We start from the raw sequence: 55678 nt of genomic DNA on the forward strand, positions 1-55678 counted from the left end.
CTTAACCGGAAAGCGGATGCAAAAGTAAAACAAACTTTAATCCTATCCAAACTTTTTAAAACCTTTTTTATAAAGTTTTTTTCGCAAAATACCCCCAAAACCATCCGCAATCCCTCGTTAACAAGAACTTGCAATACAAAAGAAAATTTGAAAAAAATATACGAGCCATGAAACATAAAGAGCAGGCAACCGCTTTTCTCTCCATTTACCGTTACCTCTTTTTTATTATATTTGCACCTACATTAGTAAAATCAGAAGTAAAGAATGAAATATTCCCCTCTAAGTTTTTGTTTAATATTTATCATTTGGGTCGCAATCTTATCTTGTAAGTCCGAGCCAAAAACCCTCCCCCAAGAAAATACGCCCAGAAAACATACCCGCTTTAACGGGAACTACAATAAAACGTTTAGCGATTTGCACGACCTCCATACAAGTGCCGCACTGGCTAAAGGCATCTCTGTTTTAGAATCGAGGGCCGATACGGCTCTTTGCAAAGATAAACTGGTGAGAATACCTTGCGAAATTGAATTATACCGATTGGATGAGTTAAAACACTCTATTCCTTACCTTGTTCCGGATGCTTCGGCGCTACTGACCAAGATATCGGCCAATTTCCGCGATTCGCTCATCAACCAGAAACTTACATTATATAAACCCATCGTTACAAGCATTACCCGGACCGACGAGGACGTTAAGACCCTGACAAAAAGAAACCGTAATGCCAGCGACAATTCGGCTCACCGCTACGCAACCACCTTCGATATATCGTGGCGCAGGTTTGCCAAGGTACAGAATTCGGGCAAGGATTTAAGTCCCGACAAGCTGAAGCTCGTTTTAGGGCAAGTTCTCCACGACCTTCGTGAAGGAGACGAGTGTTACATAAAGCACGAACGAAAACAAGCATGTTTTCATATTACCGTCAGATAATATATAAATTACATATGCGATACTTTATTTATTTGGCATACAACGGTACTGACTACTGCGGCTGGCAAAACCAACCGAATGGTGTAGCCGTGCAGGAAGCAATAGAAAAGTCTTTGGCAACAATACTTCGCACGCAAGTGCCAATAACAGGAGCCGGACGAACCGACAGCGGGGTGCATGCCAGACAGATGGTAGCCCACTTCGATACCGAACAAGAGATAGCCCCCCTTCAACTGGCCGATAAACTGAACCGTATATTACCAAACGATATTGTTATATATAATATAGTGGAAGTAAAACAGGATGCGCATGCCCGGTTCGATGCCACATCGCGCCTGTACCGTTACTATCTGACCACGCAAAAAGACCCGTTCTTGTATCCTTTCAAATACAAAATACACGGAAACCTTGACACAGAGATGATGAACCGATGTGCCAACGTGTTGTTCGAATACGAAGATTTTACCAGTTTCAGCAAACTGCATACCGATGTAAAAACCAACAATTGCACCATAACCCAAGCCCAATGGATACAGGAAGGAGACGACTATGTGTTTACAATACAGGCCAATCGTTTTCTGCGGAATATGGTGAGAGCCATCGTAGGCACTCTGCTCGAAGCAGGGCGGGGCAAGCTAAACGAAACAGGTATGCGCCGGATTATCGAAGCCAAAGACCGATGCGTGGCCGGACATTCCGTGCCCGGACATGCCCTGTTTCTGGAAGAGGTGACCTATCCCCAAGAAATATTTATTACAAAAACATAATCAGCCTATGCCTTCTTTATCTTTCGTGAAAAGTTTTTTTAAAAGTGAACAAGCCGTGGGCATAATCTTAGTGTTGTGTGCCCTTGTGTCGCTAATCCTTACCAACACGCCCATAGGCGAGTATTATTCGGGACTTTGGCATCATGATATAATAGGCGGCATAAACCTTGAGTTAATAATAAACGACGGGCTGATGGCGGTTTTCTTTCTGATGGTGGGTCTTGAACTTGTCAGGGAAATGAAGATAGGGGAACTATCGAACCCCAAAAACGTTTTACTGCCTATAAGCGCGGCAATAGGCGGAATGATTGTTCCCGCGTTGATATACTCCTTGTTCAACTACAACACACCCACCCAATCCGGGTTTGGAATCCCGATGGCTACCGATATAGCCTTTGCTCTGGGCATATTGTCGCTGTTAGGAAACAGAGTGCCTGTTTCGCTCAAAATCTTCTTGATGACGTTGGCTGTTATTGACGATTTGGGCGCAATCATAGTTATTGCCATTTTCTATACGAAAGACCTCGATTTTCTATCGTTGGCCGCCTCTATTGCCATATTCGTCCTGCTGCTTCTCTTCAAACGCAGTAAAGTGAAATATGCCTTGCCTTATATTATAGGTGGTGTGTTTATGTGGTTTTTTATGCTGAAATCGGGCATACACGCCACAATAGCCGGCGTATTGCTTGCCTTTACGATTCCTTTTGGTGAGAGTGCCGACAAAAAATCGATGTCGTTGTCTTTCCTGCATAAACTTCACTATCCTGTTTCGTTTGCCATACTGCCGCTTTTTGCCTTGGCAAACACTGCCATACACGTCAATACCGACCTGCAACATATGCTCGCCGAAAACGAAGTTCTGGGCATACTCGCCGGCTTGATTTTAGGCAAGCCGATAGGTATAGTTTTGGCATGTTTCCTCGTTGTGAAGGCTTTAAAGCTGGCAAGCCTTCCCTCGTACACCAATTGGAAAAGCATTGTTGGGATAGGTTTTTTGGGAGGTATAGGTTTCACGATGTCTATATTTATAACGATGCTGGCCTTTGCCGAAGCTTCGGTTATAGACAACTCAAAACTTTCCATTCTGATTGGCTCTCTGCTGTCTGGGGCAATAGGCTATATAGTACTGAAATGGAATCTGAAGAACGAACAGGACACACACCTCTCTTGAAAAAAACTTAAAAGAACCCGAAGATAACCTTACATTAAGGTCGCGGTAGTAATGTTTTCACTATATTTGAGATTAAAAAAAAGACATATGAAACGAACTTTCGCGCTACTGGCTCTGTTTTGCTTTTCGGTTCTGAGTATTCAAGGACAAGATATAACCGCTGTTTTTCTGGAAATACCCGATAGCGTGATTTTCGGCTTAAACGCCGAAAGCAAAGAAAAACTGGTATCCCACCCCAACGATACAGTTAAAATTACCGCTGCCTCCTCTTTAGACGGAATCATAGAACGAGTGGCTATGACCGACGATTATATCGCCCTGAAAACCTCGGAAGTAGGAACCATACAAATAAAATTACTCCCGCTTATCAACGACTCAAAAATAGTTTGCGTCATCACATCCGTTTGTGCAAAAGCTTGCGACAGCCGGATACAATTCTATACCACCCAATGGTCTGCCGTCAGCCAGGAGGGGCTTTTCCCCAAAAAAGATTTCCGGTGGTTCATTAAGCCCGATGCCGATAAAGGCAGCGAAGAATATCTGCTTGCTGAAAAAATACTCGATATGCACCCCATAAAACTAAGTCTGTCGGCAAACGATACGACTATCAAAGCGGAGTATGAGGTCATAAATTACCTTTCGGCCGAAGATTACCAAAAAGTTTGCCCTTTCCTTACCGAACAGCCACGAACATTTACATGGGATAAAGCTTCTTTCAAATAACACCGGGACTTATGAAAAAAACGGAAGGCATACTATTCTTTATCTGTCTGTTAGTTGCACAGTTTACCGTGGCACAAAGCAATACATTCTATATAGATGGAAGCATTGATGCGATACACAACGGAAAAACCATAATCCTTACATATCCCAGCGATTTAGATTTTAAGGAAGATTCAACAACCATTGTAGACGGCAAATTCAGTTTTACAGGGAGAGAGTCTATTAACAACTTTGCCCGCATAGCAACCAAAGAAGAAAACCAAGATTTGGTTCTTTCGTATGCACTTGTCTTAGAAAAGGGCAATATCACGGTTCTGCTTTCGGACTCAGACTCTCTTACCCGCGTTGGCGGCACTCCTATAAATGACGATCTTCAGGCATTTTTAGACTTTCGCTCAGAACATATCGGAAAAGGGAAAAAACTGAAGCCGAGCGAAAACTTTAGTCAAGCTTATATAGATAACTATTATGCTACGGAAAAAAGTTTCTTCCTCCGTAATACCACCAATGCCTTTGGTTTGTATATTTTAAACTGTCTTCCTAATTCTATTTTCGATATAGCACTTCAAGAAATCAGCCCCGAAGAGAGAAACTACCCCCAAATAAAATCGGCTATTGCTATACGAAAAGCTGACAACGAAGAAGTGGCCAGAAGCAAATCGATGATAGGCAATAAAATAACGGACTTTTATTTTTTCGATTCCAACAAAAACGAAAAACAGATATCCGAATTTATTGGCAAAGACAACTATCTTTTTGTTGAGTTCTGGGCTTCGTGGTGCGGCCCTTGCGTAGCAGATATCCCCAACCTAAAAAAAGTGTACGAAAAATATAAAGGCAAAGGTTTGCAGATAATAAGCGTATCGCTCGATTCTTCGAGGAAGGCTTGGGAAAAAGCTTTAGAAAAACATGGTATGCCTTGGTTACAATTTGTTACACTTGATGATGAACTCGCAACCAACATCAGGCGAAAGCTTCATTTCAGTGGAATTCCCTATAGCATTCTTTTAGATAAAGACGGAATTGTTCTTGATGTAGATGCCGGAAGCGACGATTTAGACCTTTTCTTGGAGGGGAGATGATTATAGAGCAAGCATAATTGATACGGATAATAAAAGCCCGAAAAATGCGTTTTTATATCGGAAATGATATCAATAATGTTTAGCTTTGCCGCTTAAAACCTAAAAAAATACTTTCTGCATACTATGCCCAAACTATCGGTTATAATAGTAAATTACAACGTAAAATACTTTCTGGAACAATGCCTGCTTTCGGTCTTTGAATCGAAAACCGATTTCCGAATGGAAGTGTTTGTTGTTGATAATAACTCGACCGACGGTTCAATAGAGTACCTCAAACCCAAATTCCCCAACGTAACCTTTATCGAGAATAAAGACAATCCCGGCTTTGCCAAAGCCAACAACCAAGCCATCAGGCTCAGCAAAGGGCAATACATACTGCTACTGAACCCCGATACGGTTGTGGGCGAAGACGTTTTTGCAAACGTATGCCGGTTTATGGACAGCCATCCGCTGTCGGGAGGAGTTGGTGTGAAAATGATTAACGGCTCGGGGCGATTCCTGCCCGAATCGAAACGCGGATTCCCTTCGCCGTGGAATTCCTTTTGCAAGATTTTTGGGTTGGCTAAGCTTTTCCCAAATTCCAGTTCCTTTGGCAAATACCATCTGCGCTACCTGAACGAGAACGAAACGCACGAGGTTGACGTTTTGGCCGGAGCATTCATGATGATGCGCAAAGAGGCTTTAGATAAGGTTGGTTATCTGGACGAAGCCTTCTTTATGTATGGCGAGGATATAGACCTCTCGTACCGGATTGTGAAAGGAGGATATAAAAACTATTACCTGCCCCAGCGCATTATACACTACAAGGGCGAAAGCACAAGCAAAGACGATATGAAGTACGTGAAAGTCTTTTACGAGGCCATGCACATATTCTTTAAGAAACACTATCCTAATTACGGGAGGTTGTATTCATTTTTCATTTCGTCGGGCATCGCCTTGCGGGCATCGTTTGCCGCTTTGCGCCGTATCTTCGGCATTAAGAAAGAAGAGGCGTCGGGCAAAGACACGGTTGTTCTGCTAAACAGAACCGAAATGACATACGGGCAGATAATAGAGCGCATAGACCTCCACAAAGGCTCCCGCGTGCAATTTCATATATACTCTCCCACGTCGGGAATGACCGTAGGCACACATTTCAGCCAATCAGTCAAAAAGGGGTAATGCCTCGGCAATCACAAAGTTGCTACCACCAATAAAAATAAAATCATCGTCCGTTGCATTCTCTAAGGCTGCCTCTACCGCGTCTCTGACATAATGGTAAGAACGCCCCTCCAAACCAAAAGCAGAAGCCTGATTGCGCAAATCTTCATCGCTCAATGCACGGGGGATATCGGCACGGGTAAAATAATATGTAGCCTTCTTGGGCAACAACTCCAACACATGGCTTATATCCTTATCGTTGACCATACCTATCACAATATGTAAGCGATTGTATTTCTCGGAGGCAAGTTGCTCCGCAATATAACGGATTCCGCCTGTGTTATGTCCCGTATCGCACACTATTTTAGGAGCCGATTGCCTGATAATTTGCCAACGCCCCATCAACCCTGTCAGTTCACAAACATTGGCAAAACCCTCATATACGGCTTTGGGTACGATATTTAATCCTTCGTTTTGCAGAACATCGAGTACACAAAGAACGGTTGCCGCGTTCTTCACCTGTGCCAAACCTCCCAACTCGCCCACCAGATTAGGGTAAGGCTCTGTTTGGTACTGCCACCTTCCGTTGGCCTGCCTATCGGCTGCAAGGATGGGGTTTGCCTCCTCTGCAAAAATGATGGGCGCACCGGCTTCTTGTGCTTTGGCTTCAAATACTTTACGAACGCCTCCTTGAGCCTCGCCAATCACCACTGGGATGCCGGGTTTTATTATCCCTGCTTTTTCTGTGGCTATCGCTTCGGGCGTATCGCCCAAAAACTGGGTATGGTCGAGGCTTATATTTGTTATAACCGAAGCTATTGGCGTGATAATATTTGTGCTGTCCAAACGTCCGCCCAAACCAACTTCTATGACGGCAACATCTACCTCCTGCTCTGCAAAATAGCAAAACGACATCATCATGGTAAGCTCAAAAAACGAAGGGTGTATCGGTTCAAAAAAGCTTCTATGACGCTCCACAAAATCCACGACATATTGTTCCGGTATTTTCTTTCCATTCACACGGATGCGTTCGCGGAAATCGACCAAATGGGGCGAAGTGTAAAGCCCTACCTTATAACCCGCTTCTTGTAATATGGCCGCCAGCAGATGCGAGGTAGACCCTTTGCCATTAGTCCCCGCAACGTGTATGGTTTTGTACCTCGTGTGCGGATGCGCAAAATACTTGTCTAAAGCCAAACTGTTGTCCAACCCTTCCTTGTAAGCCCCTGCGCCCACCTGCTGAAAAACAGGCATCTGACTGAAAAGATAATTTATTGTTTGCTGATAGTTCATTTTCTTTAATAATAAACAAAAGTTCGGGTTTCTATATAGTCCTCGGTTTCGCTTGTTTTGATGGGTTCTTCTCCATTTACAACATCATTATCTACCATATTCATAACACTATGTACTCTGCGTTTTGTCCAGTTACCATTTTTATCAAACTCAAGATATTCATATTTGTAATCAGCATCACTCTCAGTACCATGATCTACATCTGTATATTTCATAGCCGAAGGGAACTTATCGGTTTCCGTGTCAAAAATATATTTGTACGTATATGAGTAGCCTCCTTCGTATCCCTCCTCTTTTACAGTTCTGCCATATCGGTCGAAAGTAGAGGTTTCAGAATGCCAACGTCCTTCTGCCTTGCGGGTATTTTTACCAAAAACAAGCCTACGGTCATTGACCTCACTGTTTTCAGTAACGGGATTTTTTGTGTAAGATGTTATATTTTCTTCTCCATCCGGATATATTGTTTTGAATAGATCTCCTTCCTCATTAAAATGCCATTCTACCGAATCGGACTTCATTATTTTTACTTTCCCAAAAAGGTGGTATGTTGCCCACCCTGTCATTTGGTCTGCTGTTAGGCTCTGCGCCTTTAAGCTTTGTTCTTTATTCCCTAAAACGGGCAATAAGAATGTGATTGACAAGAATGTTACGAATAATAATAATTTCTTCATGATAAATATGTATTACTAGCAATTGTACAGGGTTCAGCATATTACAGCAACGGTGTAAGCATTCTCATAACCGAACTTGCAAATCGTCGATACATGGGGCGGTGCGCCCATCTATAGGCATCTACCTGTTCGCATGCCAGCATATCGGTTTCAAATATTTTTTTAGCCTCCATAGCCGTTTCGTGGTTATATATAAATGCGTCTATCTCGAAGTTATGCTCAAAACTACGTACATCCATATTGGCCGAACCACTGATAACCAAAGAATCGTCAATCACCATCAACTTGCTATGAACAAAGCCCTCCTGAAAGAAATAGACCTTTACTTTGGCTCCCAGCAAGTCTTTTATGTACGACAGCGTTGCTATATGCACAAAGGTGGTATCCGATTTTTTAGGCAGCATCAGCTTCACCTCAACCCCGCTTATGGCAGCTGTTTGTATAGCCAGCAAAAGTGTATCGTTGGGTATAAAATAAGGCGTTTGTATATAGATATACTCTTTGGCATTGACAATGGCTTTAAAGATGCCTTGCAATATTTCCTTAAACTCGCCGGTGGGGCCACTGGTTGCAATCTGCATCAGGTTCACGCCTTTTTCTTCAAGAACAGGGAAATATTTGCCCGAAGCCAGAAACTCGGAACGCGAGGCATACCAGTCTATCGCAAAAGAGGTTTGCAAGCCATGCACCGCCTTGCCTTCTACCTTAAAATGGCAATCGCGCCAAACTCCGCCGTTGGTTCCCTCTATATAGCGGTCGGCAATGTTCATGCCCCCCATGAAACCCACCTTGCCATCTACAACAACAACCTTGCGGTGGTTACGATAGTTAACACGGCTCGTAAGCAAAGGAAAGCGCACCTTCAGAAATGCCTCGACCAGCACCCCCTCCTTTGCCATTTCCTTAAAGAAGCGGTTTTTGGCTTTCCACGAACCCACATCGTCATACAGCACACGCACCTCTACGCCTTGGCGAGCCTTCTCGACCAAAATACTACGGATTTCGTGCCCGATTTTATCGTCCATAAAAATGTAGTATTGCAAGTGTATATGATGTTGTGCCTTGCGCAATTCCTCCTTTAATGCATCGAATTTATCTTTCCCGTCCGAATAGAAGGTAATCTTCGAGCCTGCGTATAAGGGTGTATCTTTCAGTTTATTCAACAGGCTGACCAGCCCTTTGTACTCGGCAGGCGGATAAGAGGTTTCGAGCATATCATTGCGGTCTACCGACTGTTTGTTGAGTTTTTTGCGCATCTTGCGCGATATCAGCCGCCGCTTGCGATGGTCTTCGCCAAAAAAATAATAAATAACCAAGCCCGCCAAAGGCAACAGCAAGAGTATAAGCACCCACGAAATGGTTTTCAGCGGATTGCGATTTTCCGAAATCACAACAATAACCACCCCGATAGCTGTAATAACATACAGCATTTGGAATATCAGGTATGCATCGTCGGCCGAAAAAAAGTTTAACATCGTTCCTGTAAAGTTTTTATTCTTCCAAATTCCGGAGTATATCCTCCCTCATAATTGTGCGCTCCCACGAGTAAGTTGAGTCAACCGTGTTTATGTATTCAACTATTTCGAGGGCTTTGCCTAGCAGGTTTTTATCTAAAACCGTTCCTGCGGCTTCGTACTCGGTCAGAAGCAGTTTCGCATATTGTTCCAACAGTTCGAAATCAGTTATCTTTTCCGCAACCTGCCCAAACGAATCGGAATGCGTAACACCAAAGTTATCGAAAAAAAACTGATAACAATCGTCCAACAGCTCGTCAATTTCCGTTTTGCTCAGATGCTTCTGCCCGTTTATCAGCTTTTGCAGCTTAGCAAAGAATTCTTCCACAAGGCGTTGCAAATAGTCTTTTTTCCGTTGTTGAAAGCTCATACGCGTTTACTTTTTCTTGAAGTCAACGAAGTAACATATTGACGCACCCACTGTGTAACAAATCAGGTCGATAGTGCTGTAAGAACTGCCTATTACAACCCTCATCACCTTATTATCTTGCATGCCGAGTACCTCTATCATATTAAAGTACTGCCCTACCTCCACAGCAAAGGCGAAAAGCAAAACGCCCACCGCAATGTACAGGGGCTTGGTCTGGATAAACGACTTTACGAAATAATACATCATCACCACCACCAAAATATCTCCGCCAAAGGGGCGTACAAAACTATCCCTCACAAAAAGGGCGATAAACACTTCTATCACAAACACCAAAAGGAATATCAGAAAAGGTTTTAAGGCAAACCTTAATCTTGTTTTCCTTGGGCTATCGTCAGCGGTATTTTCCATCTGCGCCATCTTCCAAAATATTTAAATACGATTTATACCGGCTTTCGCTTATATAATGATTCTCCACAGCCGCGCGCACTGCGCATCCCGGCTCGTTTACGTGTTTGCAATTATTGAAACGGCATTCTTCCGAAAACTTGAATATTTCGGGGAAGTAATGGCTTATTTCGCCAACACCCATATCGACAGTTCCAAAGCCTTTGATTCCGGGTGTATCTATTATGAAACCACCATCGGGAAGTTCCAGCATTTCGGAAAAAGTTGTTGTGTGCATTCCCTTGCCATGATAGTCCGATATACTGGCCGTGCGCAAACCCGCTCCCGGTAGCAAAGTATTTATCAGTGTAGACTTGCCCACGCCCGAATGCCCCGAAAAGAGTGTTACCTTACCTTTCAGTTCATTTCTCAAGACATCGATACCGATATTTTCTAATGCCGATATTTTATGACAGGGATAACCGATGTATGTATATAAATCGGCCAAGGCGTCCATATACTCGGTCTCGTCCCGGTTGTACATATCAATTTTGTTGAATATCAGGCACACGGGTATCCGGTAAGCTTCTGCCGAAACAAGAAAACGGTCTATAAAGACGGTTGTTGTTGCCGGTTTGGCAACCGTTACCAGCAGATAGCAAAGGTCAAGATTGGCGGCTATGATGTGCGATTGCTTCGATAGGTTTGACGAACGGCGTATGATGTAGTTTTTGCGGTCGCTAATGTCCGAAATCACGCCTGTGCCGTCTTCGTTAAGGGCAAAAGTTACCCTGTCGCCTACGGCTATCGGGTTGGTGCTTTTTATGTCTTTAAGCCTAAAGTTTCCTTTAATCTTACATTCCACATCCCTACCCTCTGCAGTGCGGACAGCATACCAACTACCTGTATTTTTAATGACGAGTCCTTCCATCAATAAATTCTATACTACGACGCTCTTTATACAAAAAGAAAATTTAAAACTTACATTAAACGTCTCAACATTTTATTCCATTTAGTTACTCCGTATTTTTTCTTGTAACCATCAGAAACTTTTTTGTCGAGTAAAAAATCACTGTCAATCATATCGACAGGATAATATACGGTTTCTCCCTTACTGTTTTCCAATATAAGAGAAAGAGAACTTTTAACCACACTTACTTCTTTGCACACCCACACCATACCGGGAGAATAATTAACGGGATTCCCCGTAACCACATCGTATATATCATCGTCTGAGTTCAACCAATTCGCCCCCCTCGAAACGAATTCTTTGCCTGTATATAACGTATTTGCGTTGTTTGCAAAAGGAATTGAAATAAACAAGAACGAGGCTTCCATGTTCGGGTTATACTTAAAATAAAGAGTATCTTTGATCTCTTTTTCAATAATAGCTAAATACTTTTCTTTCTCTCCAGACGATGAATACAGTTTATCTCTTTCTATAACATCAATCACAGTATAATATTTATCCTTCAAATAATCAGGGTCAGAATAGTCGCCATAATATATACATTTTACAGGCATATATGCTTTCATCATTCCATTCTTTTCAATATAGAAATAACTGTAACCGCAACGGTCAGGACTCTCTCGTTCTTGATTCAAAGGCGGCAAATACAATTCACTGTTTATGTATCCGGCAGCATTATTCCCCAGAAAGTTGTGTTCGCCCAACTTCAGAAGTACTTCAGAGGTCTTTTTGGGTGCTACATCTATTTTTTTTATTTGCGCATTTATGAATGTCGTACCCAAAACAAGCAAAAGTGTAAACGAAAGTCTTTTCATAATACTATCAATTATAACTATCAAAGGCAAGCTACAAATATTGCACTTATAATCGAAATTTAAAGCTTGCCCAATTCCTTTATATTTCAAAGATACATGTTTTTCATTTGTTTGTTCTTTTCCGGCACAAAAAAATAGGCTTCCGGATAAAACCGGAAGCCCGTCCTCGTATTTACCAAGCCTAAATATTATTTACCTTTCATTCAATTTCACCTTATTTTCTTGATAAAACATCTCCAATTGGGATATTGTTTTCTTTTCCTACTTATTTTTTTCTATCAGCTAATAGATTTTACCTATGATTCTTTCTGTGCAAAATAGAAAAAGGCGGAAACAAAGCCAGTGTCCACCTTTTGGTATATCTTGTTATCAAAGAAAAATTAATACACACAGAGAGTATTACACTGTCATTATTTCTTTTTCTTTTGCAGCATACAGGTCGTCTATCTGTTTGATGTATTTATCGTGTATTTTCTGCATCGAATTTTCGGCATCTTTAGCCACATCTTCGGGAGTTCCGTCTTTTACCGATTTCTTGATCGCATCTATGGCGTCACGACGGGCATTGCGCACGCTTATCTTTGCGTCTTCGGCTTCCTGTTTCGATTGTTTGACCAAAGCCCTGCGACGTTCTTCGGTCAAAGGTGGAATCATCAGGCGGATAACCTCGCCATCGTTTGCCGGATTCAAGCCCAAATCGGAATTGATTATTGCTTTCTCAATTTCCTGAAGCATGTTCTTTTCCCAAGGCTGTATGACAATTGTTTTAGCATCGGGAGCGCTGACACCTGCTACACCCGACAAGGGGGTGAGGCTTCCGTAATAATCGACCCTGATACCGTCAAGGATACGGGGATTTGCCTTTCCTGCACGGATATGTGCCAAAGATTCTTCCAAAAACTCAACCGCCGATTGCATTTTCGCTTCGGCTTTCTTTTCAAGTTCTTTAATGTCTGCCATTGGTTTTTTGTTTTATCTGGTTATTTTCAATTCTTTACACTTTGTTACGCATGCACCACCGTGCCGATATTTTCGCCACGCATCACCCGGGCAAGGTTGCCCACGGTATCCATATCGAAAACAACGATAGGCAGGTTGTTTTCCTTACACATGGTAGTTGCCGTCAGGTCCATAACTTTGAGGTCGCGTTTATAAACTTCGTCGTACGAAATACGGTCGAACTTAGTGGCCGTAGGGTCTTTCTCCGGGTCGGCCGTATAAACGCCATCCACCCGTGTACCTTTCAGCATGGCATCGGCCTCTATCTCAATGCCACGAAGGGCAGAGCCTGTGTCGGTTGTAAAAAACGGATTTCCCGTTCCGCACGAAATAATGGCTACTTCTCCGTTTTCCATCGCCTCTATGGCTTTCCATTTGGAGTATAACTCTCCGATAGGCTCCATACGAATGGCTGTCAGCACGCGTGCCTTCTGCCCTATGGCAACCAGAGCCGAGCTTAAGCCCAAACTGTTTATTACGGTTGCCAGCATACCCATCTGGTCGCCTTTAACACGGTCAAAACCTTTTGAAGCACCACTCAGTCCGCGGAAAATATTACCTCCGCCAATAACGATACTCACCTGCACACCCATCGCAACCACTTCCTTTACCTGTGCCGCATACTCGGTGAGGCGTTTTTCGTCGATGCCGTACTGTTTGTCTCCCATCAGCGACTCGCCACTCAGTTTGAGTAATATTCTCTTATATTTAGCCATTAGTTATTTTTACTTTTTTTTAATGTACAAAACTAATAATTTTTATGACATAATACTGTCTCCATCTTCAAAATTTAAACCGTCATCAGCCCTATACTTACACCCTCCGGAGCTTACGGCAGGCAATAAAATACGATAATTGTGTCACTTTCAATATTTTTATTCCGATTTATGAACAAAATTTGAACACATATTTCATAAATTTGTTACTTAATAGTAAGGAATAATCATTTGTAGTATAATAATCAAAATTCGTAGTTCATTTAGAGAACTTATAACAAAAGGCTTATTATAAACATATTACAGCATTTATCCTTCCGGACAAAGTGAAGAATCTCTGTATTTTTTATTAAAGATCCTTCGTTTCACTCAGGATGACAAAAATGGATATATGTTATTTCTCAAATAATTAGCTTTTATTTTCTAAACGCACTACGGGTTAATCAAACTCTGAGAGCGATATGTCTGATCATAAATGCCCCTTATGCGGCAAACCTGTCGATGACGAAGGTATATTTTGCAACAATTGCCAAGAAGCAGCCAAAAACCGCAGTTCCGACTTTCTGGCATCGGTAACGGTCAAAGAAGAAACCTTAGACGAACAAATACAAGCCGAAGAACCGCCCACACCTCCGGTCGATGAACCCGAACAAGAGGCCGAAAGCCACGATTCGGATACAGGCACACCTCCGCCAACAAAAAAGAAAGACAAAAAACCGATAGCATACTTCATAGCCTGCGGCCTGCTCCTTATTGTAGGGTTGGGCGCAGTGGCATGGGTATGGAACGAAAAAAGAACCACCGAACGCACCGAAAACGATTTCTGGGAAAGCCGCATAAAAGAAAACACACCTCTCGAATACTCAAAATACCTGATTCAGTATCCCGAAGGTAAGTTTGCAGACGAAGCCGAAAAAAGAATAAAAAGCTTACGGCAAAAAGAAACAGACGATTGGACGGAAGTTAAAAAATCGTCCGACATCAATCTCTTTTACAGTTTTCTGAACCAATACCCCGACTCGCCCTTTAAGGATGAAGCCCACGATATAATGGATTCGCTCTGCTGGAACGAAACACAAAAAACAGATACCCCCGATTCGTATCAGGCCTATATCGACAACATAAGCATCGGTAACATTACCGGGAAATACATAGAATTAGCCAAAAGCCGCCATAAATACCTCAGCACGTTGGTTACACTCGAAGGGACTGCACTCGATAGTGTAAAGACTGTTTTAACCGATTTCTTCCAGGCGGTTTCGGATGCCAAAACATTCAGCATTGCCGCCAATTCCACACAAACACTGTCTGTGTTTCTGAAAAACGAAAATGTAAATGCAGGAACCATATCCGAGAAAGTAAAAGCCGAGGTAAAGGATAAGAAACTGAAAGAGAGTCTGTATCAGCCCTCTCTACAAAACATAACGGTGATACGCGACAGTGCCGGCATCTACCGTACCGATATTAAACTAACCGTTACCCAACGGTTTAAGGACAAGAAAAAGAAAGACGTTCACCAAAGCTATAACACATCGGTGACTCTCAATCCTGAAAAGAAAATTCAGGTGGTAGCCATAAAATAAAGAGCATAAATAAAGTTGTTCCAAAAGTATTTTTTAGCCCTCTTGTCATTCTGAACAAAGTGAAGGATCTTTTCCCCGAAAACCGGGATTCTTCGTTTTACTCAGAATGACAAAAATGACAACACCTTGATAGTGCCTTTTTACTTTTGGGACAACTTTGTTATAAAACGAAAAGATGATTAGTACATCTTTTCGCGCTGTGCCTTTATTTCGTCCGAATGGATATAATCGTCATAATCCATCATTTTGTCTATTATGCCATTGGGTGTAAGTTCTATAATGCGGTTACAAACGGTCTGGATAAACTCATGGTCGTGCGAGGACATCAGTACATTTCCCTTAAACTGTTTCAGCGTATTATTGAAGGCCTGAATCGACTCCAAATCCAGATGGTTGGTAGGCGAGTCCAGAACATAAGTATTGGCATTCTTCATCATCATGCGGGCAATCATACAGCGCATTTTCTCTCCTCCCGAAAGTACACTCGCGCTTTTCAACACTTCCTCGCCCGAGAACAACATTCTGCCCAAAAAGCCTTTCAGATAAATCTCGCTTGTGTCGTCCGAAAACTGTGCCAGCCAATCGACCAAGTTCATGTCGGTATCGAAAAACTCCGAATTGTCGAGCGGAAGGTAAGCTTCTGTTATGGTTTGCCCCCAATCGTAAGTTCCACCATCGGCTTTTATCTTGCCGTTAATGATTTCGAAAAAAGCCGTCATGGCACGGGGGTCTTTCGACAGGAAGATAATCTTATCGTCCTTTTCCACATTGAAATTTACATTATCGAAAAGCACTTTCCCATCGACCGACTTACTCAAGCCCTTCACCTCAAGTATTTTGTTACCTGCCTCGCGCGAGGGGGTGAAGATAATGCCCGGATATTTACGCGACGATGCTTTTATCTCTTCAACGTTCAGTTTTTCGAGCATTTTTCGGCGGCTGGTGGCTTGTCTGGATTTTGCTACATTGGCGCTGAAACGGCGGATAAATTCTTCAAGTTCTTTCCGTTTTTCTTCGGCCTTTTTGTTCTGTTGCGATTGCTGACGCAATGCCAACTGGCTCGACTCGTACCAAAAACTATAATTGCCTGCAAAAAGGTTTATCTTTCCGTAGTCTATATCAATGATGTGCGTACAAACCGAATCCAAGAAGTGGCGGTCGTGCGAGACAACGAGTACCGTATTATCGAAGTTTGCCAAATAGTTTTCTAACCAGCTAACGGTTTCTATATCCAAGTCGTTGGTAGGCTCGTCGAGCAACAGGTTGTCTGGCTGTCCAAAAAGTGCCCTCGCAAGCAATATCCTTACCTTTTGCTTACCGCTCATCGCCGACATCAACCGGGTGTGCAACCCTGTTTCTATCCCCAAGCCGTTCAGTAGGCTTGCCGCATCGCTTTCGGCTGTCCATCCGCCAAGCTCGGCAAAGCGTTCTTCAAGCTCCGAGGCACGGATACCATCTTCTTCGCTGAAGTCTTCCTTTGCGTAGAGGGCATCTTTTTCGGTCATGATTTCCGATAGCGTTGTATGCCCTTGCAAAACGGTGTCGATCACGGTAAGTCCGTCGAAGGCAAAGTGGTCTTGCGACAAGACAGACATACGCTCGCCCGGATCCATCGAAAACGACCCACGGGTAGCGTCTTTCTCTCCGCTCAATATTTTCAGGAAAGTTGATTTCCCTGCACCGTTAGCACCTATTATACCATAGCAATTCCCGTTTGTGAATTTCAGATTCACATCCTGAAACAATATTCTTTTACCAAACTGAATACTTAAATTCGAAACTGTTATCATCTTTCGTTTTTATTGAACATTAAAAAGGTGAATATCTGTCTATTCACCTTTTTGTTATTTTTTTCTTTACATTTTCTGAATTCGTATCGTTACCGAACCCCTCACCTCGGGGTCTACCCCGTAAACCCGCCGATGGTCGTTGCGTTTCACATCGAAGAGCATACGCTTTGTGCCTCCGTCCGAAACATAACGCTCAAAACTGTACAAATAAGAGAAGTTGGGCATATAAATATCTTCTTTAAACATTCTTGCCACTTCACGATAGCGGTATTTATTCCAATACATGCAGTCTTTGTAACCGTTGGCGTCTGTAAACTGTGTATCGGGGTCGCGATACTTCATCGACTCTATGATAAACCTCTTATAAGCGTTTACCAACTCATCGTTTTTGGCCTTGAAGTTCTTTCCTTGTATTTTGTATATCACATCGCCTCCGCGCAAACCTCCTCTGTAAGCAGGCGAACCCAAATCTACATTTGTGACACGGGTCATATCTTTCGAATCGAGATGGATACCCGTATAGTTATATTTTTTGAAGCTGACAACGTATCTGACTTGCGTTGCATTTTCCGTATACGGGAAGTTTAGCAACAACAGCGGAGCGTGAAACTGCGCATAGTCTTTGAGCGAAACATTCTTGGTCAGATAATCGCTCAAACGGCAATCCCATATCTGTGTCATTTTATTGGGGTCGATATATTTTTTGTCATAAAAACGTACTCCCAATTCGGCCACAAAACGACCTTCCGCCAAAGCATTCGTACTATTAGGAGAGATAATAGGCAGGGCAACCATTTTTTCGGTCAACACATCGTAGCGCCATGTTTTCTCTCCGTCTTTGGGTGTTATGGCCGCGTTATATTTTACGTTATTCTGAAAAGAATAGTATGTTTGAATCATGAAGTCGGGGTCTTTCTTGTCGCGCACAAGACCTTTTTCGAGCAATGCTTTTTCAAGTATTCCGGCTATAGCCGCATCAATATCGGGAGCATCTTTATCCATAACAAAGTCGAATGTATGATAGTCTGAATAATCTACATTCTTGTTTGTCTGTATCTGCACGGGCAGAATAAAGGCACGGTCAACGGTGTTTTCCAAACTATAAAAAGAGAAGCTGGTAGCCAAATCCGATTCCGAAAGCGACCCCACGGCATTACATTCCCTGTTTAGTTTATATTCACGGAAATAGTTGCTCATGTTACGTATAGTTAGCGAAACCACTTCGTCCGATTCGTCAAACATCCAGCGGGCAATAGTCTGATAATCGCGCAAGTAAGTAGCCGCTCCATTTACCTCCATTATTATATCGCCAACCTTTATACCGGCATCGGCCGCCGGCGAATATGGTTCTACCGTCAAAACAACAGGCTCCCCGTATCCCCACGAAGGATTACTGCTAATCTCGAACGTTACACCAAAATGACACATCTGCGATTTGTTCTGAGCATTGACGCTCGTTGCAAGCGTTACAATGAACGAAAGCAGTATTGCATATAACTGTTTCATGTGTTCCTTTTTTTTGTTTCGTTTAGAATTTTATGTAGTTTTTTTATTTACGGCTACAAATATAGCTTTTTATATTAAAATAAACAGCATACAAAGGCAAGTGAATGTAATATTTCTCTTTTAAAGAGCCCGATATTAGTTCGCAGGGTATTTCAAAAGTTGTAACTTTGTAGTTCTAACATTCTAAAAATTGCGAATCATTATGTTTTCTGGAATAATTGAAGAAGCCGCAACGGTTGTTGCCTTGAAAAACGAAGGAGAAAACCTGCACATCACCATGCAGTGCTCATTTACAGGCGAACTGAAGATAGACCAAAGCGTGGCACACAACGGTGTTTGCCTTACGGTAGTTGCTATCGACGGCAACAAATACACGGTGACAGCCATCAAAGAAACGCTGGAGCGCTCTAATCTGGGCAAACTGGAAATAGGGAGCAAAGTGAACCTTGAGCGTAGTATGCTTATGAACGGACGTCTGGACGGGCACATCGTGCAAGGACACGTAGACCAAACCGCCGTTTGCCAAAAGATTGAAGAAGCCGACGGAAGCTGGTATTTCACCTTCGGGTACGATTTTGATAAAGACATGGCACGCAAAGGATATTTTACGGTCGATAAAGGCTCGGTAACAGTAAACGGAGTGAGCCTCACGGTATGCAACCCCACCAAGGATTCCTTCCAGGTGGCAATCATCCCCTACACATACCAATACACCAACTTTCACCAGTTTAAGGTAGGTTCTGTCGTTAATCTCGAATTCGATATCATTGGCAAATACATCAGCCGCTTACAGGATTTAACAAAGTAAAAACCGAAGGAGTTTATATGAAGGTCTGCATAGCCGAAAAACCAAGCGTTGCCCGCGAGATAGCTGCTATTCTGGGGGCTAACGCCAAACGTGACGGATATCTGGAAGGTAACGGATATCAGGTCACATGGACTTTCGGGCATCTGTGCACCCTAAAAGAGCCTCACGAGTATTACCCCGAATGGAAACGCTGGTCGATAGACCTGCTGCCCATGATTCCGCCGCGCTTTGGCATAAAAGTGATTGAAAACAGCGGCATAGCTAAACAGTTTGCCGTTATCGAAAAACTGGTGCAAGCCGCCACCGAGGTTATAAACTGCGGCGATGCCGGGCAGGAGGGCGAACTCATTCAGCGGTGGGTACTGCAAAAGGCAGGCTGCAAATGCCCCGTAAAGCGGTTGTGGATATCGTCGCTTACGGAAGACGCCATTCGCGAGGGTTTCCAAAAACTGAAAGACCAATCGGAGTTCGAAAAACTATACGAGGCAGGACTGTCGCGCTCCATTGGCGACTGGCTGTTGGGCATGAATGCCACACGGCTCTATACGCTGAAATACGGGCAAAACAAATCGGTGCTGTCTATCGGGCGTGTGCAAACCCCTACCCTTGCGCTGATTGTGAACCGGCAATTGGAGATAGAAAACTTCAAGCCCGAACCCTATTGGGAGTTGAAAACCGTTTACCGGGCTACCACTTTTTCCGCCACCAAAGGGCGTTTCTCTACACAGGAAGAAGGACAGGCTTTTCTGGACGAAATACGTCAATCACTTTTTCAGATTACAGACGTTAGCACCAAAAAGGGCGAAGAAGCTCCGCCACGCTTGTTCGACCTCACATCGCTGCAAGTGGAGTGTAACAAAAAATTTGCCTTCTCGGCCGAAGATACGCTCAAAACCATACAATCGCTCTACGAAAAAAAGCTGACCACCTACCCCCGTGTAGACACAACTTACCTGAGCGACGATATTTACCCCAAAGTACCCGCTACGTTAAAGAATCTGGCGGGATACGAAGAACTGACAGCCCCTCTACTGGCGGCAGGAAAGTTACTGAAATCGAAAAAAGTGTTCGACAATAGCAAGGTAACCGACCACCATGCCATTATACCCACAGGCGTACGGGCTAACAACATGACCGAAAACGAACGCCGGGTGTACGACCTCGTAACGCGCCGTTTTATAGCCGTTTTCTACCCCAATTGCAAGATTTCGACTACCACCGTTCTGGGCGAAGCCGCTAAGGTTGAGTTCAAAACAACGGGCAAGCAAATACTCGATGCGGGCTGGCGTGTAGTTTTCGAGAAAAAGAACACATCTGCCCCTCAACAAGAGGACGACGAACAGAAAGAAGACGAAAACATCCTGCCCGAATTTGTGAAAGGCGAAGCAGGCCAGCACGAACCCGCCTTAACCGAAAAATGGACGCAACCGCCCAAGTATTACACCGAAGCAACTCTGCTGCGGGCTATGGAAACCGCCGGAAAGCTGGTGGAAGACGAAGAATTGCGCGACGCCCTGAAAGAGAACGGCATAGGCCGCCCATCTACCCGTGCCAATATCATAGAAACACTCTTTAAACGAAATTACATCCGCAAAGAGCGCAAAAACCTCCATGCCACCCTGACAGGCATCCAGTTGATACAAACAATACAGGAAGAACTGCTCAAATCGGCTCAGTTGACCGGTATCTGGGAAAAAAAGTTACGTCAGATAGAGAAAAACCAATACGAACCGAAAATCTTTCTCGACGAATTGAAGCAGATGCTCATGCAGATTGTACACAACGTGAAGCACGATTTTGGTAACCGCATAACCATAGAAGAAGCCATAACCGAAAAGAAAAGTAAGGAAACAGACAAGCCCAAGAAAGAACGCAAAAAGCGTGAGCCGAAACCCAAAGAAGAAGCTCCAAAAAACGACAGCACTCCTCAAATTTGTCCCCTCTGCGGAAAAGGGCACATCGTCAGGGGAAAAACCGCCTACGGCTGCTCCCGCTGGAAAGAAGGCTGTACCTTCCGCCGCCCTTTGGAAGGATAAAATCCTTGCGTTATATTGAATTGAAAGACTGTCATTCTGAGTCTTAGCAAAGAATCCTGATTTTGATATAGAAGATGTTTCACTGCCGTTCAACATGACAGAGAAAGCAGAGAAACATTTTCAGGCTAACCGCTCTCTGAGATACGTTCTGAACGACACGATGTGATTTAGCCAATATTTCGGCGTAATTTTATTGTGCTTCCTGCCGGAGTTTCTTGGCATCGATACGCTTCACCACCTGTCCGTAAATGACAAGACCCACCGCGGCAATCAACCCGATGGCAAAGAAATAGTACCAGATATAATGGGCATGCTCGGTAGCTGCGGCATAAAGCTCGTCGGAAGCAAATTCACGGCGGTCGGGGCAGTATTTACCCAAAAGGTAGCCCGACAACCCAAAAGCCAACAGCGACGATATGAACGAATGCAATTGGCTGAAACCAAGATACAGCCCTTCTTCGCCCTTTGGCGACTGCAACGAAAAATATTCGAGGTAACGGGGCGAGATAAAACACTCGGCCAATGCCTGAAAAGCAATACCCACAATCAGCATAAAGGTGATAGGGTGCATCACTCCAAAGAAAAGTTCACCTTTGTCGAATAAGCCTCCCGCACTCATTATCAGCGCCGATATGGGAATGATAAACATACCCACCGTCATCGAAACGAGTGACGAGCGTTTCTTCATCAGTGTTGTTACAAAATTTACACAGATAAACACTATCAGCGGGTTTACGTTGGCAATCCAACCCGGCGAAGCATCTTCGCCCACCATACGGATCACATACTTCGGCATTGTGGCATACATCTGCTGCTGCACAATCCAAAAGCCCGAAACAATGAATGTCAGTATAATAAGCCGGAAGTTCATACATACTTTACCAAAGGCATGCAACAGTTCCTTCACGCTCTTGCCCTGCCCTGTGGTGTTTGCGCTCTTATAGAAGAAGAAAACGGCAATCAGCGCAAGCAATGTCATGGTGGCGGCAAAATAGTTCAGATAAACCAGCCCTACATCACCCAGACTCTTACGCAAGGGGTCGACCACGCATTTTCCGGTAAAAGCACCTATGTTTACCATCATATAGAATATGGCATAGCCGCGTGCGCGGTTCTCTTCGGTCGTTTCGCGCGCCACGGTTCCCGATATAACCGATTTTATGAACGCCCCGCCTATAACTATAAGCAACATAATGGGTGCTATCATCCATCGATAAGGGCTTTCTTTCAGCCCCGAAAACTCAGTATCGCTACCAAAGGTTATCAGTCCGCGGTCGCTAAAGAAAGACGAGAACATCCCGTCGCCCGTACCAGCCCCGTAATGCACAAGGCCAGCATTTTCGAACATGGTGGGCAATATCGCCAAGCCCAGATAACCAATAGTAAGAAAGGTAAAGGCCGCTATGATAGAAGACCTGAAGCCTATCTTATCGGCATAAGCACCCACAAAGGTAGGAAGCAGGTATAACAAAGCCGAAAATACCCCCGATATGGTGGCGGCCTCCATGTCTGAAAATCCCCAGACATTAGACAGGTAAATGGTTAAAACTATAAAAACAGCATAATATGCCAGCCGCTCCAACAGTTCTACTGTATTGGCGACCCAAAAAGCTCTTGGAAATTTTGCCATGCAAAAAAAGATTTATGACACACTCCCTGCGGTGTCAAAAAGGTTTAATAAAATACGTCAGCCGGGCATATGCCACCCTGTTGGCCGACCGTGTGAAATAGTCCGATTTACTGTTATGGTATATATCGCCCAAGCTAAAGGCATAACGCCCCTCGAACATAAAGTTACCCACTCCGGTGCGAAACTCCACACCCAAGCCCGCTATCAAACCATAATCGAACTTGATATCGGCATCCCTGTAATATTGATAGGTAATCATATTGGCAGGAATATCCTCCGAAACCAACAGTTTTTTCAGATTATCGTTCATCGTTTCTTTTTCGCTCAGCAGCAAACCTATTTTAGGCCCGATGTTTATGACGAAGCGTACTTTATCGCCAATGGTGATGTGCGTCATAAAAGGCAGTTCAAGGTAATTGAGCCGGTGGCTGTGTTCGTAACCGCCGGGGTTATCCTTAAAATCGGTTTCCCATCCCAAACGGCTGTAATTAAGTTCGGCAAGGACGCCTACATATTTTTCGGCAATGTAACGTGCCGAGAGGCCGCCATGAAAACCCATCGTATATTTTGTTTTCAGCTTGGGGTCGGTGTCGACGGTCGAAAACGTGGGCCCGAACCCTACCCCGAAATTCCATTCGGGCTTGAAGGCATTATCTTGCGCATTCAGGTTCAATGCCGCAATTATAAAGAAAAAAGCGTATATTATTTTTCTGGTCATTCTTTGCTCAAATCAACTTTTTCGATACCCAAATCCTTGAAACACACAAAATAGATACCATTGTTCAGATAGCCCTCATTCTTGCTGCGGGTGATGAAATGGAATGCCGTTTGCAGGGGTGTGTATTTAACTTTCGACATTTTGTCTTCAAAATCTTTTCCGTATTCTTTTTTCAGAGGTAAGAAAAACATTCCCGTGTCGTAGCCCAGCATTGCATATTTAGGGAACGAAACCATCATTGTTTTATTATAAGCCCGTTTGTATTTGGCCTCGAAAGATGACAGGCAGTTCTTTTCAACAAAAAAAGAAGTGTAGATAATGGCGTTAAACTTCCGCAAATCGCCATAAACATTGGTATAAGCTTGCCAGTCGGGATATCCGAACAAACTGATATCGTACTGCCCCGCGGTTTGGTTAGCACTAAGGGCTTTCAGCCCGGCAAGTAGTTTCCCCAATGTTTGCGAAGTACTCGACGATGGCACTATTATATTCTTTGCCGACGACGACAGCACCGTGGGCAGCGACTCGCTCAGTTCGGAAGTCATTTGCAGTTCTTTTACACTGCCTCCTGCTTCGTGCAAGTTTGTTTTGAGCATCGACACAAAGTCCGACTTATCGGTATTCGAATTGTCGGTGAGCAGGATGATATTATAATTCTTGAACCTTTGGGTAAACAAACGGCTTACCTTTGGCGACATAGAGGCATGCGACATACATACCTGAAAGGCGTTTTCGTTCCCGAAAACATCCGACGACTTTGTGGGGAAAGGTATCACATACTTTATGCCCCTCTGCTTTGTGTAGCTAGACAGGAGAGCTATCTGCCCTAGCGACGAACCGCCTATTATCATATCCAAATTGGCAATATCGCTCGATTCGAGCAATGCCTCCAGTTTTTTGTTGTCGGTTGCCGTACCTATGTCGAAGGTATAAACTTCGAGCGAATATCCCTTTGCTTTCAAGTCGGATATCGCCAAGAGCATCCCTTCGTAATATTCAATGAAACGAAGATGCTGGTTGTTTGTTTTGTCCAGAAACGGCAAAAGAACTCCAACCCGTGTCACAACGTCCTTCGTTTTGTTATCTTTGGTCGCTTCTGTGGCAACAACTTCTTGCCGCGGAGTGGTTGCATTGGTGGCCGGTTGCGATTTATCTGCCACAACTTTCCCTTTGGCCGGTATCACCAATTCCTGATTCATAGCCAGTCCCGATTTGACCGAGGGGTTGGCTATCAGTAAATCCTCGACCGTAACATCATACATCCGCGATATTCCGTAAAGTGTCTCTTTGGGTGCTACCTTATGGATTATTTTATCGGTTGTTTGCTGTTGAGGCTTGCTAACGGGCGAGGTTTCGGGCACACGTATCGCCTTACCTTCCTTTATACCTTCGGTTCCCAGTTTTGGGTTTGCATTCAGTATATCTTCGACCGTAGTATTAAACTTTTTAGAAATAGAATAGAGCGTTTCTCCTTTTTCGGGCTTATACGAAAAATACTTCACCGTTTGGGGAATCACCAGCACATCGCCCACCTTCATTCCTTCTTTGGCTTTGGGGTTAGCCGCGTAAAGCTCGTTTAAGGTTATACCATTGGCCTTTGCTAAGGAATAGGCGGTTTCGCCCGGAGCAACCACATGGTTAGTACTTTTTTTAGGATTGTTGGCCAAAGCCACGTTAACACCCACAAAGAAAAACAATGTGGTAAACAGTAGGGCTATGCTCTTTTTTTTCATATAGTCATAGTTTGTTTTTATTCCGAAACCTAACCAGCACCGCGCGTGCGGGACAGTTATTTGTACTTATCCCACAGGTCGCTGTAAATCACATCGCGGGTTTTGTTCATCAACTCCGCTTTTTTCTCATCGGTCAGTCCTTCGGTTTCTATTGGTTTGTGTATTACGAGTTCAAGTTTTTTGCCAAGGTTTATCATGTACGACCCTATCTTCATCACCTCGATAGGCCCGTTCAGGGTTAAGGGCACGATAGGCAGGTGCATGTCTTCGGCTATCACAAATGCGCCTTTCTTAAATTTGCCCATCTTTCCGGTCGATGTTCTCGACCCTTCGGGGAATATTGTCATCGAAACGCCATCTTCAAGCTCGCGCTTGGCTTTGTCTATCGTTCTTTTTATTGCCCGTGGGCTTGAGTTATCTACATAAACATGGCCTATCACTTCGCACGCCTTGCCCACTAAGGGAATTTTGCGAAGGCTTTGTTTTTGCACCCATTTGGTTTTTGTTCCGAGATAGCCGTAGATAAGAAAAATATCGAATGCTCCTTGGTGATTGGCAACAAACACATACGACTGGTTGGGGTCGAGTTCGACCTCTGTTCTCACCTTGACACGGCACAAGGCCAAGCGACACGCTACTTTTCCCCAATACCGGGGCGGAATGTATCCCCAAAAACTCCGTTTGCCGCACAAACAGCCTATTATAGCCGACAAAGCTGTCAATATAGTTGCAAGCAAAAATATTGGTATAAATATAACTATCAGATAAATAACAGATAAAAAAGTCTTCATTTTTATTTAACCTACGGCTGCAAGATTTTTTTAGACCCAGCTCAATATACAAAAATACTTTAAAATTTTATTCCAACAAACATAATTAACACCTTACATCATTGCCGCAAACAAAAAAAGGAAACAGACCTCCGCCTGCTTCCTTTCCTTGATTATAATGATTGGGAAATCTCCCCTCAGAGAGATATTTGCCTTTCAAAAACTTCTTCGAACAAGATAGAAGTCTCTATTAATGTGAATCCCAGCGGAAATAGTCGCTCTTGAATTACCCGTTGCAACTCCTTGTTGTTGTGAGCCACTACTTTCAGCACCATATCATTTTGTCCCGAAGTAAAGTAACATCCCACAATTTCAGGAATGTTAAGCAGCGTTTTTTTCAACTCTTTAAGATCGGAGGTTTTTCCAATCGCTACATTAACAAAGGCACAGGTTTCGTAGCCTATCTTGTTTATGTCGAATAAGAATCTGGAACCTTTTATTATACCTGTATCCACTAAGCGATTTATTCGCTGATGGATAGCCGCGCCCGACACGTTACACTCCCTTGCCACTTCAAGAAAAGGGATTCGAGCATTCTCACCTATAAGTTTTAGAATTTTTATGTCTAAATCGTCAATTTGTTCATTCTTCATATCACACATCTTTTTTTTCGAAAAGATTTATTTGAGTATAAATCTTTCGCTTATCAACAACTTCGAATTATCTTTATCTTCTCTTACTTACTATACTTCTACAAAAGTAATCTTTTTTTGAATAATTGAGCAACATTTGCAACTCATTTTTTCAATTTTAACTACAAAAACGTATTGCAAGAAAAGAAAATAACCCAACTGATGTGCATAATGCCCTTTCGTCTATCAAAAAGGTAGGAGTGTGTAATCCGGTGCTGAAGCCGGAACCTTTCACCCCAAAACGGTAGAAGGTGGCAGGATATGCTTGCGAGAAAAAGCCGAAATCTTCGGCCGTCATACGGCGGGGAAGCCCCAATATTTTTTCTTCGGGCAGATACTCGCGTGCAAAGTTTTTCATCATGTCAGTCACCCCTTCGTGGTTGGTTGTGCAGGGATATCCGTCGTTCAGCCTTATATCGCACCGGCAGCCATAGGCTGCTGCCGTATCTGTGGCAATGGTACGAATAGCCGATTTTAACATTTGCCTTTCGTCCTCGTCCATACAGCGCAACGAGCCATCCAGATAAACTTCGTCGGGAATCACATTCGTAGCACCATTAGCCACAAATCGCCCAAACGACAGAACCGCCGGCTTGAAAGGGTTAGACCGCCGGCTAACCACCTGTTGCATAGAAACCAATATTTGCGCGGCTGCCAAAACCGTATCGGCATGTTCGTGCGGTAAAGCCCCGTGCCCACCCTTACCGCGAACGGTGATATGAACCTCGTCGGCCGATGCCATAATTGTTCCGCTTTCAAAGCCTACCGTCCCTACCTCATAATCTACATAAGCATGCTGCCCGATAATGGCATCGGGTCTGAATTCATCAAAAACCCCGTCTTTTAGCATCAGGCTTGCTCCGCCCGGATCTTTCTCTTCGCCGGGCTGAAAAACCAAAAGGACGGTACCCTTCAACCGGTCTTTCAATTCGCTGATGATACGGGCTGCCGACAGCAAACTCGCCGTATGCACATCGTGTCCGCAGGCGTGCATCACACCTTCGTGTACAGACCTGAAATCGACATCATTCTCTTCCTGTATGGGCAGAGCGTCCATATCGGCACGCAAAGCTATCACTTTCGACTTCGCCTCACGCCCCTCTATCCAGCCCAAAACACCATATCCGCCAACGTTAGCCCGGTAAGGGATGCCCAACTTTTTGAGGCAAGCCTGCACGTAAGCCGCCGTTTCCTTCTCCCGATACGACAGTTCCGGATAACGGTGCAGGTGCTTATAATGGGTAAGCGTTTCTTGGAAATATTGCTCTGTTTTATTTCTGATAATGTCGGCTAAGCTACTGTCCATTTTGTGAAGCGATTTATGCCTGTAAAAGTAATAAAAAACTATTGCTCACCTATATAAATCTTGCTTTGGAAGTCCACATCCAACCGATAATCTTTAAAAAGGCCAAATTTCTTATACTTAAACAATACTCCCGTCTCGGCAAATATGTAAGGCTCACCTTTATATACGACTTCCGCATATCGCCCAATAATTGTTGCCAACTCTTTATTTTTAGAACTATAACCACTATAAGACAATCGTTTAGGAGCTTTATCTAATACAGGGTTACACAAAACTCCTTTTCCGCTTACATAGCCGTATTTACCATTCAGACAAGTGCGGTAAGTATCATTAGTATCGTTCCCAAAAGGCAGCTCTATGGTATCATATACCGCAGGAATTACCTCTTCGCCAAAACAGTTAATGAACCCTACCTTGTTATCCTTATACACTTGTGCCAAATCCGAAAAAAGCGAATCTTTGAAGGTTTGTCCAAAAGGTTTCATCTGGTCGTATTGTGGAGCAACTATCAGTTCGTTTTGGGCATTTAACAAACCCCATTTCCCATCCCTTCTTACTCGCCTAAGACCGTCGCATTCGGATTTCAATATAAAATCATAGACCAAAGGGGTTACAATATTATTAGCCGTATCTATCAGTCCCCAACAATTATTACGAGCCACTTTGGCTATGCCATTCTTAAAAGGCTGCGCATAGTCATAAATGGGTTCTATTATGATACTGTCTTCGTCGTTGACATAGCCCCACTTATCGTTCACCTGCACAATCCGAAGTCCTTCAGCGGTTGTTTTGTCGTAACGGGCAAAAGAGTAAGCATATTCATCGTTTTTAAATCCTGCCGCACCAAGTGGAAATACCATCCCCTGATGTTCGTCCCAATGGTATATCATTAGCTTGCTGTCCTTATCTTTTCCTATTCGTAATCTATCAATTTGACTCGTCATAATAATAGGAGGTAAATAAATCTTTGTATTCTGGAAATGATACTCAAAAAAGTTCTCTTTTCTCTTTCCTTTCAGGGCTAATGTTTTGTATCCCATAGTATCTACATAAGATATTATCAAGGAATCGTTCGTAACAAAACGCAAATCCATTACATCTATCTCATTATTATGCCAATAAAGATTAAACATCCTGCTCAAACGCATATCTTCATTGATGTATTTGCCATCCAGCTCTGAGAACTTTTCTATTGCCATAAAATGTTCGGTAGAAAGTCGTTTTCCGTGGCACGAAAACAAGACGAGTATTATCAACAGAAAATAGAAATAATGGATTTTTTTCATAGAATCTGCTACTTTTGATTATTCAAGTAAGAACATGTTTTCCCAGATGGAACAATATAAATAACTCTTTTTTAGCAAAAAAATTGTACCTTAGTTCTCCGAAAGCAACAAAAAGAGATAATAAACATGATTATACGAGACGCATCGTTTGTGATAAGCAATACCGATTACAGAAAATGCCCACAGGATGGGTTGCCCGAATATGCCTTTATCGGACGTTCCAACGTTGGTAAGTCGTCTCTCATCAATATGCTTACCAACCGCAGGGGCTTGGCTATGACTTCGTCCAAACCGGGAAAGACACAGCTCATAAACCACTTCATCATCAACAACGAATGGTATCTGGTAGACCTTCCGGGATATGGCTATGCGCAACGTGGAAAAAAGGGGCGCGACAGCATTCAGCAAATCATAGAAACCTATATACTGAACCGTCAGCAGCTTACCAACTTGTTCCTTCTTCTGGATTGCCGCCACGAGCCTCAGAAAATAGACCTTGAGTTTATGGAATGGTTAGGCGAAGGCGGAATTCCTTTTGCCATTATATTCACCAAGACCGACAAATTGGGGCGCAACAAACTGAAAGAGAATATAGATAACTACATCCTCAAACTGGAAGAAACATGGGAAGAACTGCCTCCTATCTTTCTGTCGTCGTCCGACAAGCAGGAAGGCCGCGACGAAATTCTCGGTTATATCGAACAGATAAACCAGTCGTTGAAACAGTCCTGACCAGCAGAGATCCCAACTGTTGTTTATTCAGACAAAACCTTCAAAGCCTGCGAGGTACTTCGTAGGCTCAAATTCCAATATTTCGTAATCGGCAATCGCGTGCCGGAAGAAAGGATCTTCCTTCATCAATGCCTGTGCTTCGGCCAAAGTCTTTACACGAGCCACAATAATGCCCCCTATCCTGTTGGGGCGAGGACCAGAGGTTAAAAGTATTTTTTCAGCGTAATTCCTATCCAGAAAATCCCTGTGAGCCTGCAAGTGGCGGTCTACCTCTTCGAGCGGTTTTTTGTATGTAAGAACAAGAATAAACATTTTCAATCGGTTTAAAAAATACAGTTACTAAAATTACATGTTTTCGGGGAGATTTTCTACAAAAACAAAAAAGGAATCGCGACACACAATCGCAATTCCTTTTCCTTATAATAAGATTTCTTATTTCGGGTTTCTTATTATTCTGCTGCGGGAGCCTCCGGAGCTTGTGCTTCAGGAGCTTCTTCTTTAACTTCAGCCTTTGGAGCAGCCTCTGCTTTAGGGGCGGCTTTCCGTGAACGGCGTGTTGTTTTAGCTTTAGCAGCAGCTTTTTCTTTCAACATGTTTTCGTTGTAGTCTACAAGTTCAATAAAACACATCGAAGCGTTATCACCAAGACGGTTTCCTGTTTTGATGATACGTGTATAACCTCCCGGACGGTCAGCTATTTTTTGCGAAACATTCTGGAACAATTCTGTTACCGCAGCTTTGCTTTGCAATTCTTGGAATACCAAACGACGTGAGTGTGTAGTATCTTCCTTTGCTTTATTGATGATAGGCTCTACAACCTTACGCAAGGCTTTCGCTTTAGCGACAGTCGTGAATATGCGTTTGTTCGGACTCAAAATCAGAGACACGCTCATGTTAGACAACATGGCATTTCTGTGAGTGTTGGTGCGACCTAAGTGATTGAATTTTTTATTATGTCTCATCGCTTATATTACTCTTTATCTAATTTATATTTTGAAATATCCAAACCAAAAGACAGGTTCAGGCTATCCAAAAGTTCATCAAGCTCGGTAAGCGATTTCTTACCAAAGTTGCGGAACTTAAGCAAATCGTTCTTATTGAACTGTACAAGTTCTCCCAAAGTTTCTACTTCGGCCGACTTCAAGCAGTTTAGCGCACGAACCGAAAGGTTCATATCAACTAACTTGCTTTTAAGCAATTGGCGCATATGTAGTATTTCTTCGTCAAACTCGTCATTTCCGTCAGCTTCGTTTTGTTCAAGAAGGATTTTCTCGTCCGAGAACAACATGAAGTGATGAATAAGAATTTTAGCAGCCTCTTTCAATGCATCTTTTGGATGTATAGAACCATCGGTCGATATCTCCAATACTAGTTTTTCGTAGTCCGTTTTTTGTTCCACACGATAGTTTTCTATCGTATATTTCACATTACGGATAGGAGTATATATCGAGTCGATAGCAATGACATTAACATCGTCGGTCTGTACCAGATTTTCGTCTGCCGGAACATAACCACGACCTTTGCTAATAGTCAATTCTATTTGGAAACTTGCACTCGAATCTAAACGACAAATCACCAAATCGGGATTGAGAACTTCAAATCCTGATAAGTGTTTGTCAATATCTCCAGCCTTGAACACTTCGGAACCCGAAACAGTAATGCTTACTTTTTCGTTTTCAATTTCTTCTACAATTTGTTTAAACCTAACTTTTTTCAGGTTAAGGATTATGTTTGTAACATCCTCAATAACACCCGGAATAGTAGCAAATTCGTGCTCAACTCCGTCTATTTTGATTGATGTGATAGCAAAGCCTTCGAGTGAAGAAAGTAGAATGCGGCGCAGGGCATTACCGATGGTAACACCGTAACCGGGCTCCAACGGACGAAATTCAAACTTTCCGAAGAAGTTGTCCGCTTCTAACATTAATACTTTATCGGGTTTTTGAAATGCTAATATAGCCATGAAATTAATTTTTAGAATACAATTCTACGATCAACTGTTCTTTTATGTTCTCTGGGATATCGGCTCTTTCCGGTATATGTAGGAATTTGCCTTGTTTTGAACTGTTATCCCATTCCATCCAAGGATATTTACTGTGATTGAAACCCGATAGTGAATTATCAATCACCTCCAAAGATTTAGACTTCTCGCGAACAGAAACCAATTGACCCGGTTTTACTGAATAAGAAGGAATGTTTACAATCTTTCCATCAACAGTAATATGTTTGTGAGAAACCAACTGGCGGGCTGCAGCTCTTGTTGGAGCAATACCTAAACGAAAAACGATGTTATCGAGGCGGCATTCCAACAATTGCAACAGTATCTCACCGGTAATACCGCGAGTACGTGCCGCTTTGTCAAACAGATTACGGAATTGTTTCTCTAACACACCATAAGTGTATTTAGCTTTTTGTTTTTCACGAAGCTGAATTCCGTACTCCGATGTTTTCTTTCTTCTGTTATTTCCGTGTTGTCCGGGAGGATAGTTCTTTTTAGAAAGAACTTTGTCCGGTCCGAAAATAGGTTCACCAAATTTACGGGCGATTTTTGATTTTGGTCCAGTATATCTTGCCATTTTTCTTTTACGAATTAATAAAAAACATCTAAAACGAAGCCCGAATTGTGCAGCCGCGATTACAGAGAGGGTTTCTTGTGCAATCAATCACAACTCAAGTTTCTACAATAGATAAAACCTGATAATTAAACTCTTCTTTGTTTTGGGGGGCGGCATCCATTGTGTGGAAGCGGAGTAACGTCTACGATTTCGGTTACTTCAATGCCTGCTCCGTGTACTGTTCTGATTGCCGACTCACGTCCGTTGCCTGGCCCTTTAACGTATGCTTTAACTTTTCTCAAGCCAAGGTCATAAGCTATTTTAGCACAATCTTGTGCCGCCATTTGGGCTGCATATGGAGTGTTTTTCTTAGAACTTCTGAATCCCATCTTACCGGCCGACGACCAGCTGATTACTTGTCCTTCACTGTTTGTAAGAGAAATAATAATATTGTTAAACGAAGAATGAACATGAAGCTGTCCGTTTGCATCGACCTTAACGTTTCTCTTTTTCGCTGCGACTGTTTTCTTTGCCATATTAAACTATTATTTTGTAGCTTTTTTCTTATTTGCAACAGTTTTCTTTCTTCCCTTACGTGTACGGGCGTTATTTTTGGTGCTTTGACCTCTTAGGGGCAAACCGATACGGTGGCGTATACCACGGTAGCATCCGATATCCATCAGACGTTTGATGTTCAACTGAACTTCAGAACGAAGGTCTCCCTCCACTTTGTATTTTGTTCCAATTAGTTCACGAACAGCTCCGGCTTGTTCGTCGTTCCAGTCTTTCACTTTGATATCACGGTCGATACCAGCTTCTTCCAATATTTTATTGGCAGTGCTTCTTCCTATACCATAGATATAAGTCAAGGCTATTTCGCCTCTCTTATTACTTGGTAAATCCACACCAACTATTCTTATTGCCATATAGTTATTTTATAATTTGTGCAAAATTAATAAATTATCCTTGACGTTGTTTGTACTTAGGATTTTTTTTGTTGATAATGTATAAACGACCTTTTCTTCTGACAATCTTGCAGTCGGCCGTACGTTTCTTTAATGATGCTCTTACTTTCATATCTTTTTTTGTTTTATTTATATCTGAAAGAGATTCGTCCTTTCGACAAATCATAAGGCGACATTTCAACTCTTACCTTATCGCCGGGAAGGATTTTGATGTAATGCATACGCATCTTCCCCGAGATATGGGCGGTTATTTCATGTCCGTTTTCCAACTCTACACGAAACATTGCGTTAGACAATGCCTCGATTATTACTCCGTCTTGTTCTATTGCTGCTTGTTTAGCCATAAATAATATTTCAGATTGCGTTTTCTCCTAAAACTGCTTCTATGAATTCGAATGTAGACAGGATATCTGCCTCGCCGCCTGTAATAGCCACCGTATGTTCAAAGTGAGCAGCGGGTTTGCGGTCTTTTGTGCGGACAGTCCACCCGTCGCGTTCAAAAACCACGTTTTTGCTACCCATATTAATCATCGGCTCGATAGCTATGCACATACCTTTCTTCAGCAAAGGACCGGTGCCTTTTTTGCCGTAGTTGGGAACCTGTGGGTCTTCGTGCATCCGGCGACCAATTCCATGACCAACCAACTCGCGCACTACCGAGTAACCCTTCGCTTCGCAATACGACTGTACGGCGTTTCCTATATCCCCTATCCTGTTTCCTTCCACAGCTTGTTCTATCCCTTTGTACAATCCTTCTTTTGTAGCCCGAAGCAATGCTTTCACATCTTCGGCAACTTCGCCCACGCAAAACGTATAGGCCGAATCGCCACAAAAACCGTTTAACTCCGTTCCACAGTCGACCGAGATAATATCTCCATCGCGCAGTTCATAGTCGGATGGTATGCCATGCACAACCTCTTCGTTTACCGAGGCACAGATAGAACCGGGGAAGTCGATAGCTCCGGGAGCTCCTTTGTATCCTAAGAACAAAGGAATGGCCCCGTGACTACGTATAAAATCGGTTGCAACCTTGTTCAGATGGGCTGTTGTTACGCCCGGTTTGATGATTTTAGCCATCTCGCCCAGCGTCATTCCAACCAAACGGTTGCTTTTCCGCATTAATTCAATTTCTTCCGCTGTTTTCAGGAATATCATCTGTAATCTAAATTAATAGGCTGCAATTGAACCTGAACGACCTTTTATTCTTGCCCCTGATTTCAACAAACCGTCGTAGCGCCTCATCAACAGATGACTCTCCACTTGTTGCAGTGTATCAAGTACAACCCCAACCAAGATAAGAAGAGATGTTCCGCCAAAGAACTGAGCAAACTCACGGCTGATTCCAAACAAGCTTGCAAATGCAGGCATGATAGCTACAAGTGCCAAGAATAGAGAACCGGGCAGAGTGATACGCGACATTACTTCATCAATATAATCAGCTGTCCGCTTTCCGGGTTTGATACCGGGAATAAATCCGTTATTTCTTTTCAACTCTTCGGCCATCTGTACTGGATTGACCGTTACGGCTGTATAGAAATAAGTAAAGATTATGATTAAAGCTGAAAAAATCAGACAGTATAACCAACTTGTATTGTCGTTCAATTGAGTAGACAACCAACCGGCATTTTCGCTGGTCGAAAAGCCTGTTATTGCAATAGGTATAAACATGATTGCCTGAGCAAAGATGATAGGCATTACGTTAGCAGCATTTACCTTTAGAGGAATGTACTGGCGCGCGCCACCATATTGTTTGTTACCTACAATTCGTTTTGCATATTGCACAGGTATTTTGCGTGTTCCCTGAACCAATAGTATTGCACCGGCAATAACAAAAAGTAGGAATACGATTTCTACCAAGAACATAACCAAACCACCGGCTTGATCGTTCAATCGTGATGCAAACTCACCAATCAAAGCATGAGGCAAACGGGCGATGATACCCACAAGGATGATAAACGAAATACCGTTACCGATACCTTTGTCGGTGATACGCTCTCCCAACCACAATACAAACATACTACCACCGGCAAGGATTATTGTTGAAGGCAACAAGAAATCCCAGAAACCACCCGGAGTTGCACCCTGAAGCGCACCCAACAGGTAGGCAGGACCTTGGAACAACAATATCGCAATTGTCAGGTAGCGGGTATATTGATTCATTTTTGTACGGCCACTTTCACCTTCACGTTGCAATTTTTGGAAATAGGGTAATGCAATTCCCAATAACTGGATTACAATCGACGCTGAGATGTAGGGCATTATACCTAACGCAAAGATAGATGCATTGGCAAATGCTCCTCCCGAAAACATATCTAACAGCCCTAACAAGCCGCCTGATGTATGCGCGCGAAGTGCGTCCAATTGTGCCGGATCAACCCCGGGCAATACAACAAACGAGCCGAAGCGATAGATAACTACGAAAAAGAAAGTAGTGAGGATTCTTTTTCTCAAATCCTCAATCTTCCATATGTTCTCTAGTGTCTTTACTAATCCCATGTTATTTCAGTTTTGTTACAGTTCCGCCAACTTTTGTAATAGCTTCTTCTGCTGATTTTGAGAATGCATGGGCTTCAACTTCCAGTTTGGCAGTCAATGCTCCATTACCTAATATTTTAACAAGGTGCTTAGATGCGATAAAGCCAGCCTCGATCAATGTGTTCACATCTATTTTAGTTAAGCCTTTTGCATCTGCCAAGCCTTGTAGCAAGTCGAGGTTGATTGGTTTGTACTCAACACGGTTGATGTTTTTGAAACCAAATTTAGGCAAGCGGCGTTGAATTGGCATCTGACCACCTTCAAACCCGATCTTGCGCGAGTAACCCGATCTTGACTTAGCTCCTTTATGACCTCTTGTTGAAGTGCCACCCAAACCCGAACCAGTACCACGACCGATTCTTTTTCTTGTTTTAGTAGCGCCTGCAGCAGGTTTTAAATTCGATAAATTCATATTCTGTTATATTTTTATCTTACTTACTCTAATTATTTTTCTACAGAAACCAAGTGTTTCACTTTTTCGATCATACCAAGTATCGAAGGAGTATCTTCATGCTCAACAACGCGATGCAATTTTCTCAAACCAAGGGCATCCAAAACATTTTTTTGCGATTGTGGACAATTGATTCTACTTCTAACTTGTTTAACTTTAATTTTTGCCATTTCTTTTTCTGTTTTGCAAATTAACCTTTAAACACTTTTTCCATAGACACTCCTCTGTTTTGAGCAACAGTGTATGCGTCTCTCAACTCACCCAAAGCCTCGATTGTAGCCTTCACTAAGTTGTGAGGGTTTGACGATCCTTTCGATTTTGCAAGCACGTCTGTTACACCAACGCTCTCAAGCACGGCACGCATCGCACCCCCTGCCTTAACCCCTGTACCGGGAGCAGCCGGGCGGATCATTACTTCCGAACCACCAAAGCGAGAAACTTGCTCGTGAGGAATCGTTCCTTTAAGCACTGGCACTTTGATTAGGTTTTTCTTAGCGGCTTCAACACCTTTTGCGATAGCTGTTGTTACCTCACCGGCTTTTCCTAATCCCCAACCAACGATACCGTCTTCGTTACCTACAACTACAATAGCTGCAAAGCTGAATGTGCGACCACCTTTTGTTACTTTCGTAACACGGTTGATAGCCACCAAACGGTCTTTCAACTCAATATCGTTAGTCGTCTTAACTTTATTATTAATTCCTGCCATCTCTCATTAAAATTTAAGTCCACCATTACGAGCAGCTTCAGCCAACTCTTTCACTCTGCCGTGGTATAAGAAACCGTTACGGTCAAACACAACGGCTGTTACACCTGCTTCCTGAGCACTTTTTGCAATAAGTTCGCCTACCTTAGCAGCCAATTCTTTCTTAGGAGCCTTGTCGGCTATTTTAAGAGAAGATGCCGATGCCAAAGTTTTTCCAGCCACATCGTCAATTACCTGTGCATAGATTTGCTTGTTGCTTCTAAACACTGTCAAACGTGGACGCTCTGCAGTTCCTGAAATCTTACTGCGTACGTCTAATTTTATTTTACGTCTTCTTTCTACTTTATTCGTTGCCATGTTTTCTTCAGTTTTTCAAATTACTTACCTGCTGATTTACCTGACTTACGACGTATAACCTCGCCCACAAAACGTATACCTTTTCCTTTGTAAGGCTCAGGTTTACGGAACGAACGAATCTTAGAACATACTTGCCCGATCAGCTGTTTATCGCACGATTCAAGGATAATAAGAGGGTTCTTATTTCTTTCCGATTTGGTATCCAATACAATTTCTTTAGGCAATTGCATAAAGATACTGTGGGTATAACCCAACGAAAGCTCCAGAATCTGACCCTGATGAGAGGCACGGTAACCCACACCCACAAGCTCAAGTTCTTTGCGATATCCTTCAGAAACACCAACAACCATATTATTGATCAACGATCTGTATAGGCCGTGTAATGCACGATGATTTTTTTCGTCTGTAGGACGGCTCACAGTTAGTTCGCCTCCGTCAACAGAAACTTTAATATCAGGATTCACTGCTTGTATCAGTTCTCCTTTTTTACCTTTCACAGTAACCACGTTATCGTCCGATACCGTGATTGTCACCCCCGCAGGGATACTTATTGGTAATTTTCCTATTCTTGACATAAATACTATCCTCCTTCTAAATTAATAAATATAACATAAAACTTCGCCACCCACCTGATTTGCGCGGGCTTCTTTGTCTGTCATAACACCTTTAGAAGTAGATAATACAGCTATACCCAATCCGTTAAGAACACGGGGCATATCTTTATATCCGGTGTATTTACGAAGACCCGGAGTTGAAACGCGAACCAATTTCTTGATAGCGTTCACTTTGTTCACCGGATCGTACTTCAAGGCGATTTTTATGCTGCCCTGAGGTCCTTCGTCTACAAACTTATAGTTAAGGATGTAGCCTTTTTCCAAGAGAATTTTAGTTATCTCTTTTTTTAGATTCGACGCCGGTATTTCTACCACACGATGTTTGGCTTGAATAGCATTTCTCAAGCGCGTCAAATAATCTGCTATTGGATCTGTCATGATTAAAATGATTTAAATTAATTCCGACTATCGGAACAATATTTAACTCTATAATAAAATAATTGTTTGCTTACCAGCTTGCTTTCTTGATGCCGGGGATAAGACCTTTCGATGCCATTTCCCGGAATTGGATACGAGAAATTCCAAATTGGCGGATATAGCCTTTTGGACGGCCTGTAAGGCTGCAACGATTGTGCAAACGTACAGGAGAGGCATTTTTAGGTAGAGCCTGCAAGGCATCATAATCGCCCTCGGCTTTCAACTGCGCTCTTTTAGCTGCGTATTTAGCAACCAATCTTGCACGTTTCACCTCACGGGCTTTCATTGATTCTTTTGCCATCTTATATTAATCTTTTTTAGCGTTCTTAAATGGAAGACCAAATTCTCTCAAAAGAGCATAACCTTCTTCGTCTGTTTTAGCAGAAGTTACAAAGGTAATATTCATTCCTAAAATTCTGTTAATCGTATCGATATTTATTTCAGGGAAAATGATTTGCTCTTGGATACCCAATGTATAATTACCGCGTCCGTCAAGTTTGCTTTCAATACCTTTGAAGTCACGAATACGTGGAAGGGCAACTCTTACCAGTCTTTCCAAAAATTCGTACATGCGGTCGTGACGCAAAGTTACCATCACACCGATAGGCATTTTTTTACGCAATTTGAAGTTCGAGATATCTTTTTTCGAAACCGTTGCCACAGCTTTCTGGCCTGTAATGTTGGTCAGTTCGTTGATAGCTGTTTCTATTATCTTTTTGTCGGCAACGGCAATTCCAAGACCTTGGTTCACCACGATCTTTTTCAATACAGGAACTTGCATTGGCGACTTGTAACCGAATTCGTTCATCAAAGAAGCTACAATACGGTCTTTATATTCTGTTTTAAGATTTGTTGTATTGCTCATTATTTAATCTCCTTCCCTGATTTTTTAGCGTAACGTACTAACTTCCCATCAACCAATTTACGACCTATACGTGTAGCTTTCCCCGATGCAGGGTCAACAACGTTCAGGTTAGAAATATGGATAGGAGCTTCTTTCTTCTCTATTCCTCCTTGAGGATTCTTTGCATTAGGCTTCGCGTGTTTTGAAATCATATTAACACCTTCAACAACGGCACGTTGTTTTTCAACAAGGACTTTGATCACACGACCAGTCTTTCCTTTGCTCGAACCGGCATTAACATAAACAGTATCGCCTTTTTTGATATGTAATTTACTCATTACCTTCTCTGGTTTTTATGGATTAAAGTACCTCTGGTGCTAATGAAACGATTTTCATGTTAGTGGCACGAAGTTCGCGCGCTACCGGACCGAAAATACGGCTTCCTCTGATTTCACCCGATGCATTCAGCAATACGCACGCATTGTCGTCGAAACGGATATACGAACCGTCTGCACGGCGTACTTCTTTTTTCGTACGAACAATAATAGCTTTTGTTACTGCACCTTTTTTAACATCACTCGAAGGGATCACGTTTTTGATAGCAACAACGATTACATCCCCAACAGAAGCATAGCGTCTTCTTGTTCCGCCCAAAACACGGATACAAAGAGCCTCACGGGCACCACTATTATCTGCAACTACTAGTCTTGATTCTTGTTGTATCATATTACTTAGCCCTTTCGATTATTTCGATTAATCTCCATCTTTTTGTTTTGCTCAACGGACGAGTTTCCATGATTCGTACTGTGTCACCAATGTTACACTCGTTTTTCTCATCGTGAGCATGAAATTTCTTCGTTTTATTAACGAACTTACCATAAATAGGGTGTTTCTCTTTCCATTTTACAGCAACTGTGATAGACTTGTCCATTTTGTTACTGAAAACGACCCCGATTCTTTCTTTTCTTAAATTTCTAGTTTCCATCAGCCCTTGTTATTATTTATTTCCCTTTGGCGAATTTCTGTCAACAAGCGAGCCACTGTACGGCGGCTGTCCTTGATTTTAGAAGGATTATCCAATGGAGTTACACTGTGGTTCAATACTAATTGGTTTAATGCTATACGTTCAGCATCCAATCTGTCACGCAAGTCTTTTTCGGACAGTTCTCTTACTTCTGCAATCTTCATAGTGCTTAAGAATTTTGAGTTAAGTCATAGTCTCTGCGTACCACAAATTTTGTAGTAACAGGGAGTTTCTGTGCAGCCAAGCGCAATGCTTCTTTTGCTACATCAAAAGAGACTCCTTCTATTTCAAAAAGAATTCTACCCGGAGTAACAGGGGCAACAAATCCTTCGGGAGAACCCTTACCCTTACCCATACGCACTTCTGCAGGCTTCTTTGTGATTGGTTTGTCTGGGAAAATCCTCACCCAAACCTGTCCTTGACGTTGCATGTAACGTGTCACAGCAATACGAGCCGCTTCGATCTGACGTCCGGTGATCCATTTGTTTTCAAGAGTTTTGATTCCAAACGATCCGAATGCCAACTCATGCCCTCTTTGGGCATTTCCTTTCATACGACCTTTTTGCTGTCTTCTGAACTTTGTTTTTTTCGGTTGTAACATCTTACTTCAAACGTTTAATTCTTATTTTCTCTTACCTTTCTTGAAACCTCGACCACCTTCCGATCTGCGACCACCGCCACCGTGGTTAGATGGAGCGTCTTTCGATGTGAATGAAGGAGCAAGGTCTTTCTTGCCGTAAACTTCTCCACGGCAAATCCATACTTTAATACCAAGCAAACCAACTTTTGTAAGGGCCTCGGCGTGAGCATAGTCGATATCGGCACGGAATGTATGAAGTGGAGTACGTCCTTCTTTATACATTTCAGAGCGAGCCATTTCAGCTCCGTTAAGACGGCCTGAAATCTGAATTTTGATACCTTCCGCACCCAAACGCATTGTTGAAGCGATAGCCATCTTAACAGCGCGGCGGTAAGCAATCTTACCTTCCAACTGACGTGCTATGTTATTAGCAACGATCACCGCATCAAGCTCTGGCTTTTTGATCTCAAAAATGTTGATTTGAATGTCTTTATCTGTAATTTTCTTTAATTCTTCTTTCAGCTTGTCTACTTCCTGTCCACCTTTACCGATAATGATACCGGGGCGTGCAGTACATACTGTTATTGTTACAAGCTTCAATGTACGTTCTATCACGATACGAGACACACTAGCTTTTGCCAGGCGGGCATTCAAATAAGTACGAATCTTGCTGTCTTCCAACAATGTTTCGCCATATTTTTTACCGCCATACCAGTTAGAGTCCCATCCACGGATGATACCTAAACGATTTGCTATCGGATTGACTTTTTGTCCCATCTGGCTTAATTATTTTTTTTGTTATTAAGTGTATCTACTATAATTGTCACATGATTTGAGCGTTTGCGGATTCTGTAACCCCTTCCCTGTGGTGCAGGGCGAAGGCGTTTCAGCATAGCTGCGCTATCCACCTTTATTTCAGATATATATAATTCTCCACTCTCAGCTTTACGCTCGTTTTTTGCTTCCCAGTTAGCGATTGCAGATTTCAAAAGTTTTTCAACCCTTGCTGCAGCCTCTTTGTTCGAGAATCTCAAAACGCCAAGAGCTTTGAACGCCTCCATACCTCTTACCATATCCGCCACAAGGCGCATTTTGCGAGGTGATGTTGGGACCGCATTCAACTTTGCGAAAGAAACCGTTTTATTGGCCTCTTTACGTGCTTGAGCTGCTAAATATTTTCTCTTTCCCATTTTTTATTTTCTGTTTCTTTTTTACTAATTCTCTTGGCTCAATTATCTTTTCTTGTTACCACCATGTCCGCGGAAGGTACGAGTTAATGCAAACTCGCCCAGTTTGTGACCTACCATATTTTCAGTTACATAAACAGGAATAAATTTATTTCCGTTATGAACAGCAATAGTATGACCTACAAAGTCGGGTGATATCATTGAAGCCCTTGCCCATGTCTTAACCACAGCTTTCTTGCCCGACTCATTCATAGCCAGTACTTTCTTTTCAAGCTTTATGTTGATATATGGACCTTTTTTTAACGAACGACTCATATTTCTTTAAATTATATCAGATTATTTTTTTCTTCTTTCAATTATGTACTTAGAAGAGTGTTTCTTCGGTGCTCTAGTCTTAAGACCCTTAGCGTACAATCCTTTGCGTGATCTTGGGTGACCTCCTGACGAACGTCCTTCACCACCACCCATTGGGTGATCGACTGGGTTCATCACAACACCACGGTTGTGCGGACGGCGTCCAAGCCATCTAGAGCGACCTGCCTTACCTGATTTTTCAAGAGCATGGTCCGAATTACCAACACTACCAATAGTAGCTTTACAAGCTGCCAAGATTTTGCGGGTTTCGCCCGAAGGCATGCGGATAATCACATAGTCGCCTTCGCGAGAAGTCAACTGTGCGAACGCTCCTGCCGAACGAACCATCTTAGCACCCTGTCCGGGACGTAATTCGATGTTATGAACAACTGTACCGACTGGTATATTTGCCATCGGTAAAGCATTTCCTATTTCAGGGGCAGCTTCTGCGCCTGAGATCACTGTCTGACCTACCTGCAACCCATTTGGAGAAACGATATACGCTTTTGCTCCATCTGCGTAATATAACAAGGCGATACGAGCCGAACGGTTCGGATCGTATTCGATTGATTTTACTGTAGCAGGAATTCCGTCTTTGTTTCTCTTGAAGTCAATGATTCTGAATTTTCTTTTGTGACCGCCTCCAAGGTAACGCATTGTCATTTTACCTTCGTTGTTACGGCCACCAGATGCTTTCTTACCGACTACAAGAGATTTCTCTGGTACACTCGCAGTGATTTCTTCAAATGTACCAATAACTTTGTGTCTTTGCCCCGGTGTTGTGGGCTTTAATTTTCTAACTGCCATTTTCTATTTAGATATTACTAAAAAAGTCTATTACTTGACCTTCTGCCAAGGTCACGATTGCTTTCTTGAAAGAAGGAGTTCTACCATTTACCACACCCGATTTGGTGAAGCGGCTTTTGCGTTTGCCCAGATAGTTCATGGTATTTACTTTAGCTACTTTCACGCCGTAAAGCTGTTCCACTGCGTTTTTGATTTCTACTTTATTTGCACTTGGAACAACACGAAAAGCGTAACGATTAGGGAACTTTTCCGAAATCGCTGTTTGTTTTTCTGTTAATATTGGTTTTATTAAAATTCCCATTTTTTATTCTCCTTATGCTTTTAAAAGTTTATCAATTACAGCCACAGAAGACTCTGCCATCACAAAGCTTGTACAATTAAGAATTGTGTAAGCGTTTATGTCAGAAGCCGTTACAACTTTTACATTTTGTAAATTACGAGCCGACAAATATACGTTTTTATTTTGATCCGGCAAAACCAGAACTACCTTTTTGTCAGCAACTTGCAAGTTTTTAGCTAAAGCGATAAAATCTTTTGTTTTTGGTGCCGCAAGAGAGAAGTCTTCAACAACAAGAATCTGATTTTCTTTCGCTTTGTATGCCAAAGCCGATTTACGGGCCAAAACTTTAACTTTTTTGTTCAGTTTGAAGTGATAATCTCTTGGTTTTGGGCCAAACACGCGGGCACCACCAACCAACACTGGAGAGTTGATATCACCACGGCGAGCGCCACCACCACCTTTTTGGCGGATCAGCTTGCGGGTACTACCAGACATTTCGCTTCTTTCTTTCGACTTGTGTGTTCCTTGGCGTTGGTTTGCAAGGTATTGCTTAACGTCCAACCAAAGTACGTGATCGTTAGGTTCGATTCCATAAATAGCATCGTTGAGCGCTATTTTTTTGCCGGTATCTTTACCTTCTATATTAAATACACTAAGTTCCATTATTTCTCAATTATTACGATTGAACCTTTGCTTCCCGGAACAGAACCTTTAATCAACAATAGGTTGTGCTCTGCAATTACTTTAATTACCTGTAGATTTTGCACTGTTACGCGCTCATTTCCCATTTGTCCGCCCATGCGAGTTCCTTTAAACACTTTTGCCGGATAAGAACAAGCTCCGATAGAACCCGGTGCACGAAGACGGTTGTGCTGACCAAGGGTTTTTTGACCAACCCCGCCAAAACCGTGACGTTTTACTACACCCTGAAATCCTTTACCTTTTGATGTACCGATTACATCAACGAAGCCGCTTTCCTCGAACAAATCTACAGTTAGTACATCTCCGAGTTTACAATCTTCAAATCCTTTGAACTCAACCAAGTGTCTCTTTGGCGCTACTCCTGCTTTTTTGAAGTGACCGGCCAATGGTTTTGTTGTGTGCTTGTCTTTTTTGTCTTCAAAGCCAATTTGCACAGCCTCATAACCATCTTTTTCGGCAGTCTTCACCTGAGTAACAACACAAGGACCTACTTCGACAACAGTGCATGGAATGTTTTTTCCCTCGGCACTGAAAACGGATGTCATTCCGATTTTTTTTCCTAATAATCCTGGCATTTCATTAATAATTTTACTGGTTTATCAAACTTTGATTTCTACTTCTACACCACTTGGCAACTCTAACTTCATCAGAGCGTCTACTGTTTTGGCAGTTGAGCTGTAGATGTCGATAAGTCTTTTGTAAGAGTTTAGTTCGAATTGCTCGCGCGATTTTTTGTTTACGAACGTCGAACGGTTTACAGTGAAGATACGTTTGTGGGTTGGGAGTGGAATTGGCCCGCTAACAACCGCGCCGGTAGCCTTTACTGTTTTAACGATCTTTTCGGCAGACTTGTCTACCAAGTTGTAATCGTAAGATTTTAGTTTGATTCTAATTTTTTGACTCATTGTCAATTTTCTGTTAATTAATTTATAAATATTGCGTATAACAAAGAAAGTTGCGGTTAAGAGTCATTTACTAACCGCAACTTCGTTCATTTATTTTATAAGATCAACACGACCTTGGCATTCTGTCAATACCTGACGTGCAATTGATGATGAAACTTCTTCGTAGTGAGAGAATGTCATTGCCGACGTTGCTCTACCCGAAGTGATTGTTCTCAACGATGTTACGTATCCGAACATTTCTGCCAAAGGCACTTTAGCCTTAACGATACGCGCACCCGAACGGTTCGATTCCATACCTTCAACCTGTCCACGACGTTTGTTCAAGTCTGAAATCACATCCCCCATGCTTTCTTCGGGAGTAACAACTTCAAGTTTCATGATAGGCTCTTGCAACACTGGACGTGCTTTTTCGCAAGCGTTTCTGAAGGCCATACGCGCACAAAGCTCGTACGACAACTGGTCTGAATCGACAGGGTGATAAGAACCGTCAATCAAAACAACTTTCAGGCTGTCGAGTGGGAATCCTGCAAGAACACCGGTTTTCATAGCGCTCAAGAAACCTTTCTGAACCGAAGGTATAAATTCTTTAGGAATGTTACCACCTTTCACTTCGTCTACAAATTGTAGTTCACTTGTTTCAAAGTCAGCATCTTTAGGACCAATCTTAACGATGATATCGGCAAATTTACCACGACCACCGGTTTGTTTCTTATAAACTTCGCGAAGTTGAACTTCTTCTGTAATCGCTTCTTTATAAGTAACCTGAGGACGGCCTTGGTTACACTCTACCTTAAACTCACGTTTAAGACGGTCTATAATGATTTCCAAGTGAAGCTCGCCCATACCTTCGATAACCGTTTGTCCGGTTTCTTCGTTGGTGCTTACGCGGAAAGTTGGATCTTCTTCCGACAGCTTAGCCAAGCCGGTAGAAAGTTTGTCGATATCTTTCTGAGTTTTAGGCTCGATAGCAACCCCGATAACCGGTTCTGGGAAGTCCATAGACTCAAGAACGATAGGATTGTTTTCGTCGCAAAGCGTATCACCTGTACGGATATCCTTGAAGCCTACACCTGCACCGATATCACCACAACCAATCACATCCTTAGGATTTTGTTTGTTTGAGTGCATCTGGAACAAACGTGAAATACGTTCTTTCTTTTCAGAACGTGGGTTGTACACGTAAGAACCTGCGGGAAGTTCGCCCGAATAAACACGGAAGAAGCAAAGGCGGCCAACAAACGGGTCGGTTGCGATCTTAAACGCCAAGGCGCAAAGAGGCTCGTCCGGACTTGGGTGGCGAACAACTTTCTCGTCTGTTCTGGGGTCTGTTCCCTCGATAGCCAATGTATCGATAGGGCTGGGCAGATATGATGAAACGGCATCCAAAAGAGGTTGTACACCTTTGTTTTTGAACGACGAACCCAACAACATCGGGTTGATTTGCATATTAAGGGTTCCGATACGGATAGCCGCGCGGATTTCATCTTCAGTGATTGTTGAAGGATCGTCAAAGAATTTCTCCATCAACGATTCGTCGCATTCGGCGATCTTTTCCAACAATTTCTCTCTCCATTCTTCAGCCTCAGCACGGTATTCGGCAGGGATTTCTTCTACTGTGTAAGCAGCTCCCATTGTTTCGTCGTGCCAGAAGTAAGCTTTCATGGTTACCAAGTCTACAATACCTTTGAAAGTCTCTTCGGCTCCCACAGGGATTTGTATAGGGCATGGATTTGCGCCCAAAACTTCTTTAATCTGACGGGCTACTTCGAAGAAGTTTGCACCCGAACGGTCCATTTTGTTTACATAACAAATACGTGGAACGTTATATTTATCGGCCTGACGCCATACTGTTTCGGATTGGGGCTCAACACCACCTACCGCACAGAATGTAGCGATTGCACCGTCAAGGATACGAAGCGAACGCTCTACCTCTACGGTAAAGTCAACGTGTCCCGGAGTGTCTATCAGGTTTATTTTATATATTTCGTTGTCATACTTCCACTGGGTGGTTGTAGCAGCCGATGTGATAGTGATACCACGCTCTTGCTCTTGCTCCATCCAGTCCATGGTGGCTGCACCATCGTGTACCTCACCGATTTTGTGTGTCAAACCGGTATAGAAAAGGATACGCTCTGATGTAGTAGTTTTACCGGCATCGATGTGAGCCATGATACCGATGTTTCTGGTAAGTCTTAAACTGTCTATAGCTTTTGCCATTGGTTTTGTTTCCTCCTTAATAATTAAAATCTGAAATAAGCGAATGCACGGTTAGCTTCGGCCATTTTGTGCATATCTTCTTTTCTTTTGTAAGCACCACCCTGATTGTTGAATGCGTCTACGATTTCGGCTCCCAATTTGTCGGCCATTGTTTTACCTCCTCTTTTGCGAGCGTAAAGGATAAGGTTTTTCATAGAAACAGATTCTTTGCGGTCGGGGCGAATTTCTGTTGGTACTTGGAATGTAGCACCACCAACACGGCGAGACTTAACCTCTACTTGTGGTGTTACGTTATCTAATGCTGCTCTCCATATTTCGAGCGGAGATTTTTCTTCGTTAGGAAGTTTTGCTTTAACTACTTCTAAAGCAGAATAGAAAATAGTAAACGATGTACTTTTCTTTCCGTCATACATCAGGTGGTTAACAAACTTTGTAACCTTTACATCACCGAAAACCGGATCCGGAAGGATCTGTCTTTTCTTTGGTTTTGTCTTTCTCATTTTTAATTTTTTGTTTTGTTTGGCTGCCAATCTTCGACGTCTTCAACGATTCATCCGAATCATTTACTCAACCTTTTGTAGCCTACTTTTTTTGTTTAATACTTTTTTGCTGTTAAATCTTACTCAGATTTATTTTTTGCCTGCGGGTTTTGCTGCCGCACCCGGTTTTGGACGTTTAGCCCCGTATTTTGAGCGTCTTTGTGTACGGCCATTCACACCGGCAGTATCGAGCGTACCGCGAACGATGTGGTAACGTACACCCGGAAGGTCTTTTACACGACCACCTCTAACCAATACGATAGAGTGTTCTTGCAAGTTGTGGCCTTCGCCCGGAATGTAAGCATTCACTTCTTTGGTGTTAGTTAAACGCACACGTGCTACTTTACGCATTGCTGAGTTTGGTTTTTTAGGAGTAGTTGTGTACACACGCACACAAACACCGCGTCTTTGTGGACATGAATCCAACGCAGGAGATTTACTCTTCTCAACCAAAACAGCCCGTCCTTTTCTTACTAATTGTTGAATTGTAGGCATTTTTTTTCTTTTTAAAACTAAAAATTTAATTTCTTTTTTTGGTTAAAACAACTTTCAGCCAAAGCCCAAAACACACCGTCAACACTATGATTACCAATCAGATACCATACATCGACAGTCGTTCGACTTTAAACCGAGTTGCAAAAGTACGTCATTTGCCCGAAATAAACAAATTAATTACCAATAAATTACAAATGTTATAAACACAAAAGCCGTACCTTTTTGCTCAAATAAAAAACAAGGAAAAGCCCGTAGACTCATCCTTGTTTTTATTCCTATTTTCTAAACAGAGGCGTTTTTACCCCCTATCTTTTCCTTTTATTTATTTCGTCCCCGAAACAATATCCATCGTATCGGAAGCAATCATGTATTCTTCGTCGGTTGGGATAACAACCACTTTTACCTTCGATTGCGGTGTGCTGATAACGATTTCTTCGCCACGGGTTCCGCTATTTACCTTTTGGTCTATTTCAATACCCATAAAAGCAAGCCCTTGGCAAATTTCGTAGCGTGTATCTGTATCGTTCTCGCCGATACCTCCGGTAAACACAAGCACATCCAAGCCTCCTAAGGCAGCCGCATAAGCACCTATGTATTTTTTTACGCGATACGAAAACATTTCCAAGGCCAGTTTAGCCCGTTCACTACCTTCTTCTACGGCCGCATGAAGCTCGCGCATATCGGACGAAACACCCGAAACACCCAACAGTCCGCTGAACTTATTAACTATCGTAGAGATAGACTGAGGCCCAACGTTTTCTTTCTCCATAATATAAGAAAGTACTCCGGCGTCAACATCGCCCGAACGTGTTCCCATCAGCAAACCTTCAACAGGAGTCATACCCATGCTCGTGTCTAACGATTTACCGCCTGCCACAGCCGCCAGCGACCCACCGTTGCCAATGTGCGCCGAAACGATTTTCTGCTCCTCGTAAGGCAAGCCTAAAAATTCGCACGCGCGCTTGGTTACATAACGGTGACTTGTTCCGTGGAAACCGTAACGGCGGATAGCGTACTTCTCGTACAACGAATAAGGTGTGCCATACATATACGCCTTAGCGGGCATAGTCTGGTGGAAAGCCGTATCAAAAACCCCAACCTGAGGGATGTCGCCCATCAGTTCCTTCACAGCATCAACCCCCGCAATATTAGGCGGATTGTGCAAAGGAGCAAGGTCTATACACTCTACAACCTTTTCCATAACCTGATCGGTTATAAGCACACTCTTATTAAACTTTTCGCCGCCATGCACCAAGCGATGCCCCACGGCATCAATTTCGCTCAGCGATTTAAGGCAACCGTATTTTTGGCTGGTAAGAACACCAAGTATATATTCTATCCCTGTTTTATGCTCCATCACATCGCCCTCAAAAACAACCTTGTCTCCGTTTGGCATTTTTGCGGTAAGGAAAGAGCCTTTCATGCCCACTTTTTCGATACCACCCTGAGCAACCACCTCTTTGCTGTTCATATCAAAGAGTTTATATTTTATAGACGAACTTCCGCAGTTCAATACAAGTATTTTCATTTCGGTATCAGATTAAATCGTTAGCTTTTAGTTTATTTCCGGCTTCGTCATAAATATAGAATCCTCTGCCCGACGACATGCCATACTGTTTAGAACGGTAAAGGCGCAACAACAAAGGCGGAGCTTTATATTTCTTGTCGCCATACTCGTTAAACATATTATCCATGAGCATAACCAGTTTTTCGATACCGAATATGTCGGCCAACTGGAATATTCCGTAACGTTGTCCGTAAATAACACGGAATTCTTCGTCTATATTTTCCATCGAAGTCAAGTTTTCCATCAACATCTGGCAGGCTTCGTTAAGCATCGTTACCATCAAGCGGAGGCTAACCAAGCCGCTGCTTTCCTGTACTTCGATAGGCGTATATTTTACAAGTTTGGCAAAAAGGAGTACACGTTCCAAAACCTCGGGCGAGGTGAAGGTACCTTTCACAATCTCCAACAAACGGGCATCCGAATGCGCTATCGGGAAGTGAAGGCTCACACAACGCTCTTTATGCACTAAATCGGCAGCAAGTTCGCTGATAATAACCGTAGTGGCATTTGTTGCGATAATAGCATCGGGAGCCAATACTGATTCAAGTTTTTTGAAAGCTTCCTTCCGGAGTTCTGTGCTACGCTGACCGTCGGCGTCATAGCGGATACACTCTATCACCAAGTCGCAATCTTTGAGGTCGGCATAGTTGATCGAACCGGTTATACGGTTCATTGTTGCACGTTTCTCGTTTTGAGTCAAGCCCCAGTTTTGGATTTTTGTATCGAGGCTATGGCTAATCTCGTTTAAAGCATATTGCACCCTTTCTTCCGAAATATCAACAAAAACCACTTCCATGCCGGCAAGAGCCGTCAGGTTTACTATACTGCGTCCATCCTTGCCACAGCCCACGACTCCTATTTTCGAGAACATGGACTTGCCTTTTTCGTGTTTTCCCAGTCCAAAGTTTTCGATAGATTCCTTTATAACTTCTCCCATTTCTTACTTATATGTGATTGTATTATTATTTCTTTTTGGCAGCAATAGCCTGATTGGCCGTAATGGCAACAAGTTTATAAATATCGTCGACCGAGCAACCTCTCGACAGGTCGTTTACCGGAGCGGCCATACCTTGCAGAACAGGGCCCACAGCTTCGGCTTCGCCCAAACGTTGAACCAGTTTGTAAGCTATATTACCTACTTCCAGCGTAGGGAACACCAATACATTTGCTCTACCTGCAACTTCACTGCCCGGAGCTTTGCTTGCTCCTACCGAAGGAACAAGGGCGGCATCGGCCTGTAACTCGCCGTCTATCAACATAGTGGGATCAAGTTCACGAGCCAATCGGGTGGCCTCAACTACCTTGTCTACCATCTCGTGCTTAGCACTTCCTTTGGTCGAAAAGCTGAGCATAGCCACACGGGGTTCTTCGCCAACAAAAGTACGTGCCGAATTACCTGTACAAACAGCTATCTGCGCAAGCTCGGCGGCCGTAGGATTTGGCGTTACGGCACAGTCGGCACACAACAGCAAGCCGTTTTTACCGTATTGAGGAGTTTTTGTAAACATCAGGAACACCCCCGACACAACACTTATGCCCGGCACTGTTTTGATGATTTGCAAAGCCGGACGCAACACATTGCCCGTTGCATTCATCGCTCCGGCAACCTCGCCATCGGCATCGCCCGCTTTTATCATCAAACAAGCCAGATACAGAGGGTCTTCCACCAGCTTGGCAGCTTGTTCGGGTGTCAATCCTTTCGACTTGCGCAATTCCACCAAGAGGTCTATATAGGCTTGTTTCTTTGCATGATTCTTCGGATCTATAATGGTTGCCCTGTCTATGTTTTTCAGCCCATACGACGCGGCCTGAGCCTTAACCTCGTCGGGGTTACCCAACAATGTAATGTTCGCTACTCCGTCACCAATAAGACGGTCGGCAGCCCGGAGAGTCCGTTCTTCGGTGCCTTCGGGCAATACAATCGATTGTTTATCGGCTTTTGCCCTTACAATCATTTCTTGAATCAAGTCCATAAAAATCCTTGTTATAAAAAGAAAAGAAGCCAACGGAATGGATATTTCCGCCGGGCTTTATTTCTGATGTTTATTAATTTATGCAAATGTACAAATTGCAATATTGAGTTTGCAAATTTAAAGGGATAAAAAAACATCTATTTTACAAAATTTAGATATAAAAACTATATTATACCCTAAACCTAATATAGTAAAAAAAGTGCAATTATCATAAAAAATGAGTGTGTTTTCAGAGAGTGGTGTTTAATCAAAAACACTACTCTCTCATTGTTTTGTTTAGTATAGTTTTATTTTGTTTATTGTTGTCGTACGGAAGGGGTATTGCTAAGGTATACGTTTAGGGTATCTGCTTAGGGTATCGCCACTACCAAATATTTTTTGGTAGTCAAAGTACCCTTGGCGCAAATACTCACTGTTACACAATAAGTTACACAGATACACAAAACATCAAAAAAAGCAAAATTATTGCACAATATTTCCGTTTTCGCATCAAAAGCAGAAAAGAAGATATTTAGCTCGCTCTGTTTATTATAAGTTCTTTTATTATCTTTGTGCGATTTTCCATGTTTTAGAAAAAGCATTAAAAGAGATGCAATTCAAACACTTCATTATAACACAATTCAATTTACGCCTGTGGACAAAAGACAAATTGAATGTCTCTACTTACACAGAAGAATGGCTGTTTAAACGGTTTATTTTGTTCGATAAATATTGTTTTCCATCCGTCGAAAAGCAAACCGAAAAAAACTTTATATGGATATGCCTTTTTGACAAGGGGACACCGGTTCCTTACTTAGAAAGAATAAAACAGTACCAACAGAGATGCCCACAGCTATTACCCTGTTTCCTTGACGAAAAAGATACAAAAGATTGGCTGGGCTTTACCCAAAACGTAATAAAACAGCACTTAAAGGAAGAAGACGAATTTGTGGTTACCACAAACCTCGATAACGACGACGCTATCAGTATAAACATGGTCGAAACCGTACGCACCCGCATAGAAAACGACCGAAAGGCTGTGCTTTATAGTTTTCTTTATGGATATCAATACTTCACCGAATCGGGCGTAATACTGAAGATGCAATATCCTCATAATCATTTCCTGACACTGGTCGAAAAAAACAAACCCGGCTTTGCTACCATAAAATCGAGAGGTCATGCCGCTATGCGCAAACATTACGAAACCATAGACCTGAAAGATTATCCGGCATGGATAGAGTTCGTACACAAAAACAACGTAAACAACGACTTACGCATAACATCGCGCATAAAATACTATCCCGTGTTCAGTACCATATCGCTCAACAACTTTGAGGTCGATATTACACTTACCCGAAAAGGCAATATCGTGAAGGCCTTTACCAAAATGCCATCCCTTTTTGCGCAAACAGCCATTCGTAAGTTGCAAAAAAAGATAAGCAAGCCCAAAAAGTAACACCTCTGATATCCCTTCAAAAACGAGAATCAAATAAAACACAAAACAGGCTCAAAACTTTTCAGTTCTGAGCCTGTTTTATATTGTTCAGGTAAGGAAAATTTATTTCACTTTATTAACAATAGCTTTGAAAGCCTCTGGATGATTTACTGCTAAATCGGCAAGGACTTTACGGTTGATTTCAACTCCGTTTTTATGAAGAGCACCCATCAAACGAGAGTACGACATTCCTTCCAAACGGGCAGCCGCATTGATACGTTGTATCCAAAGGGCACGGAAATTGCGTTTTTTAACGCGACGGTCGCGGAAAGCATAAGTAAGACCTTTTTCCCAAGTGTTTTTGGCAACTGTCCATACGTTTTTACGAGCTCCGTAATAACCTCTTGTTAACTTTAATACTTTTTTTCGGCGGTTGCGCGAGGCAACATGATTGACTGATCTTGGCATAATTTAGTAAGATGTTTTGAATGATAGCGGCACTCTATATGAGGCTCTTTTGTGCATACATTCGGTTAATAAATCTGTTGAAAAAATTGCTCTAAAAAACTTTAATGGATTATTTCAATGCAAGCAATTGCTTTACACTGTGCTCATCTACCTTACTGATAGTACCAGTATGGGTAAGATTCCTTTTTTGCTTTTTAGTCTTCTTAGTCAAGATGTGACTTTTGAACGCATGTTTTCTCTTGATTTTTCCTGATCCGGTAAGGCTGAACCTTTTTTTGGCACCGGAGTTAGTCTTCATTTTAGGCATCTTAGATACGTTTATTAAAAAATTAAATATTTAAACAACAACCTTTTGTCTACAAAGGATGTTTATTCTTTTCTTTTACAAAATTACATTCACAGCAAAAAAACGGCTGCTACTATTCTTCAGTCGATTTTTCGACCGATGTTGCTTCAGTTTCTTCTTCTGTCCGTGCTGCTTTAGGCTCTTTTTCGGGCTTGGCAGAAGCGGGTTTGGCAACTTGCTTTACAGGTGCTTTTTTGGGCGAAAGCATGATTATCATCTTCTTACCCTCAAGCTGTGGAAGCTGATCTACCTTGGCGTAATCTTCCAACTCGTTTGCAAAGCGGAGCAAAAGCACCTCGCCTTGTTCTTTAAACAAAATGGAACGTCCTTTGAAGAAAACATAGGCTTTCACTTTCGAACCCTCTTCCAAAAACGATTTCGCATGTTTCAGTTTAAAGTTGAAATCATGGTCGTCGGTTTGAGGTCCAAAACGAATTTCCTTTACAACAACCTTAACCGATTTGGCTTTTTGCTCTTTAAGTTTCTTCTTTTGGTGGTAAAGAAATTTTTGATAATCAGTAATCCGGCAAACTGGTGGCACAGCATTAGGAGAAATCTCCACAAGGTCGAGCCCCATATCTTCGGCCATTGCCAAAGCCTGACGCGTTGGAAAAACGCCTTGCTCCACATTATCGCCTACTAAACGAACTTCGGGAACACGGATCCTCTCATTAATCCTGTGTTGCTCCTCTTTTTTGGTTGTGTTAAAACGATTATTTCTCATTAAAAAGTTTTATGTATTCGCTTTTTCTTTTTTAAGTTTAAATTATTGATTATCAAACATTAATTAACCCACAAAAGCCGCACTTAATGCTGCCAGGCATTCATCATGCGGTCAACTTCTTCGGTCAATCGGTCGGCAAAGGTAGTAAATTTCATCGAACCTGTATCACCTTCGCCCTGTTTTCTAACAGAAACTTCTTCATTTTCTGCTTCTTTCTCCCCTACAATCAGCAAATAAGGGATACGCTTCAACTCATTGTCGCGTATCTTACGCCCTATTTTTTCGTTACGGTCGTCAACTTGCGAGCGGATGTCGTGGCTCTTCAGATAAGACGAAACACGGTAGGCATAATCGTTGAATTTTTCCGATATTGGAAGAACAACAACCTGATCGGGTGTCAGCCACAGCGGGAATTTACCGGCTGTATGCTCTATAAGCACAGCGATGAAACGCTCCATCGAGCCGAATGGCGCACGGTGAATCATCACAGGACGGTGTTTCTGGTTGTCGGCTCCCGTAT

General features: G+C 42.7%; 70 protein-coding genes (1 of these 70 cut by a window edge). 11 read left to right on the plus strand and 59 right to left on the minus strand.

The window, feature by feature from the left end; genetic code table 11:
• Positions 1–264: 264 nt before the first annotated feature.
• From M2132_RS06530 to M2132_RS06555, 6 genes are all read left to right on the plus strand, one after another.
• Positions 265–927, plus strand: a complete 663-nt coding sequence (locus tag M2132_RS06530) for a DUF5715 family protein (RefSeq protein ID WP_280672518.1) — start codon at positions 265–267, stop codon at positions 925–927.
• Between the two features lie 14 nt (positions 928–941).
• The gene (gene truA / locus M2132_RS06535) at positions 942–1694 is read left to right on the plus strand and encodes a tRNA pseudouridine(38-40) synthase TruA (RefSeq protein WP_280672519.1); all 753 of its coding nucleotides are present in this window, start codon (positions 942–944) and stop codon (positions 1692–1694) included.
• Positions 1695–1701: 7 nt separating this feature from the next.
• Positions 1702–2865 (plus strand): Na+/H+ antiporter NhaA, encoded by a 1164-nt coding sequence (gene nhaA, locus M2132_RS06540; RefSeq protein WP_280672520.1) that lies wholly within the window; start codon positions 1702–1704, stop codon positions 2863–2865.
• An 87-nt stretch (positions 2866–2952) separates the two neighbouring features.
• The gene (locus M2132_RS06545) at positions 2953–3588 is read left to right on the plus strand and encodes a DUF3256 family protein (protein WP_280672521.1); all 636 of its coding nucleotides are present in this window, start codon (positions 2953–2955) and stop codon (positions 3586–3588) included.
• An 11-nt stretch (positions 3589–3599) separates the two neighbouring features.
• Complete coding sequence (locus M2132_RS06550; protein ID WP_280672523.1) at positions 3600–4670, plus strand: TlpA disulfide reductase family protein; 1071 nt, start codon at positions 3600–3602, stop codon at positions 4668–4670.
• A 123-nt stretch (positions 4671–4793) separates the two neighbouring features.
• Positions 4794–5831, plus strand: coding sequence for a glycosyltransferase family 2 protein (locus M2132_RS06555; RefSeq protein ID WP_280672526.1), 1038 nt, complete (start codon positions 4794–4796; stop codon positions 5829–5831).
• On the opposite strand, the gene M2132_RS06560 is transcribed toward M2132_RS06555, so the two are convergent.
• The 9 genes from M2132_RS06560 to pyrH all read right to left on the minus strand — a co-directional run bounded on the left by M2132_RS06560 (position 5814) and on the right by pyrH (position 13542).
• On the minus strand, positions 5814–7103 hold the full coding sequence (locus M2132_RS06560) for a folylpolyglutamate synthase/dihydrofolate synthase family protein (RefSeq protein WP_280672527.1): 1290 nt from the start codon (positions 7101–7103) through the stop codon (positions 5814–5816). The genes M2132_RS06555 and M2132_RS06560 overlap by 18 nt on opposite strands.
• A 5-nt stretch (positions 7104–7108) precedes the next feature.
• Positions 7109–7774: a hypothetical protein gene (locus M2132_RS06565; protein ID WP_280672528.1), complete on the minus strand. Its 666-nt coding sequence runs from the start codon at positions 7772–7774 to the stop codon at positions 7109–7111.
• A 41-nt stretch (positions 7775–7815) separates the two neighbouring features.
• Positions 7816–9249: a cardiolipin synthase gene (gene cls / locus M2132_RS06570; protein ID WP_280672529.1), complete on the minus strand. Its 1434-nt coding sequence runs from the start codon at positions 9247–9249 to the stop codon at positions 7816–7818.
• A gap of 16 nt (positions 9250–9265) precedes the next feature.
• The gene (locus M2132_RS06575) at positions 9266–9658 is read right to left on the minus strand and encodes a hypothetical protein (protein ID WP_280672530.1); all 393 of its coding nucleotides are present in this window, start codon (positions 9656–9658) and stop codon (positions 9266–9268) included.
• A 6-nt stretch (positions 9659–9664) separates the two neighbouring features.
• A complete protein-coding gene (locus tag M2132_RS06580) occupies positions 9665–10066 on the minus strand; it encodes a DUF2809 domain-containing protein (RefSeq protein WP_280672531.1) in 402 nt (133 codons plus the stop codon).
• On the minus strand, positions 10050–10973 hold the full coding sequence (gene rsgA, locus M2132_RS06585; RefSeq protein ID WP_280672532.1) for a ribosome small subunit-dependent GTPase A: 924 nt from the start codon (positions 10971–10973) through the stop codon (positions 10050–10052). The genes M2132_RS06580 and rsgA overlap by 17 nt, the downstream gene beginning before the upstream one ends.
• 50 nt (positions 10974–11023) lie before the next feature.
• Positions 11024–11827, minus strand: coding sequence for a hypothetical protein (locus M2132_RS06590; protein ID WP_280672533.1), 804 nt, complete (start codon positions 11825–11827; stop codon positions 11024–11026).
• A gap of 399 nt (positions 11828–12226) precedes the next feature.
• Entirely contained in the window at positions 12227–12787 is a 561-nt protein-coding gene (frr, locus tag M2132_RS06595) for a ribosome recycling factor (RefSeq protein WP_280672534.1), read from the minus strand.
• A gap of 44 nt (positions 12788–12831) precedes the next feature.
• A complete protein-coding gene (gene pyrH / locus M2132_RS06600) occupies positions 12832–13542 on the minus strand; it encodes a UMP kinase (RefSeq protein ID WP_280672536.1) in 711 nt (236 codons plus the stop codon).
• 461 nt (positions 13543–14003) lie between these two features.
• Between pyrH and M2132_RS06605 the strand changes: the two genes are divergently transcribed.
• On the plus strand, positions 14004–15125 hold the full coding sequence (locus M2132_RS06605; RefSeq protein WP_280672538.1) for a hypothetical protein: 1122 nt from the start codon (positions 14004–14006) through the stop codon (positions 15123–15125).
• Between the two features lie 179 nt (positions 15126–15304).
• Here M2132_RS06605 and M2132_RS06610 read toward each other — a convergent pair whose 3' ends face one another.
• Both M2132_RS06610 and M2132_RS06615 read right to left on the minus strand, forming a co-directional pair.
• Entirely contained in the window at positions 15305–16915 is a 1611-nt protein-coding gene (locus M2132_RS06610) for an ABC-F family ATP-binding cassette domain-containing protein (protein ID WP_280672540.1), read from the minus strand.
• A 66-nt stretch (positions 16916–16981) separates the two neighbouring features.
• Positions 16982–18421 (minus strand): PDZ domain-containing protein, encoded by a 1440-nt coding sequence (locus M2132_RS06615; protein WP_280672542.1) that lies wholly within the window; start codon positions 18419–18421, stop codon positions 16982–16984.
• Positions 18422–18623: 202 nt separating this feature from the next.
• On the opposite strand from M2132_RS06615, the gene M2132_RS06620 reads away from it, so the two are divergent.
• Positions 18624–19229, plus strand: coding sequence for a riboflavin synthase (locus M2132_RS06620; RefSeq protein ID WP_280672544.1), 606 nt, complete (start codon positions 18624–18626; stop codon positions 19227–19229).
• Positions 19230–19246: 17 nt separating this feature from the next.
• The gene (locus M2132_RS06625; protein ID WP_280672545.1) at positions 19247–21265 is read left to right on the plus strand and encodes a DNA topoisomerase 3; all 2019 of its coding nucleotides are present in this window, start codon (positions 19247–19249) and stop codon (positions 21263–21265) included.
• Positions 21266–21455: 190 nt separating this feature from the next.
• Here the strand turns inward: M2132_RS06625 and M2132_RS06630 are convergent, their stop codons facing one another.
• The 7 genes from M2132_RS06630 to M2132_RS06660 form a co-directional block, all read right to left on the minus strand.
• On the minus strand, positions 21456–22895 hold the full coding sequence (locus tag M2132_RS06630) for an MFS transporter (RefSeq protein ID WP_280672546.1): 1440 nt from the start codon (positions 22893–22895) through the stop codon (positions 21456–21458).
• 34 nt (positions 22896–22929) lie between these two features.
• Positions 22930–23613 carry a porin family protein gene (locus M2132_RS06635; RefSeq protein ID WP_280672547.1) on the minus strand — a complete coding sequence of 228 codons (684 nt, stop codon included), beginning with the start codon at positions 23611–23613 and terminating at the stop codon, positions 22930–22932.
• Complete coding sequence (locus M2132_RS06640) at positions 23610–25346, minus strand: LysM domain-containing protein (protein WP_280672548.1); 1737 nt, start codon at positions 25344–25346, stop codon at positions 23610–23612. The genes M2132_RS06635 and M2132_RS06640 overlap by 4 nt, the downstream gene beginning before the upstream one ends.
• A 56-nt stretch (positions 25347–25402) precedes the next feature.
• Positions 25403–26137 carry a 1-acyl-sn-glycerol-3-phosphate acyltransferase gene (locus tag M2132_RS06645; RefSeq protein WP_280672550.1) on the minus strand — a complete coding sequence of 245 codons (735 nt, stop codon included), beginning with the start codon at positions 26135–26137 and terminating at the stop codon, positions 25403–25405.
• Between the two features lie 176 nt (positions 26138–26313).
• Complete coding sequence (locus M2132_RS06650) at positions 26314–26769, minus strand: Lrp/AsnC family transcriptional regulator (protein ID WP_280672552.1); 456 nt, start codon at positions 26767–26769, stop codon at positions 26314–26316.
• A 157-nt stretch (positions 26770–26926) separates the two neighbouring features.
• Positions 26927–28114: a M20 family metallopeptidase gene (locus M2132_RS06655; protein ID WP_280672554.1), complete on the minus strand. Its 1188-nt coding sequence runs from the start codon at positions 28112–28114 to the stop codon at positions 26927–26929.
• A gap of 38 nt (positions 28115–28152) precedes the next feature.
• Positions 28153–29400, minus strand: a complete 1248-nt coding sequence (locus M2132_RS06660; RefSeq protein ID WP_280672556.1) for a WG repeat-containing protein — start codon at positions 29398–29400, stop codon at positions 28153–28155.
• A gap of 126 nt (positions 29401–29526) precedes the next feature.
• On the opposite strand from M2132_RS06660, the gene yihA reads away from it, so the two are divergent.
• Positions 29527–30132: a ribosome biogenesis GTP-binding protein YihA/YsxC gene (gene yihA, locus M2132_RS06665; protein WP_280672571.1), complete on the plus strand. Its 606-nt coding sequence runs from the start codon at positions 29527–29529 to the stop codon at positions 30130–30132.
• A gap of 27 nt (positions 30133–30159) precedes the next feature.
• On the opposite strand, the gene M2132_RS06670 is transcribed toward yihA, so the two are convergent.
• From M2132_RS06670 to pta, 37 genes are all read right to left on the minus strand, one after another.
• Positions 30160–30444 (minus strand): YciI family protein, encoded by a 285-nt coding sequence (locus tag M2132_RS06670; protein WP_280672573.1) that lies wholly within the window; start codon positions 30442–30444, stop codon positions 30160–30162.
• Between the two features lie 137 nt (positions 30445–30581).
• On the minus strand, positions 30582–31094 hold the full coding sequence (gene rplQ / locus M2132_RS06675; RefSeq protein WP_280672575.1) for a 50S ribosomal protein L17: 513 nt from the start codon (positions 31092–31094) through the stop codon (positions 30582–30584).
• A gap of 8 nt (positions 31095–31102) precedes the next feature.
• The gene (locus M2132_RS06680) at positions 31103–32095 is read right to left on the minus strand and encodes a DNA-directed RNA polymerase subunit alpha (RefSeq protein WP_280672577.1); all 993 of its coding nucleotides are present in this window, start codon (positions 32093–32095) and stop codon (positions 31103–31105) included.
• A 4-nt stretch (positions 32096–32099) separates the two neighbouring features.
• The gene (gene rpsD, locus M2132_RS06685; protein WP_280672579.1) at positions 32100–32708 is read right to left on the minus strand and encodes a 30S ribosomal protein S4; all 609 of its coding nucleotides are present in this window, start codon (positions 32706–32708) and stop codon (positions 32100–32102) included.
• A gap of 125 nt (positions 32709–32833) precedes the next feature.
• Complete coding sequence (gene rpsK / locus M2132_RS06690; protein WP_280672581.1) at positions 32834–33223, minus strand: 30S ribosomal protein S11; 390 nt, start codon at positions 33221–33223, stop codon at positions 32834–32836.
• Between the two features lie 9 nt (positions 33224–33232).
• Complete coding sequence (rpsM, locus tag M2132_RS06695; RefSeq protein ID WP_280672583.1) at positions 33233–33613, minus strand: 30S ribosomal protein S13; 381 nt, start codon at positions 33611–33613, stop codon at positions 33233–33235.
• 34 nt (positions 33614–33647) lie between these two features.
• The gene (ykgO, locus tag M2132_RS06700; RefSeq protein WP_243348069.1) at positions 33648–33764 is read right to left on the minus strand and encodes a type B 50S ribosomal protein L36; all 117 of its coding nucleotides are present in this window, start codon (positions 33762–33764) and stop codon (positions 33648–33650) included.
• A gap of 13 nt (positions 33765–33777) precedes the next feature.
• Positions 33778–33996, minus strand: a complete 219-nt coding sequence (gene infA, locus M2132_RS06705; RefSeq protein ID WP_280672590.1) for a translation initiation factor IF-1 — start codon at positions 33994–33996, stop codon at positions 33778–33780.
• Positions 33997–34006: 10 nt separating this feature from the next.
• Positions 34007–34807 (minus strand): type I methionyl aminopeptidase, encoded by an 801-nt coding sequence (map, locus tag M2132_RS06710; protein ID WP_280672592.1) that lies wholly within the window; start codon positions 34805–34807, stop codon positions 34007–34009.
• 12 nt (positions 34808–34819) lie between these two features.
• Positions 34820–36148 (minus strand): preprotein translocase subunit SecY, encoded by a 1329-nt coding sequence (gene secY, locus M2132_RS06715; protein ID WP_280672594.1) that lies wholly within the window; start codon positions 36146–36148, stop codon positions 34820–34822.
• 1 nt (position 36149) lies between these two features.
• Complete coding sequence (gene rplO / locus M2132_RS06720; protein WP_280672596.1) at positions 36150–36599, minus strand: 50S ribosomal protein L15; 450 nt, start codon at positions 36597–36599, stop codon at positions 36150–36152.
• Positions 36600–36631: 32 nt separating this feature from the next.
• On the minus strand, positions 36632–36808 hold the full coding sequence (rpmD, locus tag M2132_RS06725) for a 50S ribosomal protein L30 (protein WP_280672598.1): 177 nt from the start codon (positions 36806–36808) through the stop codon (positions 36632–36634).
• Between the two features lie 20 nt (positions 36809–36828).
• A complete protein-coding gene (gene rpsE, locus M2132_RS06730) occupies positions 36829–37347 on the minus strand; it encodes a 30S ribosomal protein S5 (protein ID WP_280672600.1) in 519 nt (172 codons plus the stop codon).
• Positions 37348–37353: 6 nt separating this feature from the next.
• The gene (rplR, locus tag M2132_RS06735; RefSeq protein WP_280672602.1) at positions 37354–37701 is read right to left on the minus strand and encodes a 50S ribosomal protein L18; all 348 of its coding nucleotides are present in this window, start codon (positions 37699–37701) and stop codon (positions 37354–37356) included.
• A 20-nt stretch (positions 37702–37721) separates the two neighbouring features.
• On the minus strand, positions 37722–38276 hold the full coding sequence (gene rplF, locus M2132_RS06740; protein ID WP_280672604.1) for a 50S ribosomal protein L6: 555 nt from the start codon (positions 38274–38276) through the stop codon (positions 37722–37724).
• A 21-nt stretch (positions 38277–38297) separates the two neighbouring features.
• Complete coding sequence (rpsH, locus tag M2132_RS06745; protein ID WP_280672606.1) at positions 38298–38693, minus strand: 30S ribosomal protein S8; 396 nt, start codon at positions 38691–38693, stop codon at positions 38298–38300.
• Positions 38694–38763: 70 nt separating this feature from the next.
• Complete coding sequence (gene rpsN / locus M2132_RS06750; RefSeq protein ID WP_280672608.1) at positions 38764–39033, minus strand: 30S ribosomal protein S14; 270 nt, start codon at positions 39031–39033, stop codon at positions 38764–38766.
• 6 nt (positions 39034–39039) lie between these two features.
• On the minus strand, positions 39040–39597 hold the full coding sequence (gene rplE / locus M2132_RS06755; protein ID WP_280672609.1) for a 50S ribosomal protein L5: 558 nt from the start codon (positions 39595–39597) through the stop codon (positions 39040–39042).
• Positions 39597–39914 carry a 50S ribosomal protein L24 gene (gene rplX, locus M2132_RS06760; protein WP_280672611.1) on the minus strand — a complete coding sequence of 106 codons (318 nt, stop codon included), beginning with the start codon at positions 39912–39914 and terminating at the stop codon, positions 39597–39599. The genes rplE and rplX overlap by 1 nt, the downstream gene beginning before the upstream one ends.
• A gap of 22 nt (positions 39915–39936) precedes the next feature.
• The gene (rplN, locus tag M2132_RS06765; protein ID WP_280672613.1) at positions 39937–40302 is read right to left on the minus strand and encodes a 50S ribosomal protein L14; all 366 of its coding nucleotides are present in this window, start codon (positions 40300–40302) and stop codon (positions 39937–39939) included.
• A 1-nt stretch (position 40303) separates the two neighbouring features.
• Positions 40304–40561: a 30S ribosomal protein S17 gene (gene rpsQ / locus M2132_RS06770; RefSeq protein ID WP_280672616.1), complete on the minus strand. Its 258-nt coding sequence runs from the start codon at positions 40559–40561 to the stop codon at positions 40304–40306.
• Positions 40561–40764 carry a 50S ribosomal protein L29 gene (rpmC, locus tag M2132_RS06775; protein WP_280672618.1) on the minus strand — a complete coding sequence of 68 codons (204 nt, stop codon included), beginning with the start codon at positions 40762–40764 and terminating at the stop codon, positions 40561–40563. Before rpmC ends, rpsQ begins: the two co-directional genes overlap by 1 nt.
• Before the next feature lie 5 nt (positions 40765–40769).
• A complete protein-coding gene (gene rplP, locus M2132_RS06780; RefSeq protein ID WP_280672620.1) occupies positions 40770–41201 on the minus strand; it encodes a 50S ribosomal protein L16 in 432 nt (143 codons plus the stop codon).
• A gap of 21 nt (positions 41202–41222) precedes the next feature.
• Positions 41223–41957, minus strand: coding sequence for a 30S ribosomal protein S3 (gene rpsC, locus M2132_RS06785; RefSeq protein ID WP_280672622.1), 735 nt, complete (start codon positions 41955–41957; stop codon positions 41223–41225).
• Positions 41958–41962: 5 nt separating this feature from the next.
• Positions 41963–42370, minus strand: a complete 408-nt coding sequence (gene rplV / locus M2132_RS06790) for a 50S ribosomal protein L22 (protein ID WP_280672624.1) — start codon at positions 42368–42370, stop codon at positions 41963–41965.
• A 42-nt stretch (positions 42371–42412) separates the two neighbouring features.
• Positions 42413–42682, minus strand: coding sequence for a 30S ribosomal protein S19 (rpsS, locus tag M2132_RS06795; protein ID WP_280672626.1), 270 nt, complete (start codon positions 42680–42682; stop codon positions 42413–42415).
• 21 nt (positions 42683–42703) lie between these two features.
• Positions 42704–43528, minus strand: coding sequence for a 50S ribosomal protein L2 (rplB, locus tag M2132_RS06800; protein ID WP_280672628.1), 825 nt, complete (start codon positions 43526–43528; stop codon positions 42704–42706).
• A 7-nt stretch (positions 43529–43535) separates the two neighbouring features.
• Positions 43536–43829 carry a 50S ribosomal protein L23 gene (gene rplW, locus M2132_RS06805; protein ID WP_280672630.1) on the minus strand — a complete coding sequence of 98 codons (294 nt, stop codon included), beginning with the start codon at positions 43827–43829 and terminating at the stop codon, positions 43536–43538.
• 12 nt (positions 43830–43841) lie between these two features.
• Positions 43842–44471, minus strand: a complete 630-nt coding sequence (gene rplD / locus M2132_RS06810; protein ID WP_280672632.1) for a 50S ribosomal protein L4 — start codon at positions 44469–44471, stop codon at positions 43842–43844.
• Positions 44471–45085, minus strand: coding sequence for a 50S ribosomal protein L3 (rplC, locus tag M2132_RS06815; RefSeq protein ID WP_280672634.1), 615 nt, complete (start codon positions 45083–45085; stop codon positions 44471–44473). Before rplC ends, rplD begins: the two co-directional genes overlap by 1 nt.
• A gap of 24 nt (positions 45086–45109) precedes the next feature.
• A complete protein-coding gene (gene rpsJ / locus M2132_RS06820) occupies positions 45110–45415 on the minus strand; it encodes a 30S ribosomal protein S10 (RefSeq protein WP_280672636.1) in 306 nt (101 codons plus the stop codon).
• 90 nt (positions 45416–45505) lie between these two features.
• Positions 45506–47632, minus strand: a complete 2127-nt coding sequence (gene fusA, locus M2132_RS06825) for an elongation factor G (protein ID WP_280672638.1) — start codon at positions 47630–47632, stop codon at positions 45506–45508.
• Between the two features lie 23 nt (positions 47633–47655).
• On the minus strand, positions 47656–48132 hold the full coding sequence (gene rpsG / locus M2132_RS06830; RefSeq protein ID WP_280672640.1) for a 30S ribosomal protein S7: 477 nt from the start codon (positions 48130–48132) through the stop codon (positions 47656–47658).
• Positions 48133–48261: 129 nt separating this feature from the next.
• Positions 48262–48666 carry a 30S ribosomal protein S12 gene (rpsL, locus tag M2132_RS06835; RefSeq protein WP_280672642.1) on the minus strand — a complete coding sequence of 135 codons (405 nt, stop codon included), beginning with the start codon at positions 48664–48666 and terminating at the stop codon, positions 48262–48264.
• 322 nt (positions 48667–48988) lie between these two features.
• The gene (locus tag M2132_RS06840; RefSeq protein ID WP_280672644.1) at positions 48989–50194 is read right to left on the minus strand and encodes an acetate kinase; all 1206 of its coding nucleotides are present in this window, start codon (positions 50192–50194) and stop codon (positions 48989–48991) included.
• A gap of 7 nt (positions 50195–50201) precedes the next feature.
• Positions 50202–51170, minus strand: coding sequence for a 3-hydroxyacyl-CoA dehydrogenase family protein (locus tag M2132_RS06845; RefSeq protein ID WP_280672646.1), 969 nt, complete (start codon positions 51168–51170; stop codon positions 50202–50204).
• 25 nt (positions 51171–51195) lie between these two features.
• Entirely contained in the window at positions 51196–52206 is a 1011-nt protein-coding gene (gene pta / locus M2132_RS06850; RefSeq protein WP_280672648.1) for a phosphate acetyltransferase, read from the minus strand.
• Between the two features lie 589 nt (positions 52207–52795).
• Between pta and M2132_RS06855 the strand changes: the two genes are divergently transcribed.
• Positions 52796–53641 carry a glycosyltransferase gene (locus M2132_RS06855; protein ID WP_280672649.1) on the plus strand — a complete coding sequence of 282 codons (846 nt, stop codon included), beginning with the start codon at positions 52796–52798 and terminating at the stop codon, positions 53639–53641.
• A gap of 102 nt (positions 53642–53743) precedes the next feature.
• On the opposite strand, the gene rplT is transcribed toward M2132_RS06855, so the two are convergent.
• The 4 genes from rplT to thrS all read right to left on the minus strand — a co-directional run.
• The gene (rplT, locus tag M2132_RS06860; RefSeq protein ID WP_280672651.1) at positions 53744–54088 is read right to left on the minus strand and encodes a 50S ribosomal protein L20; all 345 of its coding nucleotides are present in this window, start codon (positions 54086–54088) and stop codon (positions 53744–53746) included.
• A 109-nt stretch (positions 54089–54197) separates the two neighbouring features.
• A complete protein-coding gene (gene rpmI / locus M2132_RS06865) occupies positions 54198–54395 on the minus strand; it encodes a 50S ribosomal protein L35 (protein ID WP_280672653.1) in 198 nt (65 codons plus the stop codon).
• Between the two features lie 112 nt (positions 54396–54507).
• On the minus strand, positions 54508–55158 hold the full coding sequence (infC, locus tag M2132_RS06870; RefSeq protein WP_280672655.1) for a translation initiation factor IF-3: 651 nt from the start codon (positions 55156–55158) through the stop codon (positions 54508–54510).
• 83 nt (positions 55159–55241) lie between these two features.
• Positions 55242–55678, minus strand: the 3' portion of a protein-coding gene (gene thrS / locus M2132_RS06875) for a threonine--tRNA ligase (protein ID WP_280672657.1). Its footprint extends 1510 nt past the window's final position; 437 of the gene's 1947 nt are visible here — the last part of the coding sequence; the start codon falls outside the window, past its right edge; the stop codon is at positions 55242–55244.

The sequence above is a fragment of the Dysgonomonas sp. PH5-45 genome (genome assembly GCF_029893235.1).
In the GTDB taxonomy this organism is placed as follows: Bacteria; Bacteroidota; Bacteroidia; order Bacteroidales; family Dysgonomonadaceae; genus UBA1309.

What these genes read in the sequence shown, in the direction of transcription:
- M2132_RS06530 (WP_280672518.1), top strand. Translation starts at nt 265, where the DNA reads ATGAAATATTCCCCTCTAAGTTTTTGTTTAATATTTATCATTTGGGTC.
- truA (WP_280672519.1), top strand. Translation starts at nt 942, where the DNA reads ATGCGATACTTTATTTATTTGGCATACAACGGTACTGACTACTGCGGC.
- nhaA (WP_280672520.1), top strand. Translation starts at nt 1,702, where the DNA reads ATGCCTTCTTTATCTTTCGTGAAAAGTTTTTTTAAAAGTGAACAAGCC.
- M2132_RS06545 (WP_280672521.1), top strand. Translation starts at nt 2,953, where the DNA reads ATGAAACGAACTTTCGCGCTACTGGCTCTGTTTTGCTTTTCGGTTCTG.
- M2132_RS06550 (WP_280672523.1), top strand. Translation starts at nt 3,600, where the DNA reads ATGAAAAAAACGGAAGGCATACTATTCTTTATCTGTCTGTTAGTTGCA.
- M2132_RS06555 (WP_280672526.1), top strand. Translation starts at nt 4,794, where the DNA reads ATGCCCAAACTATCGGTTATAATAGTAAATTACAACGTAAAATACTTT.
- M2132_RS06560 (WP_280672527.1), bottom strand. Translation starts at nt 7,103, where the DNA reads ATGAACTATCAGCAAACAATAAATTATCTTTTCAGTCAGATGCCTGTT.
- M2132_RS06565 (WP_280672528.1), bottom strand. Translation starts at nt 7,774, where the DNA reads ATGAAGAAATTATTATTATTCGTAACATTCTTGTCAATCACATTCTTA.
- cls (WP_280672529.1), bottom strand. Translation starts at nt 9,249, where the DNA reads ATGTTAAACTTTTTTTCGGCCGACGATGCATACCTGATATTCCAAATG.
- M2132_RS06575 (WP_280672530.1), bottom strand. Translation starts at nt 9,658, where the DNA reads ATGAGCTTTCAACAACGGAAAAAAGACTATTTGCAACGCCTTGTGGAA.
- M2132_RS06580 (WP_280672531.1), bottom strand. Translation starts at nt 10,066, where the DNA reads ATGGAAAATACCGCTGACGATAGCCCAAGGAAAACAAGATTAAGGTTT.
- rsgA (WP_280672532.1), bottom strand. Translation starts at nt 10,973, where the DNA reads ATGGAAGGACTCGTCATTAAAAATACAGGTAGTTGGTATGCTGTCCGC.
- M2132_RS06590 (WP_280672533.1), bottom strand. Translation starts at nt 11,827, where the DNA reads ATGAAAAGACTTTCGTTTACACTTTTGCTTGTTTTGGGTACGACATTC.
- frr (WP_280672534.1), bottom strand. Translation starts at nt 12,787, where the DNA reads ATGGCAGACATTAAAGAACTTGAAAAGAAAGCCGAAGCGAAAATGCAA.
- pyrH (WP_280672536.1), bottom strand. Translation starts at nt 13,542, where the DNA reads ATGGCTAAATATAAGAGAATATTACTCAAACTGAGTGGCGAGTCGCTG.
- M2132_RS06605 (WP_280672538.1), top strand. Translation starts at nt 14,004, where the DNA reads ATGTCTGATCATAAATGCCCCTTATGCGGCAAACCTGTCGATGACGAA.
- M2132_RS06610 (WP_280672540.1), bottom strand. Translation starts at nt 16,915, where the DNA reads ATGATAACAGTTTCGAATTTAAGTATTCAGTTTGGTAAAAGAATATTG.
- M2132_RS06615 (WP_280672542.1), bottom strand. Translation starts at nt 18,421, where the DNA reads ATGAAACAGTTATATGCAATACTGCTTTCGTTCATTGTAACGCTTGCA.
- M2132_RS06620 (WP_280672544.1), top strand. Translation starts at nt 18,624, where the DNA reads ATGTTTTCTGGAATAATTGAAGAAGCCGCAACGGTTGTTGCCTTGAAA.
- M2132_RS06625 (WP_280672545.1), top strand. Translation starts at nt 19,247, where the DNA reads ATGAAGGTCTGCATAGCCGAAAAACCAAGCGTTGCCCGCGAGATAGCT.
- M2132_RS06630 (WP_280672546.1), bottom strand. Translation starts at nt 22,895, where the DNA reads ATGGCAAAATTTCCAAGAGCTTTTTGGGTCGCCAATACAGTAGAACTG.
- M2132_RS06635 (WP_280672547.1), bottom strand. Translation starts at nt 23,613, where the DNA reads ATGACCAGAAAAATAATATACGCTTTTTTCTTTATAATTGCGGCATTG.
- M2132_RS06640 (WP_280672548.1), bottom strand. Translation starts at nt 25,346, where the DNA reads ATGAAAAAAAAGAGCATAGCCCTACTGTTTACCACATTGTTTTTCTTT.
- M2132_RS06645 (WP_280672550.1), bottom strand. Translation starts at nt 26,137, where the DNA reads ATGAAGACTTTTTTATCTGTTATTTATCTGATAGTTATATTTATACCA.
- M2132_RS06650 (WP_280672552.1), bottom strand. Translation starts at nt 26,769, where the DNA reads ATGAAGAATGAACAAATTGACGATTTAGACATAAAAATTCTAAAACTT.
- M2132_RS06655 (WP_280672554.1), bottom strand. Translation starts at nt 28,114, where the DNA reads ATGGACAGTAGCTTAGCCGACATTATCAGAAATAAAACAGAGCAATAT.
- M2132_RS06660 (WP_280672556.1), bottom strand. Translation starts at nt 29,400, where the DNA reads ATGAAAAAAATCCATTATTTCTATTTTCTGTTGATAATACTCGTCTTG.
- yihA (WP_280672571.1), top strand. Translation starts at nt 29,527, where the DNA reads ATGATTATACGAGACGCATCGTTTGTGATAAGCAATACCGATTACAGA.
- M2132_RS06670 (WP_280672573.1), bottom strand. Translation starts at nt 30,444, where the DNA reads ATGTTTATTCTTGTTCTTACATACAAAAAACCGCTCGAAGAGGTAGAC.
- rplQ (WP_280672575.1), bottom strand. Translation starts at nt 31,094, where the DNA reads ATGAGACATAATAAAAAATTCAATCACTTAGGTCGCACCAACACTCAC.
- M2132_RS06680 (WP_280672577.1), bottom strand. Translation starts at nt 32,095, where the DNA reads ATGGCTATATTAGCATTTCAAAAACCCGATAAAGTATTAATGTTAGAA.
- rpsD (WP_280672579.1), bottom strand. Translation starts at nt 32,708, where the DNA reads ATGGCAAGATATACTGGACCAAAATCAAAAATCGCCCGTAAATTTGGT.
- rpsK (WP_280672581.1), bottom strand. Translation starts at nt 33,223, where the DNA reads ATGGCAAAGAAAACAGTCGCAGCGAAAAAGAGAAACGTTAAGGTCGAT.
- rpsM (WP_280672583.1), bottom strand. Translation starts at nt 33,613, where the DNA reads ATGGCAATAAGAATAGTTGGTGTGGATTTACCAAGTAATAAGAGAGGC.
- ykgO (WP_243348069.1), bottom strand. Translation starts at nt 33,764, where the DNA reads ATGAAAGTAAGAGCATCATTAAAGAAACGTACGGCCGACTGCAAGATT.
- infA (WP_280672590.1), bottom strand. Translation starts at nt 33,996, where the DNA reads ATGGCTAAACAAGCAGCAATAGAACAAGACGGAGTAATAATCGAGGCA.
- map (WP_280672592.1), bottom strand. Translation starts at nt 34,807, where the DNA reads ATGATATTCCTGAAAACAGCGGAAGAAATTGAATTAATGCGGAAAAGC.
- secY (WP_280672594.1), bottom strand. Translation starts at nt 36,148, where the DNA reads ATGGGATTAGTAAAGACACTAGAGAACATATGGAAGATTGAGGATTTG.
- rplO (WP_280672596.1), bottom strand. Translation starts at nt 36,599, where the DNA reads ATGAATTTATCGAATTTAAAACCTGCTGCAGGCGCTACTAAAACAAGA.
- rpmD (WP_280672598.1), bottom strand. Translation starts at nt 36,808, where the DNA reads ATGGCAAAAATTAAAGTTAAACAAGTTAGAAGTAGAATCAATTGTCCA.
- rpsE (WP_280672600.1), bottom strand. Translation starts at nt 37,347, where the DNA reads ATGGCAGGAATTAATAATAAAGTTAAGACGACTAACGATATTGAGTTG.
- rplR (WP_280672602.1), bottom strand. Translation starts at nt 37,701, where the DNA reads ATGGCAACGAATAAAGTAGAAAGAAGACGTAAAATAAAATTAGACGTA.
- rplF (WP_280672604.1), bottom strand. Translation starts at nt 38,276, where the DNA reads ATGTCAAGAATAGGAAAATTACCAATAAGTATCCCTGCGGGGGTGACA.
- rpsH (WP_280672606.1), bottom strand. Translation starts at nt 38,693, where the DNA reads ATGACAGATCCAATAGCAGATTATTTGACGCGCTTGAGAAATGCTATT.
- rpsN (WP_280672608.1), bottom strand. Translation starts at nt 39,033, where the DNA reads ATGGCAAAAGAATCAATGAAAGCCCGTGAGGTGAAACGTGCAAGATTG.
- rplE (WP_280672609.1), bottom strand. Translation starts at nt 39,597, where the DNA reads ATGAGCAATACAACAAATCTTAAAACAGAATATAAAGACCGTATTGTA.
- rplX (WP_280672611.1), bottom strand. Translation starts at nt 39,914, where the DNA reads ATGAGTAAATTACATATCAAAAAAGGCGATACTGTTTATGTTAATGCC.
- rplN (WP_280672613.1), bottom strand. Translation starts at nt 40,302, where the DNA reads ATGATACAACAAGAATCAAGACTAGTAGTTGCAGATAATAGTGGTGCC.
- rpsQ (WP_280672616.1), bottom strand. Translation starts at nt 40,561, where the DNA reads ATGGAAACTAGAAATTTAAGAAAAGAAAGAATCGGGGTCGTTTTCAGT.
- rpmC (WP_280672618.1), bottom strand. Translation starts at nt 40,764, where the DNA reads ATGAAGATTGCAGAAGTAAGAGAACTGTCCGAAAAAGACTTGCGTGAC.
- rplP (WP_280672620.1), bottom strand. Translation starts at nt 41,201, where the DNA reads ATGTTACAACCGAAAAAAACAAAGTTCAGAAGACAGCAAAAAGGTCGT.
- rpsC (WP_280672622.1), bottom strand. Translation starts at nt 41,957, where the DNA reads ATGGGACAAAAAGTCAATCCGATAGCAAATCGTTTAGGTATCATCCGT.
- rplV (WP_280672624.1), bottom strand. Translation starts at nt 42,370, where the DNA reads ATGGGAAAGAGAAAATATTTAGCAGCTCAAGCACGTAAAGAGGCCAAT.
- rpsS (WP_280672626.1), bottom strand. Translation starts at nt 42,682, where the DNA reads ATGAGTCGTTCGTTAAAAAAAGGTCCATATATCAACATAAAGCTTGAA.
- rplB (WP_280672628.1), bottom strand. Translation starts at nt 43,528, where the DNA reads ATGGCAGTTAGAAAATTAAAGCCCACAACACCGGGGCAAAGACACAAA.
- rplW (WP_280672630.1), bottom strand. Translation starts at nt 43,829, where the DNA reads ATGGGAATTTTAATAAAACCAATATTAACAGAAAAACAAACAGCGATT.
- rplD (WP_280672632.1), bottom strand. Translation starts at nt 44,471, where the DNA reads ATGGAACTTAGTGTATTTAATATAGAAGGTAAAGATACCGGCAAAAAA.
- rplC (WP_280672634.1), bottom strand. Translation starts at nt 45,085, where the DNA reads ATGCCAGGATTATTAGGAAAAAAAATCGGAATGACATCCGTTTTCAGT.
- rpsJ (WP_280672636.1), bottom strand. Translation starts at nt 45,415, where the DNA reads ATGAGTCAAAAAATTAGAATCAAACTAAAATCTTACGATTACAACTTG.
- fusA (WP_280672638.1), bottom strand. Translation starts at nt 47,632, where the DNA reads ATGGCAAAAGCTATAGACAGTTTAAGACTTACCAGAAACATCGGTATC.
- rpsG (WP_280672640.1), bottom strand. Translation starts at nt 48,132, where the DNA reads ATGAGAAAGACAAAACCAAAGAAAAGACAGATCCTTCCGGATCCGGTT.
- rpsL (WP_280672642.1), bottom strand. Translation starts at nt 48,666, where the DNA reads ATGCCTACAATTCAACAATTAGTAAGAAAAGGACGGGCTGTTTTGGTT.
- M2132_RS06840 (WP_280672644.1), bottom strand. Translation starts at nt 50,194, where the DNA reads ATGAAAATACTTGTATTGAACTGCGGAAGTTCGTCTATAAAATATAAA.
- M2132_RS06845 (WP_280672646.1), bottom strand. Translation starts at nt 51,170, where the DNA reads ATGGGAGAAGTTATAAAGGAATCTATCGAAAACTTTGGACTGGGAAAA.
- pta (WP_280672648.1), bottom strand. Translation starts at nt 52,206, where the DNA reads ATGGACTTGATTCAAGAAATGATTGTAAGGGCAAAAGCCGATAAACAA.
- M2132_RS06855 (WP_280672649.1), top strand. Translation starts at nt 52,796, where the DNA reads ATGCAATTCAAACACTTCATTATAACACAATTCAATTTACGCCTGTGG.
- rplT (WP_280672651.1), bottom strand. Translation starts at nt 54,088, where the DNA reads ATGCCAAGATCAGTCAATCATGTTGCCTCGCGCAACCGCCGAAAAAAA.
- rpmI (WP_280672653.1), bottom strand. Translation starts at nt 54,395, where the DNA reads ATGCCTAAAATGAAGACTAACTCCGGTGCCAAAAAAAGGTTCAGCCTT.
- infC (WP_280672655.1), bottom strand. Translation starts at nt 55,158, where the DNA reads ATGAGAAATAATCGTTTTAACACAACCAAAAAAGAGGAGCAACACAGG.